Source organism: Microbacterium sp. (assembly GCF_052099035.1).
Lineage (GTDB): Bacteria > Actinomycetota > Actinomycetes > Actinomycetales > Microbacteriaceae > Microbacterium.
In genome coordinates, this window is sequence record NZ_JBQDSX010000025.1 from 1 (window position 1) to 42,686 (window position 42,686).

General features: G+C 65.5%; 39 protein-coding genes and 1 other RNA gene. 16 read left to right on the plus strand and 24 right to left on the minus strand.

Annotated features, from left to right (window positions below):
* Positions 1 to 226: DUF4193 family protein (locus tag ACTIAO_RS09540; RefSeq protein ID WP_441906093.1), on the minus strand; the 226-nt coding region annotated here is incomplete at its 3' end.
* A gap of 198 nt (positions 227 to 424) precedes the next feature.
* Between ACTIAO_RS09540 and sepH the strand changes: the two genes are divergently transcribed.
* Positions 425 to 1,471 carry a septation protein SepH gene (gene sepH / locus ACTIAO_RS09545; RefSeq protein ID WP_441906057.1) on the plus strand — a complete coding sequence of 349 codons (1,047 nt, stop codon included), beginning with the start codon at positions 425 to 427 and terminating at the stop codon, positions 1,469 to 1,471.
* A 38-nt stretch (positions 1,472 to 1,509) separates the two neighbouring features.
* Here the strand turns inward: sepH and ACTIAO_RS09550 are convergent, their stop codons facing one another.
* Positions 1,510 to 2,637 (minus strand): alkaline phosphatase family protein, encoded by a 1,128-nt coding sequence (locus ACTIAO_RS09550; protein ID WP_441906058.1) that lies wholly within the window; start codon positions 2,635 to 2,637, stop codon positions 1,510 to 1,512.
* Positions 2,638 to 2,680: 43 nt separating this feature from the next.
* On the opposite strand from ACTIAO_RS09550, the gene ACTIAO_RS09555 reads away from it, so the two are divergent.
* On the plus strand, positions 2,681 to 5,125 hold the full coding sequence (locus tag ACTIAO_RS09555; RefSeq protein ID WP_441906059.1) for a DNA gyrase/topoisomerase IV subunit A: 2,445 nt from the start codon (positions 2,681 to 2,683) through the stop codon (positions 5,123 to 5,125).
* Positions 5,126 to 5,357: 232 nt separating this feature from the next.
* Here ACTIAO_RS09555 and ACTIAO_RS09560 read toward each other — a convergent pair whose 3' ends face one another.
* Positions 5,358 to 7,436, minus strand: a complete 2,079-nt coding sequence (locus ACTIAO_RS09560) for a DNA gyrase/topoisomerase IV subunit B (RefSeq protein WP_441906060.1) — start codon at positions 7,434 to 7,436, stop codon at positions 5,358 to 5,360.
* 184 nt (positions 7,437 to 7,620) lie between these two features.
* Here ACTIAO_RS09560 and ACTIAO_RS09565 point away from each other — a divergent pair, with 184 nt between their 5' ends.
* Positions 7,621 to 7,839 carry a DUF7455 domain-containing protein gene (locus ACTIAO_RS09565; RefSeq protein ID WP_441906061.1) on the plus strand — a complete coding sequence of 73 codons (219 nt, stop codon included), beginning with the start codon at positions 7,621 to 7,623 and terminating at the stop codon, positions 7,837 to 7,839.
* Between the two features lie 45 nt (positions 7,840 to 7,884).
* Here the strand turns inward: ACTIAO_RS09565 and ACTIAO_RS09570 are convergent, their stop codons facing one another.
* Genes ACTIAO_RS09570 through ACTIAO_RS09580 form a run of 3 tightly spaced genes read right to left on the minus strand, consistent with a single transcriptional unit; the run spans position 7,885 to position 10,600 of the window.
* Positions 7,885 to 8,934, minus strand: coding sequence for an alanine racemase (locus tag ACTIAO_RS09570; RefSeq protein ID WP_441906062.1), 1,050 nt, complete (start codon positions 8,932 to 8,934; stop codon positions 7,885 to 7,887).
* Positions 8,922 to 9,611, minus strand: coding sequence for an alanine racemase (locus tag ACTIAO_RS09575; RefSeq protein WP_441906063.1), 690 nt, complete (start codon positions 9,609 to 9,611; stop codon positions 8,922 to 8,924). The genes ACTIAO_RS09570 and ACTIAO_RS09575 overlap by 13 nt, the downstream gene beginning before the upstream one ends.
* Positions 9,608 to 10,600, minus strand: a complete 993-nt coding sequence (locus tag ACTIAO_RS09580; RefSeq protein WP_441906064.1) for a sugar-transfer associated ATP-grasp domain-containing protein — start codon at positions 10,598 to 10,600, stop codon at positions 9,608 to 9,610. Before ACTIAO_RS09580 ends, ACTIAO_RS09575 begins: the two co-directional genes overlap by 4 nt.
* A 128-nt stretch (positions 10,601 to 10,728) precedes the next feature.
* On the opposite strand from ACTIAO_RS09580, the gene ACTIAO_RS09585 reads away from it, so the two are divergent.
* A complete protein-coding gene (locus ACTIAO_RS09585; protein WP_441906065.1) occupies positions 10,729 to 11,763 on the plus strand; it encodes a sugar-transfer associated ATP-grasp domain-containing protein in 1,035 nt (344 codons plus the stop codon).
* A gap of 20 nt (positions 11,764 to 11,783) precedes the next feature.
* Here ACTIAO_RS09585 and murJ read toward each other — a convergent pair whose 3' ends face one another.
* The 4 genes from murJ to ACTIAO_RS09605 form a co-directional block, all read right to left on the minus strand.
* Positions 11,784 to 13,373, minus strand: coding sequence for a murein biosynthesis integral membrane protein MurJ (gene murJ, locus ACTIAO_RS09590; protein WP_441906066.1), 1,590 nt, complete (start codon positions 13,371 to 13,373; stop codon positions 11,784 to 11,786).
* A gap of 40 nt (positions 13,374 to 13,413) precedes the next feature.
* On the minus strand, positions 13,414 to 14,106 hold the full coding sequence (locus ACTIAO_RS09595; protein ID WP_441906067.1) for a coenzyme F420-0:L-glutamate ligase: 693 nt from the start codon (positions 14,104 to 14,106) through the stop codon (positions 13,414 to 13,416).
* Positions 14,106 to 15,416, minus strand: a complete 1,311-nt coding sequence (locus ACTIAO_RS09600; RefSeq protein WP_441906068.1) for an RNA polymerase sigma factor — start codon at positions 15,414 to 15,416, stop codon at positions 14,106 to 14,108. The genes ACTIAO_RS09595 and ACTIAO_RS09600 overlap by 1 nt, the downstream gene beginning before the upstream one ends.
* A gap of 159 nt (positions 15,417 to 15,575) precedes the next feature.
* Complete coding sequence (locus ACTIAO_RS09605; RefSeq protein WP_441906069.1) at positions 15,576 to 16,520, minus strand: proteasome assembly chaperone family protein; 945 nt, start codon at positions 16,518 to 16,520, stop codon at positions 15,576 to 15,578.
* 102 nt (positions 16,521 to 16,622) lie between these two features.
* Here ACTIAO_RS09605 and ACTIAO_RS09610 point away from each other — a divergent pair, with 102 nt between their 5' ends.
* The 3 genes from ACTIAO_RS09610 (at position 16,623) to sucB (ending at position 21,309) form a co-directional block, all read left to right on the plus strand.
* A complete protein-coding gene (locus ACTIAO_RS09610) occupies positions 16,623 to 18,098 on the plus strand; it encodes a leucyl aminopeptidase (protein ID WP_441906070.1) in 1,476 nt (491 codons plus the stop codon).
* Entirely contained in the window at positions 18,098 to 19,471 is a 1,374-nt protein-coding gene (gene lpdA / locus ACTIAO_RS09615) for a dihydrolipoyl dehydrogenase (RefSeq protein ID WP_441906071.1), read from the plus strand. Before ACTIAO_RS09610 ends, lpdA begins: the two co-directional genes overlap by 1 nt.
* A gap of 65 nt (positions 19,472 to 19,536) precedes the next feature.
* Positions 19,537 to 21,309, plus strand: coding sequence for a 2-oxoglutarate dehydrogenase, E2 component, dihydrolipoamide succinyltransferase (gene sucB / locus ACTIAO_RS09620; protein WP_441906072.1), 1,773 nt, complete (start codon positions 19,537 to 19,539; stop codon positions 21,307 to 21,309).
* 14 nt (positions 21,310 to 21,323) lie between these two features.
* Here sucB and ACTIAO_RS09625 read toward each other — a convergent pair whose 3' ends face one another.
* Positions 21,324 to 22,727 (minus strand): hypothetical protein, encoded by a 1,404-nt coding sequence (locus ACTIAO_RS09625; RefSeq protein WP_441906073.1) that lies wholly within the window; start codon positions 22,725 to 22,727, stop codon positions 21,324 to 21,326.
* A 145-nt stretch (positions 22,728 to 22,872) separates the two neighbouring features.
* On the opposite strand from ACTIAO_RS09625, the gene ACTIAO_RS09630 reads away from it, so the two are divergent.
* Complete coding sequence (locus ACTIAO_RS09630; protein WP_441906074.1) at positions 22,873 to 23,583, plus strand: DUF4191 family protein; 711 nt, start codon at positions 22,873 to 22,875, stop codon at positions 23,581 to 23,583.
* Positions 23,584 to 23,621: 38 nt separating this feature from the next.
* On the opposite strand, the gene ACTIAO_RS09635 is transcribed toward ACTIAO_RS09630, so the two are convergent.
* Complete coding sequence (locus ACTIAO_RS09635; protein ID WP_441906075.1) at positions 23,622 to 24,806, minus strand: RimK family alpha-L-glutamate ligase; 1,185 nt, start codon at positions 24,804 to 24,806, stop codon at positions 23,622 to 23,624.
* Positions 24,807 to 24,823: 17 nt separating this feature from the next.
* On the opposite strand from ACTIAO_RS09635, the gene ACTIAO_RS09640 reads away from it, so the two are divergent.
* Positions 24,824 to 25,312: an ATP-dependent zinc protease family protein gene (locus ACTIAO_RS09640; protein ID WP_441906076.1), complete on the plus strand. Its 489-nt coding sequence runs from the start codon at positions 24,824 to 24,826 to the stop codon at positions 25,310 to 25,312.
* Between the two features lie 10 nt (positions 25,313 to 25,322).
* On the opposite strand, the gene ACTIAO_RS09645 is transcribed toward ACTIAO_RS09640, so the two are convergent.
* Positions 25,323 to 25,751: an RDD family protein gene (locus ACTIAO_RS09645; protein WP_441906077.1), complete on the minus strand. Its 429-nt coding sequence runs from the start codon at positions 25,749 to 25,751 to the stop codon at positions 25,323 to 25,325.
* Between the two features lie 122 nt (positions 25,752 to 25,873).
* Here ACTIAO_RS09645 and glnA (ACTIAO_RS09650) point away from each other — a divergent pair, with 122 nt between their 5' ends.
* Together glnA (ACTIAO_RS09650) and ACTIAO_RS09655 are read left to right on the plus strand one after the other, a co-directional pair.
* Positions 25,874 to 27,298: a type I glutamate--ammonia ligase gene (gene glnA / locus ACTIAO_RS09650; RefSeq protein ID WP_441906078.1), complete on the plus strand. Its 1,425-nt coding sequence runs from the start codon at positions 25,874 to 25,876 to the stop codon at positions 27,296 to 27,298.
* An 87-nt stretch (positions 27,299 to 27,385) separates the two neighbouring features.
* Positions 27,386 to 27,694 (plus strand): DUF7882 family protein, encoded by a 309-nt coding sequence (locus ACTIAO_RS09655; RefSeq protein ID WP_441906079.1) that lies wholly within the window; start codon positions 27,386 to 27,388, stop codon positions 27,692 to 27,694.
* 21 nt (positions 27,695 to 27,715) lie between these two features.
* Here ACTIAO_RS09655 and ACTIAO_RS09660 read toward each other — a convergent pair whose 3' ends face one another.
* The 4 genes from ACTIAO_RS09660 to ACTIAO_RS09675 are packed head-to-tail and all read right to left on the minus strand — an operon-like array spanning position 27,716 to position 33,216.
* Positions 27,716 to 28,633, minus strand: a complete 918-nt coding sequence (locus ACTIAO_RS09660) for a diacylglycerol/lipid kinase family protein (protein WP_441906080.1) — start codon at positions 28,631 to 28,633, stop codon at positions 27,716 to 27,718.
* Between the two features lie 36 nt (positions 28,634 to 28,669).
* The gene (locus ACTIAO_RS09665) at positions 28,670 to 31,645 is read right to left on the minus strand and encodes a bifunctional [glutamine synthetase] adenylyltransferase/[glutamine synthetase]-adenylyl-L-tyrosine phosphorylase (RefSeq protein WP_441906081.1); all 2,976 of its coding nucleotides are present in this window, start codon (positions 31,643 to 31,645) and stop codon (positions 28,670 to 28,672) included.
* A gap of 3 nt (positions 31,646 to 31,648) precedes the next feature.
* On the minus strand, positions 31,649 to 32,986 hold the full coding sequence (gene glnA / locus ACTIAO_RS09670; RefSeq protein ID WP_441906082.1) for a type I glutamate--ammonia ligase: 1,338 nt from the start codon (positions 32,984 to 32,986) through the stop codon (positions 31,649 to 31,651).
* A 14-nt stretch (positions 32,987 to 33,000) separates the two neighbouring features.
* A complete protein-coding gene (locus ACTIAO_RS09675; protein ID WP_441906083.1) occupies positions 33,001 to 33,216 on the minus strand; it encodes an SPOR domain-containing protein in 216 nt (71 codons plus the stop codon).
* A gap of 92 nt (positions 33,217 to 33,308) precedes the next feature.
* Between ACTIAO_RS09675 and ppgK the strand changes: the two genes are divergently transcribed.
* Entirely contained in the window at positions 33,309 to 34,055 is a 747-nt protein-coding gene (gene ppgK, locus ACTIAO_RS09680) for a polyphosphate--glucose phosphotransferase (RefSeq protein ID WP_441906084.1), read from the plus strand.
* Between the two features lie 86 nt (positions 34,056 to 34,141).
* On the opposite strand, the gene rnpB is transcribed toward ppgK, so the two are convergent.
* The 4 genes from rnpB to ACTIAO_RS09700 form a co-directional block, all read right to left on the minus strand.
* Positions 34,142 to 34,505: RNase P RNA component class A (gene rnpB / locus ACTIAO_RS09685), an RNA gene on the minus strand.
* Positions 34,506 to 34,519: 14 nt separating this feature from the next.
* Positions 34,520 to 36,214 carry a bifunctional 3'-5' exonuclease/DNA polymerase gene (locus ACTIAO_RS09690; protein WP_441906085.1) on the minus strand — a complete coding sequence of 565 codons (1,695 nt, stop codon included), beginning with the start codon at positions 36,212 to 36,214 and terminating at the stop codon, positions 34,520 to 34,522.
* Positions 36,211 to 36,942 (minus strand): zinc ribbon domain-containing protein, encoded by a 732-nt coding sequence (locus ACTIAO_RS09695; protein ID WP_441906086.1) that lies wholly within the window; start codon positions 36,940 to 36,942, stop codon positions 36,211 to 36,213. The genes ACTIAO_RS09690 and ACTIAO_RS09695 overlap by 4 nt, the downstream gene beginning before the upstream one ends.
* Positions 36,943 to 36,979: 37 nt before the next feature.
* Positions 36,980 to 37,354 (minus strand): YchJ family protein, encoded by a 375-nt coding sequence (locus ACTIAO_RS09700; RefSeq protein ID WP_441906087.1) that lies wholly within the window; start codon positions 37,352 to 37,354, stop codon positions 36,980 to 36,982.
* Between the two features lie 67 nt (positions 37,355 to 37,421).
* Between ACTIAO_RS09700 and ACTIAO_RS09705 the strand changes: the two genes are divergently transcribed.
* Genes ACTIAO_RS09705 through ACTIAO_RS09715 form a run of 3 tightly spaced genes read left to right on the plus strand, consistent with a single transcriptional unit; the run spans position 37,422 to position 38,985 of the window.
* Positions 37,422 to 38,261, plus strand: a complete 840-nt coding sequence (locus ACTIAO_RS09705) for an aldo/keto reductase (RefSeq protein ID WP_441906088.1) — start codon at positions 37,422 to 37,424, stop codon at positions 38,259 to 38,261.
* Positions 38,261 to 38,689 carry an NAD(P)H-binding protein gene (locus ACTIAO_RS09710; protein WP_441906089.1) on the plus strand — a complete coding sequence of 143 codons (429 nt, stop codon included), beginning with the start codon at positions 38,261 to 38,263 and terminating at the stop codon, positions 38,687 to 38,689. The genes ACTIAO_RS09705 and ACTIAO_RS09710 overlap by 1 nt, the downstream gene beginning before the upstream one ends.
* A 47-nt stretch (positions 38,690 to 38,736) precedes the next feature.
* Entirely contained in the window at positions 38,737 to 38,985 is a 249-nt protein-coding gene (locus ACTIAO_RS09715; protein ID WP_441906090.1) for a hypothetical protein, read from the plus strand.
* Between the two features lie 24 nt (positions 38,986 to 39,009).
* Here ACTIAO_RS09715 and ACTIAO_RS09720 read toward each other — a convergent pair whose 3' ends face one another.
* From ACTIAO_RS09720 to ACTIAO_RS09730, 3 genes are all read right to left on the minus strand, one after another.
* Positions 39,010 to 39,963 (minus strand): L-lactate dehydrogenase, encoded by a 954-nt coding sequence (locus ACTIAO_RS09720; RefSeq protein WP_441906091.1) that lies wholly within the window; start codon positions 39,961 to 39,963, stop codon positions 39,010 to 39,012.
* A gap of 498 nt (positions 39,964 to 40,461) precedes the next feature.
* Positions 40,462 to 41,127 carry a response regulator transcription factor gene (locus tag ACTIAO_RS09725; protein WP_133617726.1) on the minus strand — a complete coding sequence of 222 codons (666 nt, stop codon included), beginning with the start codon at positions 41,125 to 41,127 and terminating at the stop codon, positions 40,462 to 40,464.
* On the minus strand, positions 41,124 to 42,362 hold the full coding sequence (locus tag ACTIAO_RS09730) for a sensor histidine kinase (RefSeq protein WP_166644374.1): 1,239 nt from the start codon (positions 42,360 to 42,362) through the stop codon (positions 41,124 to 41,126). The genes ACTIAO_RS09725 and ACTIAO_RS09730 overlap by 4 nt, the downstream gene beginning before the upstream one ends.
* Positions 42,363 to 42,490: 128 nt before the next feature.
* On the opposite strand from ACTIAO_RS09730, the gene ACTIAO_RS09735 reads away from it, so the two are divergent.
* Positions 42,491 to 42,686: ATP-binding cassette domain-containing protein (locus tag ACTIAO_RS09735; RefSeq protein ID WP_441906092.1), on the plus strand; the 196-nt coding region annotated here is incomplete at its 3' end.

Genomic DNA, 42,686 nt, shown 5'->3' on the forward strand with positions numbered 1-42,686 from the left:
CGAGGAAGCAGCTCATGCACGTGAATTCGTCCTGCTGCGCGGGCAGCACGACGACATCGAGCTCGAGGTCGGAGAGGTCAGCTCCAGGGAGGTCGAAGCTGGACGGGTTGTCCGCGTCTTCGTCTCCGGTCGTGCCGGACAGCTTGTCAGGCACACGCTCCTTCAAGGCTTCGATCGACTCGGAGTCGTCTTCGCTCTTTCGGGGGGCGTCGTAGTCGGTTGCCATGCGGTAGATCTCCACTTTCATGGTGCTAGTGGGCGGGGCGCCGTCGGGTACGCGGCGGGCATAGTTTGCACGACGCGAGGACATTTAGCAAATGAGTTCGCGCACGCCAGAGCAAACTCACGGCGCGCCCAGGGTATTCCCGGCTCGCAGACAACCTCCGTGGCACCATGAACGGACAGCCATCAGAGGGGCATTCGTATGGAAAACGTCACGATCGTCGGCACCGAAGACGACCTGCTGATCCTCGCCACCGAATCCGGCGCGAGGTTCGCACTCGCCATCGACGATGTGCTGCAGCGCGAGATCCGACGCGCACGCCGCCGTAGCGACGACGAGACGCCCCGCGTCTACGTCAGCCCGCGCGAGATTCAGACCCATATCCGCTCCGGAATGTCGACGGCGGAGACCGCAGAGCTCCTCGGCATCGGCGTGGAAGAGGTCGAGAGGTTCGAAGGCCCGGTTCTGGCCGAGCGCGAGCACGTCGTCGGCCAGGCGCTCGCCGTGCCTGTCCTCATCGGCAGCGACGTCGAGCCCGACGCTCAGCCCACATTCGGTGCAGCAATCCGCGAGAAGCTGGCCGAAGTCGGCGCCAGCGAAGAGCGCTGGGCGAGCTGGAAGGAAGAGTCCGGCTGGATCGTGAAGCTCGAGTTCGTTGCCGCCGAGGTCTCCCACGACGCTCGTTGGAGTTTCGACCAGCGCCGCAGCGCACTGGCACCGCTCAACGCCGACGCCACGCAGCTCTCGCGTCAGGGCTCCCTGCCTGAGGGGCTCATCCCCCGACTGCGGGCAGTTGAGGGCGATCGCCCCGAGTCGCCCTACAAGGACGACACTCGCTTCGACTCGGGTGCTTTCGGTCCGCGACTGCTGCCTGCCCCGGACGCCGATGTCGACGAGCCCCGCAGTCCGGAACGATCCGATCCTGCAGCACAGGCCGCGGCCGTGAACCGTGCGCCCGACCAGTCCACCACGAGCGCCGAGACCGCCGATCTGCTCGAAGCGCTACGACGCCGGCGCGGCCAACGCGAGAGCGCCCCGACGGAACCGGATGAGCGCGATTCCGAAGAACAGTCGTCGAGCCCGATCGCGCTCTTCGACTCGCTGGACGAAGACCTCGACAGCGACCCCGAGCCGCGTCCCGCTCCTGCGCCGACGGATTCCGCGCAGGACTCCGGAGGACGACGACGCCGCCGCAACGCGATGCCCTCGTGGGACGAGATCGTCTTCGGCGCGCGTACGGACGATTGACCTGCAGTTCCGACCGCTGATGCTGCCGGAGCCGAAGGTCACTGCGAGAACGCGCCGCGCCTGATGTAGGGGACCTGGCGTTCTTCGGGGGTGAGTGCGCCATGCTGGCCGATCATGCCCCGTGCACGTTGATCTTTGGCCGTCCCGTCGTAGAACGCCTTGTTTCCCCGTGAGACGACGAGGAGATCGCCGATGCGCGCGGCTGCCTCCGCTGTCACTGATGGGCCGTAGATACCTGCTGCGATGGCCTCCGCGCCGCTGAGAACGTCGGCATCGCCTTCACTGGCGCGACGCCACAGACTGAGCGCCGCCTCGGCATCGGCATCCGCCTCGAGGTAGACATGCAGCATCCGCGGCTCTCCCCCGATGTGGCGGACGCCATCGAGGCGTTCGTCCCCGTGATCGATGACCACATGCCGGTGCGCGGGCACGTCGACCATCCCGTGGTCCGCCGTGATCAGCACTCCGACATTCTTCGGGACAACGCGCGCGAGCGCATGATCGACCTCTTCCAGAGCGGCGATCCACTCGGCCGAATCGACTCCGTGTTTGTGGCCCGCTTTGTCGACCTCGGGGAGATAGCAGTACGTGAGTGAACCGGGGTTGTCGATCGCGAGCTGATAGGCGATCTCGACGCGCTCCGCGGGACTCTTCGCTCCGACGAACGTGCTGCCACGCAGGGTTGCTCGGGTGAATCCGCTGCTTGCGTACTGCGGGATCCCGACCGCGAAAGCAGGATGCCCTGCGGCGACTGCTGTCTCGAACACCGTCGGTTGCGGCTGCCAGAGCAGCGGGTCGATGCCGTCGCTCTCCCAGCCGGAGAGCACGTTGACAAGGCGGTCGTGGGAACGGTCCAGCACCCGGTATCCGACAAGCCCATGGAGTCCAGGCTCGACACCGGTGAGGAGCGAGGTGAGCGCCGCCGCAGTTGTCGTCGGGAACACCGAGTACGCGATGTCCTTCTTCCCTGCGCCCGCCACAAGGTGCCGGGCATGGCCCGCATGCGCCCGCAACTGGATCGCCCCGAGCCCGTCCAGGACGATGAGCACGACCGAACGCGCCCGCGGCAGTGGCCCATCCCCATGTTCCAGCGCGCCCAACAGGTCAGCCGCCACCCCGCTGATGGTGCGGGCTGAGACGGGCGCGGTCGGTAGAATCAGAGACATCCGGGCCAGTCTTTCACAGGCCCCGCAACGTCCCAGGAAGCCCATGCCCCGCACCGAATCAACCGAGCCCGCCGAGGAGCGCATCCAGGACATCGATCTGTCCAGCGAGATGCAGGGATCGTTCCTCGAATACGCCTACTCGGTGATCTACTCCCGCGCGCTCCCCGACGCTCGCGATGGGCTCAAGCCCGTGCAGCGGCGCATCCTCTACCAGATGGCAGAGATGGGCCTTCGGCCCGAACGCGGACACGTCAAGAGCGCCCGCGTCGTCGGCGAGGTGATGGGAAAGCTGCACCCGCACGGCGACTCGGCGATCTACGACGCTCTCGTGCGCCTCTCCCAGGACTTCGCGCTGCGGGTTCCGCTCGTCGACGGCCATGGAAACTTCGGTTCGCTCGATGACGGCCCCGCGGCATCCCGATACACCGAGGCCCGCCTCGCCCCTCCCGCACTCGCGCTGACGGAGAGCCTCGACGAGGACGTCGTCGATTTCGTCCCCAACTACGACGGGCAGTTCCAGCAGCCCTCCGTGCTGCCGGCGGCATTCCCGAATCTGCTCGTGAACGGTGCCAGCGGCATCGCGGTCGGCATGGCGACGAACATGGCCCCGCACAACCTCATCGAGGTCGTCGCAGCAGCCATCCACCTGCTCGAGAATCCGGATGCCACGACCGAAGACCTCATGGAGTACGTGCCGGGACCGGACTTCCCGTCCGGCGGCATCCTGATGGGGCTCGACGGGGTCAAAGACGCCTATGCGAACGGGCGCGGTGCGCTGCGCGTGCGCGGCAAGGTCTCGGTCGAGCAGGTCGGTCCGCGCCGAACGGGCATCATCGTCACCGAGCTGCCGTACATGGTCGGGCCCGAGCGGCTGATCGAGAAGATCCGCGATGCTGTACAGGCGAAGAAGCTGCAGGGCATCAGCGATGTCAATGATCTCAGTGACCGCCAGCACGGGCTGCGCGTTCAGATCGGCATCAAGACGGGCTTCGACCCGAACGCGGTGCTCGAGCAGCTGTACCGGCTGACGCCGCTGGAGGATTCCTTCAGCATCAACAACGTCGCCCTCGTCGAGGGGCAGCCGCGCACGCTCGGCCTCAAGGAGATGCTGAGCGTCTACGTCGGCCACCGGCTCGAGGTCATCACTCGCCGCAGCCGCTACCGTCTGGCTCGCCGGGAAGAGCGTCTCCACCTCGTCGAGGGGCTGCTCATCGCAATCCTCGACATCGACGAGGTCATCCAGGTCATCCGGTCCTCCGATGATTCCGAGCAGGCTCGCTCGCGCCTGCGGGCGGTGTTCGATCTCTCCGAACTGCAGGCCGAGTACATTCTGGAGCTGCGCCTGCGGCGCCTGACGAAGTTCTCACGCATCGAGCTCGAGGCCGAGCGCGACAAGCTGCTCGAGGAGATCGCTGCGCTTCGCGAACTCCTCGGCAGCGAGGCTCTGCTGCGCGGGCAGGTGGCACGAGAGCTGGATGCCGCGGCCGAGCAATACGGCACTCCACGCCGCACGCTCCTGCTGAACGCGGCGCCGCCCAAGCCCCGCGGATCGAAGGGTCCCGTCGACCTGCAGATCGCCGACAGCCCGACTGTCGTCGTGCTCTCGACCACAGGGCGGGCCGTGCGCGTCGATCTCGCGGACGGGCAGGTGCTGCAGAGCTCCTCACGCCGCAGCAAGCATGACGCGGTGCTGATGTCCCTCGTCACGACGACCAGGAGCGAGATCGGCGCGGTGACCACTGCCGGCCGGGTGCTGCGCTTCTCCCCCGTCGATCTGCCGTCTGTGCCCTCCTCATCCGTGCATCTGTCAGCCGGTGTCGCGCTGCGTGATTACGTCGGCCTGCTCGACAAGAGCGAGCGGATCATCGGCATCCTGCGCTTCGATGACGACACGCCGTTTGCGATGGGTACCCGCTCGGGAATCGTCAAACGCATCCTTCCCTCGGCGCTCCCGGTGCGTCCGGAAACCGAGGTCATCGGGCTGAAGACCGGCGACACGCTCGTCGGAGGTGCGTCGGCTCCGGATGACGCGGAGGTCGTCTTCGTGACCTCGGATGCCCGGTTGCTGCACTTCGCGGCATCCGCCGTGCGCCCGCAGGGTGGCAGCGCCGGAGGCATGGCCGGCGTCAAGATGGCCGTGGGCACCGAAGTCGTATCCTTCTCCGTGGTCACAGCCCCCGACTCCGCGATCGTCGTGACGATCTCCGGCGTCGACGGCACGATCCCCGGAACGGATGCCGGACGGGCCAAGGTGTCGCTGTTCTCGGAGTTCCCCTCCAAGGGACGCGCAACCGGTGGGGTACGCGCGCACTCGTTCCTCAAGGGCGAAGACCGCCTGCGCCTGGCCTGGGCAGGACCCGAGCAGGCTCTGGCTGTCGGCACCGATGGCGCTGCGCGCACGTTGCCGGAGACGGGCGCGAAGCGTGACGCATCGGGCCAGCCGCTGGACGCTGTCATCGGGTCCGTTGGAACGGTGCTGGGCGCCTGAGGCTGCGGCTTCGACTCGTCGCTGCGCTCCTCGCTCAGCCCGTTTCGTCTCGCCTGCGGCTCGCTCAACGACCCGCACACAGCAGGCACGTACCGGGCCCGCACACAGCAGGCACGTACCGGCCCCGCACACAGCAGGCACGTACCACGGGGCGTTGAGCGACGAGCGCAGCGAGGAGTCGAAACGGCTTGAGCGAGCGCAGCGAGTCGAAAGCTTGCTCGGCGGCTGAGACTCAGGCGTCGATGGCCTCGCGCGAAAGCTGATCGGACGAGTCGACGATGAACTCGCGGCGCGGGGCTACTTCGTTGCCCATGAGCAGCTCGAAGACGCGTCCCGCAGCCTCGGCGTCTTCCATACGTACGCGTCGCAGCAGACGACCGCCCTTGTCCATGGTGGTATTCGCCAGCTGATCGGCATCCATCTCACCGAGCCCCTTGTAGCGCTGGATCGGCTCGTGCCAGCGCTTGTTCTGCTTGCGCAGCTTGGCGAGTAGCGTGTGCAGCTCCTGCTCCGAGTATGTGTAGATCGTCTCGTTCGGCTTCGAACCGGGGTTGATGACGATGACGCGGTGCAGCGGCGGGACCGCCGCGAACACACGCCCCTGCTCGATCAGCGGGCGCATGTAGCGGAAGAACAGCGTGAGCAGCAGCGTGCGGATATGCGCACCGTCCACATCGGCGTCGCTCATCAGGATGATCTTGCCGTAGCGCGCCTGATCGATGTCGAACGTGCGGCCGGATCCGGCTCCGATCGTCTGGATGATCGCGGCGCACTCCGCGTTCGAGAGCATGTCGCCGATCGATGCCCGCTGCACATTGAGGATCTTGCCGCGGATCGGCAGCAGCGCCTGCACCTCGCTGTCCCTGGCCCGACGGGCCGTACCGAGAGCCGAGTCTCCCTCGACGATGAACAGCTCGCTGCGGGAGACGTCGTTGGAGCGGCAGTCCACGAGCTTGACCGGCAGCGACGACGACTCGAGGGCATTCTTACGGCGCTGCGTCTCCTTGTGCGCGCGCGCCGACACGCGCGCTTTCATCTCCGAGACGACCTTGTCGAGCAGCTGGCTCGCCTGACTCTTGTCGTCGCGCTTGGTGGAGCTGAATCGCTCACCGAGCTCCTTGCGGAGCACCTGTGCCACGATCTGTCGGACGGCCGGGGTCCCCAGCACCTCTTTGGTCTGCCCCTCGAACTGCGGTTCCGGCACCTCGACCGTGAGCACAGCGGTGAGACCGGCGAGCACGTCGTCCTTCTCGACCTTGTCGTTTCCGACCTTCAGTCGGCGAGCGTTCTGCTCCACCTGCGCACGGAGCACTTTGAGCAGCTCCTGCTCGAAGCCCTGCTGGTGGGTGCCGCCCTTGGGCGTGGCGATGATGTTGACGAACGAACGGGTGACAGTGTCGTAGCCGGTCCCCCAGCGCATCGCGAGATCGACGCGGCACTCGCGCTCGACCTCGGTCGAGGTCATGTGCCCATCGGGCTGCAGCACCGGAACGGTCTCTTTGAAGGTTCCGGAACCCTGGATGCGCCAGGTGTCGGTGATCGGAGCATCCGTCGCCAGATAGTCGACGAACTCGGTGATGCCGCCCTCGTAGTGGAACGACGTCTCCTGGGGCTCATCCCCGCGCTCATCGCGCACGACGAGTTCGAGACCGGGAACGAGGAACGCGGTCTGGCGCGCGCGGGTCTCCAGCTCGCCGAGCTGAAACGCAGCATCCTTCGTAAAGATCTGGCGGTCGGCCCAGTACCGCACCCGGGTGCCAGTCACACCGCGCTTCACCTTGCCGATGACACGCAGTTCGCTGCGATTCTCGAACGGTGTGAAGGGAGCATCCGGTCGTTTCTCGCCGGAGTCGGTGAACAGGCCGGGCTCGCCGCGGTGGAACGACATCGCGTAGGTCTTGCCGTCCCGGTCGACCTCGACGTCCAGGCGTTCCGAGAGGGCGTTGACGACAGAGGCGCCGACACCGTGCAGACCGCCGGATGCCGCGTAGGAGCCGCCGCCGAACTTTCCACCCGCGTGCAGCTTCGTGTACACGACCTCGACACCGGTCAGTCCGGTGCGCGGTTCGACATCGACGGGGATGCCGCGGCCGCGATCGTGCACCTCGACGCTGCCGTCCGGGTGCAGGATGGTGTCGATCTTGGTGCCGCTGCCGCCGACGGCTTCGTCCACCGCGTTGTCGATGATCTCCCACAGGCAGTGCATGAGCCCAGGAGAGCCGTTCGACCCGATGTACATGCCGGGGCGCTTTCGGACCGCTTCGAGCCCTTCGAGCACCTGAAGATGATGGGCGGAATACTCAGAGGTCACAAGGGTCGATTCTATTCTCCGCAGCGCACCACGGTCGGCAGACACTCCCCGCGGGCCCGCTACCCGCGGCCGGTCCGTACGCGGTGAGCGAAACACGCCGTCTTGCGGGCATGACACACAGCATCGCGTGGTTGTATTGAGCACATTCGAAGACACGGACGCCGATACCCGAGGAGGCACCGAGATGAACGCTACGACCGAACGTGAGACCTCCACTGTCGAGTACCGTCTGACGGCCCTTGACCGTTGCGACTCCTGTGGAGCGCAGGCCTATATCGCAGCCGAGGTCAACGGCTCCGAATTGCTGTTCTGCGCGCACCACGGCCGCAAGTACGAAGAGAAGCTGCGCAGCATCGCCACGTCGTGGCATGACGAGACCGCGCGTCTCGTCGACGCGGTCTGAGCTCCCGCACCACAGACGTACGTCTCAGAGTCGTGACTCGCTCCTTCAGCGGGTCGCGACTCTTTTCACTGCGGGTGTGAGTCGCGTGATGATCTCTTCACCCACGGTGTCGATGCGCTCCGCGAGAGCTGTCATGTCGGATTCGCCCTGATCACCGGGCCCGAACACATTTACGACATCGCCGACCTGGGCGCTGTCCCATCCCACCACTGAGGTGCGCAGCTCGTCGATCGCAACCATCTCGCGTGGGCCCGCGGGCGTTCCCACGGTGGCGCCCGCCAGCGTCGACGGGAGCCCGTGCAGCGCACCGATCCCGATCTGAACCGTGCCCTCATGCACAGTCAGGACACGAGCGCGGAGCGTTGCGACAGGGGCGATACCGAGAATCTCGGGCCCATCGGCCGAGCGGATGCCGTAACAGAAGGCACCGATCCGGCACACGCTGCCACGCAGCTCCGGGCGCCACCAGGATGCGGCGGATGCGGTGAGGTGGGTATCGGCCGGCTCGATGCCCTGCCGGTGGAGCTCAGCGATCGCACGCTGGAATACGGCTGCAGCCTCGTCATCCTCGCTGTCGCTGGCCTCGGCGAGGTGACTCCAGACACCGATCACGTTCAGGGCACCGGTGCGCTGCGCTGCGGCTGCCGCGGTGACGAAACGCGACCAGTCCTCGGGACGGATCCCATTGCGGTGCAATCCGGTATCGATCTTCAGATGCGCGATCGCCGTGCGACCCGTTTCCCGGGCGATCGCGACGACACGGTGCAGGTACTCCTCGCTCCCGATGCCGAGCTCGAGCCCGGCATCCAGCGCCGCGGTGATCTCGGCGTCATCGGATGTCGTCCAGGCGAACACGCGGGCAGCGGGGCGGTGCGAACGGATGCGCAACCCGGTCTCGACATCGAAGCTACCGAAGCGGCCGAGCGTCGCCACGTCTTGGAGGGCATCCAGCGTCCAGTCGATGCCGTGACCGTAGGCATCGTCCTTCATCGCGAGCATCAGCTCTGCGGGGGCGATGTGCGTGCGCACTGCTTCGACGTTGCGTACGAGCCGGGAGGCGGAGAGTTCCAGGACCGGTCCCATCAGTTCGTCCATTCGCGCACCGCCTTGGATCCTGCGGTCGCCACCAGTTCTGTGGCACGCATTCCCGTCGCGCGGGTCCACGTCGCAAGCTCATCAGCGGCGGGTCCTGCACCGAAATAGACGATCTCCGAGCCCGGCTCGGTGTCCGCATCGACCGTCTGCAGATCGACGACGCAGACGTCCATGGCGACCCGGCCGACGACCGGCCGCAACCGAGAACCAGCGCCGACCTGTGCGTGGTTGCCGAGCGCACGCACGATGCCCTGCGCATATCCGCCCGTGACCAGCGCGACCGTCGTGTCGTGTTCGGCGCGGTGGGTGTATCCGTAGGAGACCGCTTCACCCGCGCGCAGCGGCTTGAGGGAGAGTATCCGACCCGTCAGCGTCATCGCCGGTGTCTGTCCGGAGCCGGGGAGGCCGTAGAGCAGGATGCTGTCGATATCGGCATCCGCATCGGTCAGCGCATCGATTCCCTCAGCCTGCAACGACGCCGCGACCGACCGGTCGTCGACGACGACGCGGCTGACACCGGCGGCATGGACAACTCGGGCACTCTCGAGCACGCCGTGTCCGAATGCATCGGCACGCAGGTCAGCGATCTCTCCTCCGGCAGCGACCGCCGCGCGCGCCGCAGCGCCCAGAGCGCCGCGTGAGATGATCGCACGCGGCAGGCTGCCGGATGCTGTCATCGCCTGCTGGCCTCGATCACCGGGCGATGCCTGGCACGGCTGCCGGTGCGGATGCCCGTGGTGCTGACGCGGGTCTCGTACAGCCCCGGAGTCCAGTTGCCCTCGATCAGCACAGGACCATCGGGGGTGACGGCGACGTCCCATCCGATGTAGGGCACGCTGGGGACCTCTTTCGCCGCGCGCGTGACGAGATCGACGACCTGATCCCACATCGGAACTTCGAAGTCGACGATCGACTTTCCCGAGTCTGGGTGGGTCTCGTAGCGGGACTTGTGCTTTCCGGTATGCCCGGGGCCGAACGATTTGCCGTTCTCGTCGATCATCGTGAAGAAGCCGCCCCACGTGAACTGGTCGCTCACCGCGCCGCGACCGAACTTCTGCGCCGCCATCAGGATGTGCACCGTCTGACCATCGAAGAACGTCGCGACGCGCGTGGTGTTGACCGTGCCCTCGCAGTATGCGGCGAGGTAGGGATGCTGCACGATGCGCTGCTCGATCAGCTTCTGGCCCTTGTCGCGCAGCTCATCACGGAAGGCATTCCAATCGGTGATCTCGGCGGCGTCGTAACGGAAGACGCCCTTGCCTTCACGGCCGACCGGAGTCTTGGCGATGAAGACCGGGTTCTTCTCTGCGAAGGCGCGCAGGCCCTCGGCATCCACCTCGTCGAGGTCCAGCCAGTCACGGCCGAGGTACTCGGCGAAGCGGTGGTTGAAGGTGAGCTTGTTCTCGAACTGCAGCACGTCGGTGCGATCGTTGACGGCCTGCGCGAGGTGGTGCTGCACCAGAGAGGTCATGAACGTCTTGCGTTCGGCCTTGGTGAGAAGCGCGAAGTCGGCCTCGTAGTAGTCGATGTACGCGGTGTCGTGGAACGCGGCCCAGACGAGCATGTCGACGAAGACCCGCGGAGTCCATTTGCCCTGCTCCTTCGCGATCTGTGAAGCGAAGCTCCACGGGCGACGGAGATCGAACGACTTCAGTCGTGTGAGCATGTACTTCAGGCGCGCAACAAGCGCGACGTCTCGAGACAAAACAACCCTTTCGAGGTGGACGGTCCAGCACCCCATCGTAGTCGTTCGTCTCGCCGGGCTCCTGGGCGTCGCCGTGTTAAGCTGGCGGAGTGGATCAGAAGCGTTTGCGCGTTCGGTATCTCTTCGACCGGGCACGGCGACTGAATCCGACGCAGTTGATTGAACTCGCCCGTCAGGTCAAGCGAGTCTCGAAGGCACCTCTGCCGATCATCATCGGCGACATGCTGTGGTGCTCGGTGCGCTACGAGATGGGCTTCCGCGACTACGTCGTCTGGGACATCCGTGTCCTCAACGCCCGCGAACGGGCGACGTGGATGACGCACCCCAAGGCATTCCGGCTGAACAAGACTCTCAACGGACCTGACTCCCGGATCATCCTCGGCGATAAAGCGCGTTTCCTCACCGATTTCACCGACCTCGTGGGACGCGAGTGGATCGATGCGTCATCCGCCAGCGAAGAGGACCTCACTGCATTCCTGCGGCGTCACCCGCGCGTGATCGCGAAGCCCGCTGCCGGAGAAGGCGGTGCCGGCATCGCAATCTTCGAGACCTCGGACGTCGATGATGTCGCAGCGTGGCAGGCCGAGCGCATCGCGCAGGATCAGACGCTGCTCGAACAGGTGCTCACGCAGCACGACGATCTGAATGCGGTCTACCCGGACAGCGTGAATACCGTGCGGATGATCACCTACCGCGACCCGCAGGGTGAGCTGCATGTGATCGCCTCGGTGCTGCGGATCGGCAACGGCGCTGTGATCGACAACTTCGCCTCCGGCGGCATGTTCACGATGCTCGACGACGACGGCGTCGCCCAGTACCCGGGTGTCGACAAGCAGTCGAATATATTCACCCAGCACCCGGTTACCGGCACGACGATCAAGGGCGTGCGCGTGCCGTACTACCCCGAAGTCGTATCGATGATCGCCGAGGCTGCTAAGCGTCTACCCACCGTGCCGTATATCGGCTGGGATATCGCGATCACGCCCGACGGGCCCGCGCTGATCGAAGCGAACCACAACTCCAGCGTCTTCCAGATGAAGCCGTCGGCGTCCGGAATTCGCACCGGGCTCCTGTACCGCTATCGCGACGCCATCGGCGCCGATATCGTCGACAATCGCCGCTGACCCTCTTCGACAGCTGAGCGTCAGCCGCGGCGGTTCTTGATCGTCTCGATGGCGATCGTGAGCTCGGGAGCCCGGAACAGCGCCAGCAGCGCGAGGTAGACGAGTCCGCACACCGCGGCGATCAAGACGGCACCGAGGGCGCCCCAGATCTTGTCCTGGAGCATCCAGCTTCCCGTCCCACCGGTAAGCACGAACACGCCCCAGCCTGCGGCTCCGGCGGGGATCGCCATGAGCACGAAACGCGCCAGTGCGCGCCACGTCGCACCGAGGCCCAGAGGCCCGATCTTCCGGCGGAGGAGGATCGTCGCGATGATCGTCTGCACGATTCCGGACAGCGACTGCACGAGGGCGACCGCCGCGGCGAGGTACTCGACGGGCACCGTCGCTGCCACGATCAGCGTCGAGACCAGCACCAGCGAGCCCTGGACGATCGTGAAGATGAATGGGGTGCGCGCGTCGCCGAACGCGTAGAACGTGCGCTGAACGATGAAGAGCACCGCCATCGGCAGCAGGCTCACCAGGTACGCCAGTAGCACGGGCGCCACAGCGACCGCGTTGTCCGCACTGTTGCTGAACACACGCGCCGCCGGCAGGGACGCCGCCGCGACCGCGACGGCGGCGATGACGACAAAAAGACCCAGGATGCGGATCGATTGAGCGATATCCGTCCGCAGCTCCTGCTGCCGGTTCGCGGCGGCATGCTCGGCGATACGCGTGTAGTAGGGCGTCCCGATCGCCAGGATGATCATCGAGTACGGCACCATGTAGACCAGCCACGCGTTCTGCGACGCGAACACCGAGGCATAGTCACCGGATGCGCTCGAGACCGTCTGCTGCTGCACGATGCCGACGAGCTGGCCGATCAGCGTGGTAAACAGGGTCCACGTCGCGAGCTTGCGCATGGTTCCCAGGCCCATACCGCGCCAACGGAAATCGAACCGGAATGGGATTCCCGCTTTCCGCCAGAAGATCACCAGCACGATGGCTTGCGCGATCGTTCCCAGAGTCGCGGTTCCTGCGAGCGTGAAGATCATCAGCCCGTCCCACCCGCCGACGTCGCTCTGATCCGCGCCGAACAGCAGGATGAAGGTGAGGAAGCCGGCAATCGAAACGATGTTGTTGACGATCGGCGCCCAGGCATACGGCGCGAAGATCCGGCGTGCGTTGAGGATCTCGCCGAGCAAGGCGAACATGCCGTAGAAGAACAGCTGCGGGATGCACCAGTATGCGAACTGCGTCGCGAGCGCGTGCTGTTCCGGCGTGTAGTGCACAGCGAAGAGGCTCACGAAACCCGGTGCGCACAGGGTGGCGACGATCGTGACGCCGCCGACGAGGACGATTCCGAGCGTCAGCAGCTTCGACAGGAACGCGTGTCCGCCGTCCTTCTGGGCGCTCACGCGCACGACCTGCGGCACGATGACACCGGTGAGCAGACCGGCCGAGATCACCTGGTAGATGCTGTTGGGCAGTTGGTTCGCTGTCCCGAACGCGTCACCGGCACGCCCGATAGCGCCCACCGCCGCGACGAGAACGATCGTGCGCAGCAGGCCGGTGATGCGGGATGTGAGCGTCCCCGCGGCGATGATCGCACTGGCGCGGCCCAGACCCATGCGTGCCCTTCCTCAGTTGCGGCGACAGCTCGCCACGGTCTCAGAGCGCGCGGACGATCCCGAGCGGGGTGGACTCGCGGCCCTGTCCCAACGGATTGTCGCCGAGAACCTTGAGAAGACGCTGTTCGCCGGCTCGATCAAGCGTCGAGCCGAGGATGTTGCCACCGAGATCGTTGATGTCGACCACGGCCACATCGGCCTTTCCGCCGAGCATCTCCTTGAGGTGTGCGGACACGCCCTTCGGGTCTTTCGGTCCCAGCACGACCGCCTCGTTGTACGGCGGGATGGTGTGCTTGGTGGGCCCGTCGATCGCGCGCGCCTTGTCCCCGGCGATCCGGTAGAAGTCGCCCTTGCGCCCGAACGCCTTGGTCACGGCCGACACGGCAGCGGCGAACAGGATGCGGGGCGTACCGCACTCGCGCAGTGCCATCTCCATCGTCTCGGGCATGCCGAGGCCGATGCCGTACGGCGTGCGAGTGACGTACTTCGACAGGAACAGTGCGAGCTTGCGCGGTGCGATCTCGTCGATCCGGTAGGACCGGCCCTGCGTGATCGCGACGATCTTCTCCGTCACGAACAGCAGGTCACGGGGCTGCACGGCATCCGCCGCGTACTCGCGGATGACCGCATCGAGATCGTCGTCGGGCATGACGACACGCGTCCGCAGCGGGATGCGCGCATAGGTCTTGCCGTCGACGCTCGTCTGGAGCGCCTTGCCGTCGTTCGCCTGCATCACTCGAGGTAGTCCCGCAGCGACTGCGAGCGACTCGGGTGGCGCAACTTCGCCATGGTCTTCGACTCGATCTGGCGGATGCGCTCACGCGTGACGCCGAACGTGTCGCCGATCTGGTCGAGCGTCTTGGGCTGACCGTCGCCGAGGCCGAAGCGCATGCGGATCACGCCCGCCTCACGCTCGGAGAGCGAGTCGAGCAGCTGCTCGAGCTGGCGCTGCAGCATGGTGAAGCCGACAGCATCCGCCGGCACCACTGCCTCGGTGTCCTCGATGAGGTCACCGAACTCGCTGTCGCCATCCTCGCCGAGAGGCGTGTGCAGCGAAATCGGCTCGCGGCCGTACTTCTGAACTTCGACGACCTTCTCGGGCGTCATGTCCAGCTCGCGGCTGAGCTCTTCCGGAGTGGGCTCGCGACCGAGGTCCTGCAGCATCTGACGCTGCACGCGTGCCAGCTTGTTGATGACCTCGACCATGTGCACCGGGATGCGGATGGTGCGGGCCTGGTCGGCCATCGCGCGCGTGATCGCCTGACGGATCCACCAGGTCGCGTAGGTCGAGAACTTGAACCCCTTGGTGTAGTCGAACTTCTCGACTGCACGGATGAGACCGAGGTTTCCCTCCTGGATGAGGTCCAGGAACTGCATGCCGCGGCCGGTGTAGCGCTTCGCGAGTGAGACGACGAGGCGGAGGTTGGCGCCGAGCAGGTGGCTCTTGGCCCGCTGTCCGTCACGGGCGACCCACTGCAGGTCAAGGCCCAGCTGGCCGGTCTTCTCTGCGGAACTCATCGCGGCGAGCTTCTCTTCGGCGAACAGACCCGCCTCGATGCGCATGGCAAGTTCGACCTCTTCGGCCGCGTTCAGCAGTGCGACCTTTCCGATCTGCTTCAGGTAGTCCTTGACAGGGTCGGCGGTAGCGCCGGTGATCTGCGTCGAGTAGACGGGGACGTCGTCCTCGTCTTTCGACGTCAGGACGATCGCGCCGGTCGGCAGCGGCTCGGTGAAGGCGGGCTTCTTGTTCTCGTCGTCTTCCGGTTCTTCGACGATGTCTTCGGAAGCCTGCGCCTCGGCGACGGGGTCGTCGGCCTTCTTGCGGCGGCTCGGCGCCTTCTTCGCAGCGGGCTTGGCTGCGGGCTTCGCAGCGGCCGTCTTCTTGGCAGCGGGCGCCTTCTTCGCGGCTGCGGGCTTCGCAGCGGCTGCAGGCTTCTTCGCCGCAGTCGTCTGGGAGGACGCAGCGTCATCTGGCTCGAGAACATCGGTCTCGGCGGCCGTCTTCTTGGTCGTCCGGGAGTTCTTGGTCGCGGCAGGAGTCACGTTTCGCCTTTCACGGGGCAGCGCACCCGCCCCGGGACATTTCGGACACTAGTAAGACCCTTGTCAAGTCTTCCGTGCGAGCACGGACATTGACAACGGGTCAGATAACCAGTATCGCACAAGAATCAAGCAGTGGATGCACGCGCACGAGGGGACGCGTCAGGAACGCGATCGTTTGTCGTCATCGCCGGGAGGCCTGTTGGCGAGGTATCGCTCCAGCTCCGCGGCCAGCTCATCGGCGCTCGGCAGATCGCGCTCGTCGAACCCGCCCTCGTCGAACCGGTCCATGTCGCCCGGGTCGCGTCCCGCCATGAACGCGTCATAGCGCGCCTCCAGCGTCTGCACCATCTGACGCAGCTCGTCGTTGCCGGCGACCTGATCGTTGACCTTCTCCAGGTACGCCTCGCGTCCTTCGCGAAGGTCATCGAGGCTCACGACGATCCCCGTGGACCCCATGACGCGGTCCGCAGCCGTCATCACCGCATCAGGATTCTCGGTTTCGGCCAGATAGTGCGGTATCAGCAGCACGAACCCGACGACGCGGTCGCCGCGTTCGACGAGTCGGTATTCGAGCAGGTGGCCGATCGTGCCGGGAACCTGGGTACGCGGACGCCAGACGGACAGGCTGGCGGTGATCTCTTTGCGGTTTCCGCTCACGGTCGTGCTGATCGGTCGCGTGTGCGGCACGGGCAGAGCGATCGAGTGCACCCAGGTCGTGCCGGAAACACTGAACTCGTCGACGAAATCCAGCACGGTGCGCGTGAACGCATCCCAGGCGAAATCGGGCTCGTAGCCCGCGAGCAGCAGGAACTGCTGTCCGAGCGTGTCGTGTGCGAGCGAGAGTTCCAGCCGCGCCGGGCGATACTCGCTGAGATGGTCCTGTTCGAAGACGAACACGGGCCGGCGCGCCCGATAGTCGAGCAGGATGTCGTTGTCGTAGATCGCGATGGGCTGCGGATCCGTCACGTCGCGCAAGTGGTCGATCAATCCGGACACGGCGTTGCCCGCGTCTGTGAAACCGGTGACCAGAATCACCAGCGGCAGTCCCTGTGGGACGGTGGGTGCGTTCGAGACGCGTTCGTACAGCTCTCCGGAGACGGGCATGCTCCCATGCTACGAGTCGCGTGGATCGACCGGCGCAGAGTCGTCTCGCTCAGAGCGAACACAACGGGGGTGGATCGACCGTGCGGTGCCTAGGATGGAACTATGACGCTTCCTGCGATCTCGCACACCAATGATCCATTTCCCGGAAGCGCTGCAGACGCCGCAGTGCTCATCGTTCCCGATCTCGAGGCGTTCCCCGATGCGGTCGATGACTATCCGGGCCTGAAGGACGTGTTGGAGGCCATCGGCTTCACCGGCTCGTCGTCGGCTTTCGTTCGGGTTCATGTCCCGGCGATCACCGATCTCCCCCTCGCCGTCGTTGGTGCAGGCAAGACGGCGGATGCCGCGTCCGTGCGCGACGCCGCCGGAACAGCCCTGCGGACACTGACGGGCTTCAGCGCAGTCGCGCTCGCACTCGCCGGCCCGCTGGATGAGTTCGCGTCGGCCGCTGCGGAGGGCGCCGTGTACGGCGGATACCGCTTCGACGGCTACCGCTCCAAGCCCGGCAAGAGCCGCGCAGACAGCATCGTGGTGCACAGTTCGTCCGTCATCGACGCAGCCATCGAGCGCGCTCGTATTCTCGGTGACGCGCTTGCACTCGTGAAGGACCTCGTCTCGGTCCCCGCTGAATGGCAGAGCCCCGCAGATCTCGCGCAGAGCGCTGTCGATGCCGTCGCCGACCTCGACGTCGCTGTCGAAGTGCTCGACGAGCAGGCTCTGGCCGAACAGGGATTCGGCGGCATTCTGGGCGTCGCACAGGGATCGGACCGCCCGCCGCGTGTCGTGCACCTCGACTACTCCCCCGCAGATGCTGCCACCCACATCGCGCTAGTCGGAAAGGGCATCACCTTCGACACCGGCGGATTGTCTCTCAAGCCGGCAGCGTCGATGGTCGGCATGAAATTCGATATGGCGGGTTCCGCCACGGTGCTCGCTGCTCTACGCGCGATCGCTGAGCTGAAGCTGCCCGTCCGCGTGACCGCATGGATGTGCATCACCGACAACATGCCCTCCGGCAGCGCGACTCGCCCGGGCGATGTGCTGCGGATGCTGGACGGTCAGACCGTCGAGGTGCTGAACACGGATGCCGAGGGCCGACTGGTCCTGGCAGACGGTCTCGTCTCGGCAAGCCGCGAGAAGCCCGATGTGATCTTCGATGTCGCAACGCTCACAGGCGCGATCCTGGTCGCCCTCGGCCACCGGCACACCGGCGTCATGGGCGAGGATGCCGCTATCGCCGAGTACTTGACCGCGGCCGAGACCGCGGGCGAACTGGCATGGACGCTCCCGCTGCCCGGGTACATGGAGGACTCGCTCGACTCCCCTATCGCCGACATGATCAATGCCAACATGGGTGACCGCGCTGGCGGCTCGATGTTCGCCGGACTCTTCCTGCAGCGCTTCGTCGGCCGCACCGGAGAAGGTGAGGACTCACCGCGGATTCCCTGGGTGCATCTCGATATCGCCGGCTCGTCCGAGAACGGCAGCGCGCCGTATGGATTCACGGACAAGGGCGCGACCGGCGCGACCGTCCGCTCGCTCGTCGCGTTCGCTGAAGCACGCGCCCAGGAGGCCTGATGACCACGCACACCTTCGACATCGTCGTTCTCGGCGGAGGCAGCGGCGGCTATGCCGCGGCCCTTCGCGCAGCTGAACTCGGCAAGAGCGTTGCGCTCATCGAGAAGGACAAGGTCGGCGGTACCTGTCTGCACCGCGGATGCATCCCGACCAAGGCGCTGCTGCACGCAGCCGAGGTCGCCGATCACGTCCGAGACGCGGCATCGGTCGGCGTCAGTGCACGATTCGAAGGTGTCGATGCCACGGGCGTGCGGACCTACCGTGAGAACATCGTGGCGAAGAAGTTCAAGGGACTCGAGGGCCTGATCAAGGCCCGCGGCATCACCACCGTCAGCGGAACCGGCCGGCTGAACGCCGACCGCACGGTCACCGTCGGCGATGACGTCTACGCGGGCACGGACATCGTTCTCGCGACGGGCTCGTACAGTCGGTCTCTGCCCGGTCTCGAGGTCGGCGGCCGGATCCTCACCAGTGAGCAGGCACTCGAGCTCGACGTCGTGCCCGAGCGTGTTCTCGTGCTCGGTGGCGGTGTCATCGGCGTCGAGTTCGCCAGCGTCTGGCGCTCCTTCGGTGCAGAGGTCACGATCATCGAAGCTCTGCCGCACCTGGCTCCCAACGAGGATGTGGCTCTGAGCAAGGGACTCGAGCGCGCGTTCCGCCGTCGTGGGATCCAGTACTCGCTGGGGACCCGCTTCCAGACGGCGACGCAGGACGATACGAGTGTCACCGTCACGCTCGAAGACGGCAAGACCTTCACCGGCGACTATCTTCTCGTCGCTGTGGGCCGTGGTCCGGTCACCGCCGACCTCGGTTTCGAAGATGCAGGAGTCGTTCTCGACCGCGGCTTCGTCACGGTCGACGAGCACTTGCGCACCGATGCCCCGAACGTGTGGGCAGTCGGCGACATCGTGCCCGGCCTCCAACTCGCGCACCGGGGATTCCTGCAGGGCATCGCCGTTGCGGAGCGCATCGCCGGGCTCTCCCCGGCAGTGATCCCGGAATCCCAGATCCCGAAGATCACGTACTGCAACCCGGAGGTCGCCTCCGTAGGTGTCACCGAGGCTGCCGCGATCGCTGAGCATGGCGCAGAAGCGGTCAGCTCCTACGAGTACAACCTCGCGGGCAACGGCAAGAGCGAGATCATCGGCACGAGTGGACTCGTCAAGGTCGTGCGTCTCAAGGACGGTCCCGTCCTCGGTGTCCACCTTCTCGGCGACAGGGTCGGTGAACTCATCACCGAGGGCCAGCTCGCCGTTGCCTGGGAGGCGCATCCGGAGGACATCGCTCCTCTGATCCATGCGCACCCGACGCAGAGCGAGGCACTCGGCGAGGCATTCCTCGTCCTTGCCGGAAAACCATTGCACGCCCTCTGAACACCAACCGGTGTCAGGGTCACTAAGCTGAACATGTCACAAACATTCTTGAAGGAGACTCCGTCATGAGCACATCCGTGGTCCTCCCCGCTCTCGGTGAGAGCGTCACAGAGGGTACGGTCACCCGCTGGCTGAAGCAGGTGGGAGACACCGTTCAGGCGGACGAAGGCCTGCTCGAGATCTCGACCGACAAGGTCGATACCGAGATTCCCTCGCCGGTCAGCGGCGTCATCGAGGAGATCCTCGTGGCCGAAGACGAGACCGTAGAGGTCGGCGCCCTGCTCGCTCGGATCGGCGACGGCAGCAGCGCTGCCCCGGCATCCGATGCCCCCGCCGCAGCAGAGAGCGAGCCCGAGGCCGCCCCCGCCGAAGAGGCTCCCGCACAGGAAGCTCCCGCTGCTGCGCCCGAGCAGGCTCCGGCTGCCGAGGCTCCGGCTGCTGAGGCGGCTCCCGCCGCGGCACCGTCCGGTGATTCAACCGACATCAAGCTCCCTGAGCTCGGTGAAAGCGTCACCGAGGGCACTGTCACCCGCTGGCTGAAGCAGGTCGGCGATGACGTCGCGGTCGACGAGCCGCTGCTGGAGATCTCGACCGACAAGGTCGATACCGAGATCCCCTCGCCCGTTGCTGGCGTGCTGCAGGAGATCGTCGCGGCAGAGGACGAGACCGTCGAGGTCGGCGGAGTCCTGGCCCGTGTCGGCTCCGGCGCTGCACCTGCTGCACCCGCCGCAGAAGCACCTGCACCCGCCGCGGAGACTCCCGCCGCTGCCGCTGAGGCACCCGCCCCGAAGGCTGAAGCACCGGCTCCGGCCGCTGCACCGGCACCCGCCGCTGCACCGGCGCCCGCAGCAGCACCAGCAGCTACACCAGCACCGGCCGCCTCGGCTCCTGCGCCTGTAGCATCCGAGTCCGCCGCGCCCGCCGAGGCCGGCAAGGATTCGATCTACGTCACTCCCCTGGTGCGTCGTCTGGCCTCACAGCAGGGCGTCGACCTGTCGACGGTCACCGGCTCCGGTGTCGGCGGCCGTATCCGCAAGGAAGACGTGCTCAAGGCGGCCGAGTCGAAGGGCGCGGCTCCGGCCGCAGCAGCAGCTCCCGCTCGGGCACCACTCGAGGTCTCGCCATTGCGTGGCACGACGCAGAAGATGTCGCGTCTGCGCAAGGTCGTCGCGGAGCGTGCCGTTGCATCCATGCAGCAGACCGCACAGCTGACGACCTTCGTCGAGGTCGATGTCACGGCTCTCGCCAACTACCGCAACAGCACCAAGGACGACTTCCTGAAGAAGACGGGTGACAAGCTCTCCTTCCTCCCGTTCTTCACGCTCGCGGCAGCCGAAGCACTGCAGGCTTTCCCGATCATCAACGCGACGGTCGACGGGGAGAGCATCGTCTACCCGGCCTCCGAGAACATCTCGATCGCTGTTGACACCGAGCGTGGCCTGCTCACCCCCGTGGTGCGCGACGCGGCGACGAAGAACCTCGCACAGCTCGCCCACGAGATCGCGGACCTCGCTGCCCGCACGCGTGACAACAAGCTGAAGCCCGATGAGCTGGCCGGTGGCACGTTCACCGTGACCAACACGGGCTCCCGCGGTGCGCTGTTCGACACGCCACTGGTGTTCCTGCCGCAGTCGGCCATCCTCGGAACCGGCACCGTCTTCAAGCGCCCCGGCGTCGTGACGGTCGATGGTGCAGATGCGATCGCTATCCGTTCGTATGTGTACCTGGCGATCTCCTACGATCACCGCATCGTCGATGGAGCGGACGCCGCACGCTTCCTCGGCGCCGTCAAGGCACGACTCGAAGAGGCTAACTTCGCAGGCAACCTCGGCGCCTGAGAGGCCGAACCCGCCTAACCTGGCTGGTGCGCGACGTCATAGATGTCGCGCACCAGCCATTTGTCATTGCGCCGCTCCAGAACGAGCATCTGTGATGCCGCGTCGTCAGCGGCATCCACCGGCGCCAGTTTGACGACCGCCACATCCCCGTAGTCGTCGACGAGTGTCGCCTCGCTGGCGCGAGCGCCCTGCATCACGGCCCCCGTCACAGGAAGGGCGAGCCCCTCAGCGAGCGCGTCCGGACACGCTTCCGACGCCGCTTCGACGCACTCAGCGATGCTCGTCAACAGGGCAGGCACCGCCAGAAGCACATCTTCTTCCGTGGTCGGTAAGACTTCGTCTGAATCCTGCTCAGGTGGCGCCGTCGGCTCGCTCGTGATCTCGCCCTCGTGTGCGGCGAGCCCCGAGACCACTCCCTGCGAGATCGTGGCGGCGCTGGCCGATTCAGGCTCCGGTGCTTCGGGCCGCATGAGTCCGATCAGGAACACGAGCGCGGCTACCGACCCTGCCAAGACCAGCGCCCGGCGCCGAGATTTCGCAGAACGCACGCTCTGTTCGTTCGAGTTGTGCGCGCCTCGGCGCTCGGCACGTCGAGGAAGCGACGCCATCAGCGTCTGCGCCCGTTCCCGAAGCCCGCTCCGCAGTGCATCCAGCATCCGACCCCCAATACGCGGCGCGAAGCGCTCTGCGCGCGGTTCACGACGTTCGCGTCGCGTCCGCCTCGACTCATCACCCCGCAGCATTCGCCCATCAACGAGTTCAGCCGCCCGCTCCGGGGCGAAGACGTCCAGCCGGAGGGCGCGAGGCGCGGCCGTCGCGAACAGTTGCTCCTCCCAGCGCGCATCATCGTCAGGATGGTGTCGTCGCTCTCGGAGCGCGGCCATCATCTCGTCGAGGATCCGCAGCGTGGCCCGATCTGTCGTGTGCGCGCAGACCCGTTCGATAAGACCTGCCGTACGAGCACGCGCTCCCCCGCCCTCGCCATGGACGAACAACGGACGCCCGTCTCCGGTGAGCCACCAGTCGCCGATGACGGCCGCAGCATCCGCCCCCAGCTCGCGCATCCCGCGCATGAGACTGGCGACGAGCGTGGCGAGCTCGCCCGCGCTCAGCAGCGCACCGGCCGCGCGACGACGTCCGACAAACGTCTCGACACGTTGCGTGCACCAGGGAAGCAGGACATCATGCCCATCGATGCGACGGCGCAGGTCCATCGCTCCGCAGATGTGATCGGCATCCGAGTGCGCCCAGCCGCCCCACTCGGTGAGGTCGGCGGCATCCGCACTCACCGCAACGCCGTCCTCGTAGACGACCAGAGTCCCGGCGAAGGGCCCCTCGGTGTTGTCCACGGCACGGATCAGGCGGTGCGTGCCTGGCACGAGCGAGGAACGGTCTTCAGCGGCATCCATGTCGATCATCGCCTCATCACACCGCACTCGGCCCCCGGCAGGAGCCCTCCTCGTGCGATTGTGGAAAGGTCGGCGATCTGCGTCGATGTGCAGGGCGAGTGCGCCACCCGCGAACGTGCGCATTGCCCGCTTTCGAATCGGTATCCTGGTACGTATGGCTAAGCGTGCTCCCGAAACCGAAAAGCGTCCGGGCTTCATCTCCCAGATCAAGTCCCTCTTCCGGTTCACGCGTGAGGTATACACCTGGTTGCCTTGGGCGCAGGTCGCGATCCTCATCGTCGGCGTGCTGCTCGGCCTGGTCGTCGGATACCTCATCCCCCCGTTCCAGATCTGGTCTCTCGTACTCTGGGGGATCACCGGGCTCATGGTGGGTGTGCTCGCCTCGCTCTTCCTGATGACGCGCCTGTCGACGACGGCTATGTACCGCAAGATCGACGGCATGCCGGGCGCGACCGGTCACATTCTCAGCACGAGCCTCGGCCGCAAGTGGCAGGCATCAGATACGCCGGTCGGTATCAACCCGAAGACGCAGGAAGCCGTCTACCGCGCGATCGGACGGGGCGGCATCGTAGTCGTCGGCGAGGGATCCCGAGGGCGACTGACACGTCTGATCAACGAGGAGCGCACCAAGGCGCAGCGCGTCGCGCATGGCGTGCCGGTCAATGTCTACTACGTCGGACACGGCGATGACGACATCGCGATCTCCGACCTTGCCAAGACCATCAAGAAGCTCCCGACGGCAATCGACAAGACGACGCTCGCCGCGGTGATCCGCCGCATCGACTCTGTCTCGCAGTCGGTTTCGTCGTTGCCGATCCCGAAGGGCATCGACCCGACCAAGATGCGCGCCCAGCGTCCGCGCTAGCCTTCGACAAGCTCAGGCACCGGTCCTGTGGCTCAGGCTCAGGTCAGCGGCTGCTTCGGGAGTCTGCGCACTTTCGCGCGACGCCTGCGGCGCTCGGGAATCATCGAGCGCATCTCATCGAGCTTTCCGAAGCACAGCAGCCGGTCATCCGCTTCGAGCACGACGTGCTTGCGCGGATTCGGGATGACCGACACACCGCGGTGCAGGGTGAGCACGGTGATGTCGCGCTCCCAGAGACCGGACTCCCCCAGGGTCTTGCCGACGAGCTCCTCGGCGTTGTGCACGCTCAGTTCGGCCACGCCGTACCCGGTCGATACGGTCAGACGCTGACGCACATCGATCTCGGGGAACGCGACCTGTCCGGCGATGTAGTCGATGATCGCACCGGCGACATCGAGCTTCGTGGCCTGCTCGATGCCCTGCAGACCCGGTGAGGAGTTCACTTCCATCACCAGAGGCCCATCGTCGCCCTCGAGCATGTCGACGCCCGCTACCCGCAGTCCCATGATCTGTGCCGACCGCACAGCTACCGCCTCGTACTCGGGATCGAGCTGAACGGCCTCCACGCTGCCCCCACGGTGCACATTGGAGCGGAACTCGTCACCGGCTGCGACCCTGCGCATCGCTGCGACGACGCGATCGCCGACGACGAGTGCACGAATGTCGCGGCCGCGGCTCTCCGCGATGAACTTCTGGATCAGCACGTTCTGCCTGGTCGAGTGGAGCGTCTCGATGATCGCTTCAGCGACCTTCACCTGAGGAGCGAGGATCACCCCGATCCCCTGGGTGCCCTCCAACAGCTTGATGACGACCGGCGCTCCGCCGACGCGTTCGATGGCCGGGCGGACATCGGCACGGTTGCGCACGAACGCCGTGGCCGGCATGGCGATGTCGTGGCGCGACAGGATCTGGCTCGCACGCAGCTTGTCCCGAGCGCTGGAGATGCCGTTGGCGGTGTTCGGCGTGTATACGTCCATCTGCTCGAACTGGCGCACGACGGCGGTTCCGAAGTAGGTGATCGAACTTCCGATCCTGGGCAGGATCGCGTCGTAGTCACTCAGCTGCTTGCCACGGAAATGGAGGTCGGGTTCGTCACCGGTCAGATCGATCGCGAACTTCAGTGTGTTGAGCACCTTCACGTCGTGTCCGCGCTGCTGCGCGGCGGCGCGGAGGCGCTGCGTGGAGTATGCCTGAGGAGCACGGGAGAGAACAGCGAGCTTCACGTGGGTTTCCTGCCAAGATGTATCGCGTGGATAAGACATCTCATTCAAACACTCTTACCGGGTGGCGTGAGTGGGTGAGCCTCCCCGATGCCGGTGTGGACTGGATCAAGGCGAAGATCGACACGGGTGCGCGCACTTCGTCTCTGCATGCCTTCGACATCGTCGAGCTCGAGCGCGAGGACGAGTCGTGGGTCCGATTCCGAGTGAATCCCTGGCAGGACACCGATGCGGATGCCACGATCGTCGAGTGTCCGATCCATGACCGCCGCGAGATCCGGAGTTCCTCCGGACACACGCAGGTGCGCTTGGTCGTCCTGTTGGCGATTCGACTGGCCGGGCAACTGATCGTGTCCGAAGTCACACTGAGCAATCGAGACGAGATGGGCTTCCGGATGCTGATCGGCCGCGAAGCTCTGCGCCGCGGATTCATCGTCGACCCGGCGCGTTCGTTTCTCGGCGGCCGGGCTCCGAAAACAGCCCGGCGTCGCAACCGGGGACGACTCTAGATCAACACTCCTAGGCGCGGATCAGAACTGTTCCGGCGGCCTTGTCGTGAAGCCCGCGCTGATCGGCGTCCCAGATGACCGCCGGGATCACGACGATCAGCAGCAGCGTGCGCACGATCGGACGCCACAGTCCCACCCAGCCACCATCCAGACGCACCATGCGCATCCCGACGAGTCGGTGGCCTGGGCTCGCGCCGAGGGTAGGGATGAAGATGATCTGCAGGGCCGCGAAGACCATCATCGGCGCGAACAACGTCAGACCCGATTCCTCGGGGAGGGCGAACTGGTTGTACCCGAAGAATGCCGTGGCGATCAGGGTCGCTGCGAGATAGTCGATCGCGAGGGCGCCGATCCGACGGCCAGGTCGACCGACGCTGCCGTGGCCGGATTCGGGTAAGCCGAGACGCTCACCAGGGTATGAACTGCGGGCTTCGGTCACAGGGTCAGTCTATCGAGGTCTGTAACATGGCTGAAACAAAGAGGATACGGCTGAGTAATCCCTCGCCTTTACTCTTTATGAAGGTCTCAAGACCAAAAACCCGAATCATCCAGGAGTGATACATGTTCACCGATTCGTCCGAAGTGCTGAGTTATATCAAGGAGAACGACGTCAAGTTCCTTGACATCCGGTTCACCGATCTGCCCGGCGTGCAGCAGCACTTCAACATTCCCGCGTCGACCGTCGACGAGGCGTTCTTCACCGACGGGCAGCTCTTCGATGGGTCATCCATCCGGGGCTTCGCCAGCATCCACGAGTCCGACATGCAGCTGATCCCGGACGTCACCACGGCGTACCTGGACCAGTTCCGCGAGGCCAAGACCTTGGTCATGATCTTCGACATCTACAACCCGCGCACGGGTGAGATCTACGCGAAGGACCCGCGTCAGGTCGCGAAGAAGGCCGAGAAGTACCTCGCGTCGACCGGCATCGCCGACACCGCATTCTTCGCCCCCGAAGCCGAGTTCTACATCTTCGACGACGTCCGCTACTCGGTGACGTCGAACCAGAGCTCGTACAGCGTCGATTCCGAAGAAGGCGCGTGGAACACTGCCCGCGAAGAAGAGGGCGGCAACCTCGGCAACAAGACGCCCTACAAGGGCGGGTACTTCCCCGTTGCTCCCGTCGACAAGACGGCGGATCTCCGCGACGAGATGACGCTCAACCTCATTGAGGCGGGCTTCGCACTGGAGCGCTCGCACCACGAGGTCGGAACCGGTGGACAGCAGGAGATCAACTACCGTTTCGACACGCTGGTTCACTCGGCGGACGACATCCTGAAGTTCAAGTACATCGTCAAGAACACCGCAGAGCAGTGGGGCAAGACGGTCACCTTCATGCCGAAGCCGCTGTACGGCGACAACGGTTCGGGAATGCACACGCACCAGTCGCTGTGGAACGAAGGCAAGCCGCTGTTCTATGACGAGGCCGGCTACGGCCAGCTCAGCGATGTCGCTCGCTGGTACATCGGCGGGCTGCTCAAGCACGCGAACGCCGTGCTCGCGTTCACGAACCCCTCCCTGAACAGCTATCACCGTCTGGTGAAGGGGTTCGAGGCTCCGGTCAACCTCGCTTACTCCGCCGGAAACCGCTCGGCGGCGATCCGCATTCCGCTGACCGGGTCGAACCCGAAGGCCAAGCGCATCGAGTTCCGTGTTCCGGATGCTTCGAGCAACCCCTACCTGGCGTTCGCTGCGCAGCTCATGGCGGGCCTGGACGGCATCAAGAACCGTATCGAGCCGCTGGCCCCCATCGACAAGGACCTCTATGAGCTTCCGCCCGAGGAAGCCAAGAACATCCCCCAGGTGCCGAACTCACTGCTGGACTCGCTCGAAGAGCTCCGCGCAGACCACCAGTTCCTTCTCGAGGGCGGCGTGTTCACGGAGGACCTGATCGAGACGTGGATCTCGTACAAGTTGGAGAACGAGATCCTGCCGATCGCGCAGCGTCCGCACCCCTTCGAGTTCGAGCTGTACTACGGGGTCTGATCCCCGCACCTCCGCATTCTGAAAAGAGGCCGTCCCGCATGCGCGGGGCGGCCTCTTTTCGTAAGGATCAACCGATACGGTTCATCTATGGGCAGTCTCAAATACGACAACACCGTCGACGCGATCCTCATCGAAGATGAGATGCTCGCACATCTCAAGGTGATCGTCGCGACCAAGCTCCGCCGTCAGGAGAGCTTCATGATGACGTGGATCCCGGTCGGCGTCGGGGCGAGCGGGCGAATGACGGCATGGATTCATCCGGCGCTCCCGCTGCTGTTCACCTTCGACGACGCCGAACTGCCTCCGATCGACCCGCAGCGCCTCGAAGACATCATGCACGCGACCAACGCGACAGGCGAGCTGGTGCTCGATCACCTGCTTCCCGCGGCGAAGTAAGCCCATCGCGGGCTCAGAGCCTCACAGAACCTGCAGCGCGCCCGCCTGCACCCGCACCTCGAACGAAGAGACTTCTCCGACCTCTTCACCGTCGATCTCGAACTCGAGGGGTCGTTCGAGCTCGACTCGCACGCGTGCGGCGGTGTGGAATCGGGTGGAGTCCGTATTCACCGTGCTCTCGTCACGCGTGATCAGACGCCGGATTCCGTTGTCCCAGACGACGGATCGAACGGTGTCGAGCCACTGCAGCGCACCATCGGAGCTGATCAGCAGCAGATCCAACAGGCCGTCGTCGAGGTTCGCGTCGGGCAATAAGCGCAAGCCGCCCTGGACCATTCCGCAGTTGCCGATGAGGAGCGTGTGTCCGCGTATCTCGCGCGGCTCTTCGTCGTCGATCGTGACTGTCACATCGGTCATCTCGGTGCCAGCCATCGCGCGCCCCATCGCTTCGACGTAGGCGAGCCAGCCTGCACGGCTCTTCAAGTCATCATCGGTCTCGACGAGCATCTGCGCATCGACGCCGAAGCCCACCATCACCGCGAATGCGCGTTCTTCGTCATCGTCGCCGAGGCGAGCCCAGCCGAGGTCGATCTGCCGGGTATCGCCGGCGCTGATGCGCTGAAGCGCCGCGGAGATGTCATCCAGCGGTACCTCGAGATTTCGGGCGAGCAGGTTTCCAGTCCCCTGCGGAACGATGCCGAGCGCGACGTCTGTTCCCGCGAGCGCCTCTGCGACGGCGCGAACGGTGCCGTCGCCGCCCACGGCGATGACGGTCGTGCATCCGGCGTCAACCGCCTCCTGCGCCATACCCCGGCCGGGGTCATCCTCGCTGGTCTCCCACCAGCGCACCTCTTCGCCGAGGTCCGCGGCGACGGCAGACCTCAGCGTGTCCTCGTCGATCTTCGAAGGGTTCCAGATGATGCCGGTGGTCGCAGTCATGTGCTCAGCCTGGGCCAGCGACCGCGAATCTGCAACTCACCCGTAGAACAGATTCTCGAACACTCGACGCGCACGCCGCGTCGTGCCCAGATAATCTTCCTCGACATCGTTCGCCGAGCGGTCCGGGTAGTCCAGGAGCCGGCCGATCGCATCGAGCTCACCGCGGTCCCAGGGCAGGACGTCACTGGTCTGGCCGGTGCGCAGCGTGATCGCCGAACGCAGTCGGCTGGCGAGCAGCCAGGCATCCCGGAGCAGCTCGGCGTCGTCCACCGAGACCAGATCCGCATTGACTGCTGCCTGCAGCGCATCCAGCGTCGATGTGGTGCGCAGCCCCGGTACGGCATGCGCGTGCTGCAGTTGGATTAGCTGAACGAGCCATTCCACATCGCTCAGCCCGCCGGGACCGAGTTTCAGATGCCGGTGCGGATCGGCCCCCTTCGGGAGCCGCTCCCCCTCGATACGTGCTTTGATCCGTTTGATCTCTCGCAGACCCTGCTCATCGACATCGACTGGATAGCGGATGCTGTCGGCCAGCGTCATGAAGCGTTCGATGAGCGTGCTGCTGCCCGCGACGCCCCGCGCCCGAAGCAGCGCTTGTGCCTCCCATGACACCGACCAGCGGCGGTAGTACTCCGTGTACGCAGCGAGCGAGCGGACGATCGGACCGTTGCGTCCTTCCGGACGCAGGTCGGCATCCAGATCGAGGGGAACCTTGGCATCGGTCAGATGCTCCCGCAAGCCGGCCACGATCTGTGTGGCGAGGGTCTGGGCCCGTTCCGGAGCGACGCCGTTCGCGTCGTACAGGTACAGGATGTCGGCATCGGATCCGAAACCGAGTTCTGCACCGCCGAAGCGCCCCATGCCGATGACAGCGAATTCGAACGCATCGTCATCGGCTGGAACGAGCTCACGGCGAACCGCGCGCAGCGCGGCCTGAATCGTCACATCCGTGATCGTCGTGAGTGTCGTTGCGAGATCTTCGATCGTCACCACGTCGAGCACAGCGCCCATCGCTGTGCGCAGCAGTTCTCGACGCCGCAGCATCCGCACGGCCTTCAGAGCCGACGCCACCGAGGCGTGCCGGGTCTGGATGGCTCTGGCCTCTTCGTCGAACTTGTCCGCTCCGCGGGGGCGCAACCGGGACATGTTGTCGAGCCAGGCCACCGACTCCGGTATCCACTCCAGCAGCTCGCCGACGTATCGCGATGACGTGAGAAGGGTGGTCAGATGCTCTGCTGCCCCGGCTGAGTCCCGCAGCATCCGCAGGAACCACGAAGTATCGCCCAGTCGCTCGCTGATCCGGCGGAACGAGAGCAGACCGTAATCGGGATCGCTGCCATCGCCGAACCAGCTCACCATGATCGGCATCAGATGCCGTTGGATGGTCGCTTTGCGGCTGATCCCGGAAGTGAGCGCGCCGATATGGCGCAGCGCGCCGGCCGGGTCGCGGAAGCCGACCGCAGCCAAGCGGTCGCGTGCCTGGTCGGTCGAGAGTGTGCGCTCCTCTTCCGGAAGACCGGCCACGGCGCTCAGGAGCGGCCGGTAGAAGAGCCGGGTGTGGACATCGCGCACCTCACGGCGCACCCGCTCCCACAGCTCCCAGACCGCCTTTCCGCTGTCTGCGAGCCCGGTTGCGCGGGCGAGGATGCGCAGCTCCTCGGTCGTGCGCGGGAGGAGGTGCGTGCGAGTGAGATCTTTGAGCTGGAGCCGATGCTCGAGCAGCCGGAGCGTACGGTAGTCCGTGGCGAAGATCGCGGCATCCGCCCGACCGATGTATCCACCGGTCACCAAGGCGTCCAGACTCTCGAGAGTGCCGCGGGTACGGATCTCGGGATCGGTGAGCCCGTGAACGAGCTGGAGCAGCTGCACGGTGAACTCGATATCGCGGAGTCCGCCCACGCCGAGTTTCAGCTGGAACGGGGCGTCTTCTGGATCGACGTGCTCGGTGACGCGTTCGCGCATCCGCTGGACGCTGTCGACGAAGTTCTCGCGCGCGGCACTCGACCAGATCTTCGGCTGGACAGCGTCGAGATAGGCCTCACCGAGCTCCTCGTCACCGGCGATCGGCCGTGCTTTCAGCAGCGCCTGGAACTCCCAGCTCTGCGCCCAGCGATCGTAATATGCGAGGTGTGATGCGAGCGAACGCACGAGCGCTCCCTGCTTTCCCTCGGGCCGCAGATTCGCGTCGACTTCCCACAGCGGCGGCTCGGCTTCGATTCCCGAGATCCCTTGAATGGTCTCTCTCGCCAGCCGGGTGGCGATATCGATCGCGTGTCCTTCGCCGAGGATGCTCTCGTCGGAAGTCCCACCGACGAAGATGACATCGACGTCGCTGACGTAGTTGAGCTCCCTCGCTCCGGCTTTTCCCATCCCGATGATCGCCAGCTGGGTGAGTGCTACCTCCTCTGGCGGCACGGTGATCGCCACCTTGGCCCTCGCGATGGCGAGAGAGGCCTCCAGGGCCGCCCCGGCTGCATCGGAGAGCGCCGCGGAGATCGCAGCGATCCGGGATGCCGGCTCCGGGGTCATCAGATCGATAGCGGCGATCTCGGCCAGAGACCTGCGATACGCGATCCGAAGAGCGACCCAGGCCTCCTCGTCGGCCGAGTCCGCGACGCCGTCGACGGCACCGACAGCGCCGAGCATCCGCTCGCGCAGCGTCGTCGCGTTCGGCACGAGCTGCCCTGTCTCGGCGAGCACGGCCAACTCGCCCGGGTGGCGCAGGAAGAAGTCGGCAAGACCGATGGATGCGCCGAAGATTCGCCACACGATCGCGCGAGCCTCCGCATCCTCGAGCAGTTGTCGCAGCGCGGAGGCGTCACGTCGTGCCACGCGCAGCATCCCCTCGGCCGCGGCATCCGGATCGGCGGCAACGGCGCCCTGGAGAAGCTGCGCGCCATCGATCTCGACAAGGCTCGACAGCTCTTCGATCGCCGCCAGCCCAGAACTCAGATCGGTGAAACCGAGTCGCGCCAGCGCTGATCGGGACAGCGCGGATTCTGACCGGGCCATCGGTCAGAGCAGTTCGAGGTTGCTCTTCAACTCGAACGGAGTGACCTGGCCCCGGTAGGCCTCCCACTCCTTGCGCTTATTGAGCAGCACGTAGTTGAACACCTGCTCACCGAGAGTCTCTGCGACGAGTTCGGAGTCCTGCATGAGCTCAAGAGCATGATCGAGGCTCGCCGGCAGCGACGAGTACCCGAGAGCGCGGCGCTCCGCGTCGCTCAGTGACCAGACGTTGTTCTCCGCCTCGGCGGGCAGCTCGTACTCCTCTTCGATGCCCTTCAGGCCGGCGGAGAGCATCAGAGCGTAGGCGAGGTAGGGGTTCGCCGCGGAGTCGATTCCTCGGTGCTCGACACGCGAGGACTGGCTCTTGTTCGGCTTGTACATCGGCACGCGCACCAGTGCGGAACGATTCGCGTGTCCCCACGTGACGAAGCTCGGTGCCTCGTCTCCGCCCCAGAGTCGCTTGTACGAGTTGACGAACTGGTTCGTGACCGCGGCGATCTCGTTGGCGTGCTTGAGGAGCCCTGCAATGAAGTGGCGGCCGGTCTTGGAGAGCTGGTACTCGGCGCCCTCTTCCCAGAAGGCGTTCTGATCGCCTTCGAACAGAGACATGTGCGTGTGCATGCCGCTGCCGGGCTGGTCGCTCATCGGCTTGGGCATGAACGTCGCGTAGACGCCTTGCTCGATCGCGACCTCCTTGACGACAGTGCGGAAAGTCATCACGTTGTCCGCTGTCGCAAGCGCGTCCGCGTAGCGCAGATCGATCTCGTTCTGACCGGGCCCACCCTCGTGATGGCTGTATTCGACCGAGATGCCCAGGTCTTCCAGCATCCGCACCGATCGGCGACGGAAGTCGTGTGCGGTACCGCCGGGGACGTTGTCGAAATAGCCGGCGGAATCGACCGGGATCGGGCCCTCGGGGCCGATGATCGATGATTTCAGCAGGTAGAACTCGATCTCCGGGTGCGTGTAGAACGTGAATCCGGCATCCGCTGCCCGCGCCAGCGTGCGCTTGAGCACGTTGCGCGGATCTGCGACGGCCGGCTCCCCGTCAGGCATCGTCAGATCGCAGAACATGCGCGCGGTCGGATCGATCTCTCCGCGCCAGGGCAGGATCTGGAAGGTCGTCGGGTCCGGCTGGGCAAGCAGGTCGGACTCGTGGGTGCGGGTCAGCCCCTCGATCGCGGAGCCGTCGAAGCCGATGCCCTCCGCAAACGCGCCCTCGACCTCGGCCGGGGCGATCGCCACCGATTTGAGTGTGCCGATGACGTCCGTGAACCACAGGCGCACGAATTTGACGCCGCGTTCCTCGATCGTGCGGAGCACGAAATCGCGCTGCTTGTCCATGCTCATACGGTGCGTTACTTTCCGTCCGCGTCGGACACTTTGCGCCAGTCCTCGTCGATGGCCTCTTCGACAGCCCATGCTTCGGACCGCTCTCGAAGCGTTTGAATCGCGTGCGACGCGGCCTCGGCCGTGTCGAATGGACCGACCCGATCGACAGCCGGCGACATGTATCCGTACTCGACCTCACCGGAGGTGGTGTTGTACCAGTACTTACGCTCACCGCTGGACATGTACGAATCTTCTCCTCGAGACATGGCGCATCCCTTCGTTAGGCTTTGTCATGATCCTAGCGGCGTCCTGTCCTCTCGCTAGGCTATTACTCATGGCAAAAGCGATCGGCGTCGACATCGGCGGCACAGGCATCAAAGCAGGCATCGTCGACCTCACTCACGGCACGATGGCATCAGACCGAGTACGCGTCCCCACTCCTGAGGGGGCATCACCACAAGATGTGCTGACCGCGGTGCAAACCGTGCTGCAGAAACTTGAGGTGGCGGACTCGACCCTGCCCCTCGGCGTTGCGTTTCCTGCAATCGTCAAGCGCGGCAAAACGCTCTCCGCGGCGAACGTCTCGAAAGAATGGCTGGACTTCGACGCCGAGCGGTTCTTCCGTGACGGACTGCAGCGCAACATCATCTTCGTAAACGATGCGGATGCTGCCGGCGTCGCCGAAGCACGCCATGGTGCCGCACGCGACGTGCCTGGCCTGACGCTCATGACGACCCTCGGCACCGGAATCGGCTCGTCTTTCCTCTACAACGGCGTGCTCGTGCCCAACAGTGAGCTCGGCCACCTCAACTTCCGCGAGTACGACTCCGTCGAGCGGTGGGCTGCCACTTCCGCGCGCGAACGCGAGAACCTCACCTGGGTCGAATGGGCCGGGCGACTGCAGGAGTTCTACTCGCACATCGAGTTCCTGTTCAGCCCCGACCTGTTCGTGGTCGGTGGCGGCGTGTCCAAGAACGCCGACGACTTCCTGCCCCTGTTGGAGCTGCGCACACCGATCGTTCCCGCGATCCACCGCAATAATTCCGGCATCATCGGTGCGGCGTCTCTCGCAGGCGACTGATTCCGCGAGGCGGCAAGGCCGCGCCGAGACTGCGCCGATTTCGACCCAGTCTCGGCGCGGCCTTGACATTTCACCAGGCGTGGGTGCGAATGGGGCGGCCTGTACGCCGGGTTCTGTCCCGGGGACTCTCTCGAGGATCCCCTTGGACGGCCATCTCTCTACGCGACACGTTGCCGTGCCGCTCTAGCGGTCTACCCGAGGACTCAGCGAGCCGCGTCAACATCCTCTGTCTGACCTTGCTCCGGACGAGGTTTACCTGGCAGGTCATGTCACCATGACCCCCGGTGGTCTCTTACTCCACCCTTTCACCCTTACCTCTTGCGAGGCGGTCTGCTCTCTGTGGCACTATCTCGCGGATCACTCCGGGTGGGCGTTACCCACCGTCCTGCCCTGCGGAGCCCGGACGTTCCTCGGTGCGGTTGCCCGCAACGCGACCGTCCAGCCGCCCCATTCGCACCCTCAGTCTACTTCTCGGCCGTCTGCATGATCTGCAGGTCGAGGGGAACATCGATGGGAAAAGCGCCGAACAATCGCCGGGTGGCGACAGCGGCCGCCTCGCGTACGGCGGCAGCCGCAGCATCCGCCTGTTCGAGCGGAACGTGCACGATCACCTCGTCGTGCAGGAAGAAGGCGAGGTGCGCATGTTCGGCGAAAGGACCGGATGCCGGTGCCGGAGTCTCGGCGGCCGGCAGCTGCCGCAGGCGATGCCGGATCTCTGCCAGCCAGATCAGAGCCCATTCCGCGGCCGTGCCCTGCACGACGAAATTGCGCGTGAACCGTCCTCGCTCGCGTGCTCGTCCCCGCGCGCGCTTGACCTCGGCCGGATCGACGTCAGCACCGGTCGCCGCTGACTGCTGCGCTTGCCAGAGAGCATCCGGCCTGGGCGAGGATCGCCCCAGCCTCGTCGAGACCACACCACCGTCCTCGCCGGCGCGCGCAGCGGAATCGACGAGATGCATCGCACGCGGATAGACCTTGCGCAGTCGCGGGACGAGCCGGCCACTGTCTCCGGTCGTGGCACCGTACATCGCACCGAGCACGGCGTACTTCGCCTCTTCGCGAGTAGCAACGGCGCCGGACGCGACGACCCCAGCGTAGAGATCCTGCCCGCGGGCGGCTTCCGCCATTGATTTGTCGGCGGCCATGGCCGCAAGCATCCGGGGCTCGAGTTGCGCGACATCCGCGACGATCAATGTCCATCCGGGATCGGCGCGCACGGCGGGCCGAAGCATTCTCGGCAGCTGGAGCGCTCCCCCACCGGCGGAAGCCCACCGTCCGGTGACGACTCCGCCGGGAATGTACACCGGACGAAAGCGACCACCGCGCACCCACTCGGACAGCCATGCCCACCCGTTCGCACTCAATAGCCGCGAGAGCTTCTTGTAGGCCAGCAGCGGCGCGATCACGGGATGGGCGACCTCGCTGAGCTCCCACTGACTGGTGGACTCCACGTTCACGCCGACGCGGTGCAACGCACGCAGGAGCTTCACGTGGCTCTCCAGGTGCAGCTGCGGGTCGCCGAGGTGGAAGCGCACGGCATCCGCCTGCGTCGCCATATGCGCGGGCATGCCACCACCAGCAGGTCGTGCGCCCAGCACGTCGGTGAGGATGCGGTCGTGAGTTGCGGCATCCCACGGCACCCCGGCAGCGCGCATTTCTTCGGCGATCAGTCCGCCGGCAGACTCGGCGGAGCACAGCAGCGAGAGCCTGTCGGTGCGATCCGCGGCGATCACGCGCAGCTGCGCCTGCACCTGTTCCACAAGGTCACTGAGGGATCCCGCATCGCTGCTCTCACCGGCATCGAATAGGGCAGGCTCTCCGACGTCTGGCTCGACAGGAAGCCAGTCCGGCGACGGTGCCAATGGCCGCGCGACAATATCCGTGTCACGGAGGATCGCATGGCACAGCAGCAGATCATGGGTCCGCGTCAGCAGCACTCCCGCCGCGAGCAGCCCCGGATAGATCTCCCTGGCGCTGCGGATCACCCATCGCGGGTGCTCGGATTCCTCGACGTCACGTACCCACGAGACAAGTTCGGCGGCGGTGATGTTCGTGCGTCGGAGCTCCGCGCCCGCGGCATCGATATGGATGGCAACCGCACCCTGGGATCCGGTTGTGGCCAGCAGAATCCAGGAATCGCCTGCCGGCCGGCCGGTCACAGCCCCGATTCGTCGGTGCGCACCAGGATCGCACCGCACTCCGGGCAGGAGAGCACCGCATCGGGAGCTGCCTGGCGCACCTCGTTGAGGTGCGTGCCGGAGAGCATCATCCGACACCCCTCGCATGTACCGCGACGAAGCAGTCCGACACCGACGCCACGGGATGCCCGGCGCGTGTATTCGGCAAGCAGGTCATCGGGAATGTCGGCGCTGATCGCTTCCCGGTCACGTGTGAGGTGCTCGATCTCAGTCGTCGCGGCAGCCACCGCGGCCTTGGCCTGAGCGGTCAGCTCGCTCCCCTCGGCCACGGTCTCGTCGATGAGGGCCTGATGCGTCGCGACGGCGGATTCGGCCTGCTCGACGCGATCCATCACCTCGAGCTCGAGGTCTTCGAGGTTGCTGATGCGTGTGGCGAGGCTGGCGAGTTCCCGCTCGAGTGCTTGCGCGTCCTTCGAATTCGTGGAGGCAGCCAGGCGATCCGCGTCGCGCGACCGACGCTGCTCGGTGACCTTCACGTCCGATTCCAGACGCGTGAGCTCGGTGCGAACGTCATCGCGGGCACCGGTCAGCGTCGTCAGCTCACGCAGCTGCTCCTGGCGCTCTTTCGCCAATTCGTTGATCCGCGCGCCCTGCGCCGGATTCGAACGCTGCCGCTCGGCCTGCTGGATACGTCGATCGAGGTCGGCGACGTCGAGAAGTTTCTTCTGGTGCTCGGGGCTGGCATTCACACCTCCAATCTACCTGGGGCGTGCGACATCCGATGCGTCAGCCCGGTATCCCATCCAGATACAGCCACACCCGGTTCTCGCGCACGAACCGACTGCGCTCGCGCATCGAGCCACGTACTCCGCCCTCTCTGAAGAACGCCTCGAACTCGACGACGCCGTCAGTATCGAAGGGCCCTCCGGCCGCCGTCTCGACGATCTCGAGGCGTGTCCACCTGACCTCGGGATCGAGATCGAGTTCTGACGGTCTCGTGGACGGATGCCACGACCGAAGCAGGTACGCGGCATCCCCCACGGCGAATGCCGAGAATCGGGACCGCATCAGGCGTTCCGCGGTCGGTGCCGTGATCGTGCCGCCCAGCACGGGGCCGCAGCAGGAGTCGAACGAGTCGCCGGATGTGCAGGGACAGCGCATACCTCCATCATGCCCGCATCGCACTCGAGCCCGTACGCTGTGAGCAGACCCCCGAAGGAGAATCCCGATGACTGCTCTTCCCGTCCGCACCGCGCACAACGGCTTCACACTCCCCGCGATCGGCCTGGGCACCTACCGCCTGAACGGCGAGGCGGGCGCTGCCGCCATCGCGGCCGGTATCGATGCCGGCTATCGGCTCGTGGATTCCGCGTTCAACTACGAGAACGAGGGGACCGTCGGTCATGGTGTGGGGGATGCTGCCACGGATCGGGCTGACATCATCGTGACCACGAAACTGCCCGGTCGTCACCACCCGGCAGAGCAGGCGCGGTGGAGCATCGAGGAGAGCCGATTCCGGCTGGGCCTCGACGCGACGGACCTGCACCTCATCCACTGGCCGAACCCCAGCCAGGACGAGTACGTCCAGGCGTGGACCGCTCTGGTCGAGGCTCAGCAACGCGGCATCGTTCGCCAGATCGGCGTGTCGAACTTCCTCCCGGAGCACCTCGAGCGTCTCGAGCGGGAAACCGGTGTGCGTCCCGTCGTGAACCAGATCGAGATGCACCCCTACTTCCCGCAGACCGAACAGCTCGCGTATCACCGCGAGCACGGCATCATCACCGAGGCGTGGAGCCCGATCGGGCGTGCGCGCGCCCTCCTCGAGGAGCCGGTGATCGTCGAGGTCGCCGCCGCCCATGACATCTCACCGGCGCAGACCGTGCTCGCCTGGCATGTGGCACGCGAGGTCGTCGCGATTCCGAAGGCATCGTCCCTCGAGCATCAGAAGGCGAACCTCGAGGCCGTCACCGTCGTTCTCGATCCCGCCGAGGTCGACGCGATCACGCAGCTGGGTCGTGCCGATGGCCGACTCTTCGATGCGGACCCGCGCACGCACGAAGAGTCCTGATGGGCGACCTGGTCGTCGTCGCGGGCGCTACCGGTTACGCCGGACGACACCTGGTCGCAGCGCTAGCTGCCCAGGGGCATCGAGTTCGGGTGCTCGTACGCTCCCAAGAACGCGCGGAGCGCCCCGGAGCATACGACGCTCCATCCCTGCGTGGGCTCGTCGCGGAGTGGCGAAACGTCGACTTCTCCGAGCCGGAAACACTGCACGACGTGTGCGAAGGCGCCGATCGCGTCGTCTCCGCGCTCGGTGTGACACGCCAGAAGGCGACACCCTGGGACATCGACTTCCTCGGTAACCTGCGGATCCTCGAAGACGGCGAACGCCACGGTGTGCGCTCGTTCCTCTATGTGAACGTGCTGAATGTCGAAAAGCGGCACGTCGATGCTCATGCGCTCGAAGCACGCGTTCACCGAGGCTCTCCGCCGTAGAAAAACTGGCCGGACCTGCTGGCACCTGGGACGTCGGCGGCCCGGATGTGTTCTCCTACGCAGAGCTCGAGCAGCTGTGCTTCGAGGTCGCAGGCAAGCGTCCTCGCGTGTTCCGAGTGGGTCCGCGTGCAGGGCGGACTATTGAATGGTTCGCAGATCGGGCCTCACCGCAGGCCGGAAATCTCGCTCGCTTCTTCGTCGAGTCGCTCACCGTCGACGGCGTCGGTGAACAGACCGGCGTGCACCGCCTGCGGGACTACTTCGAGAATCTCCAGGCGCAGACCGACGCGAAATAGCGCAAGTCCGGGGCAGCGGGCGCGTCAGTGCCGAAGGGATGCTGCGACGCCCGAAAGTGCGTCGGCCGAAGCATGCAGCAGCGCGAGCTCCTCGTCGGAGAAGGCCGTGTTGCGGATCGGGAACGCACCGCGCGCGCTGACGATTGATGGCACGGAGAGCGCAGCACCGTCAACTCCGTGGAAGTCTCGCAGGACGGTGCTCACCGGCATGACGGCGTGCTCGTCGCGCAGGATCGCCTCGACGATACGGGCGCTGGAGAGCCCGATCGCATAGTTGGTCGCTCCCTTGCCCAGAATCACCTTGTACGCGGCATCCCGCACATCGACAGCGATCGACTGCAGCTCGTCAATGCTGATCTTCGGGTGATCAGGCGTTTCCCACTCGAGCAGCGGAACCGTGCCGATCGTCGCGCGCGACCACAGCGGGAACTCGGTGTCGCCGTGCTCGCCGACGATGTAGGCGTGCACACTGGACGTCGACACTCCCGCACGCTCCGCCAGTTTCCAACGCAGACGGGAGGTGTCCAGGACCGTGCCCGAGGCGAAGATCCGTTCCGGGGGCAATCCGGTCTCCTCCTGGGCGAGGACGGTGAGCACATCGCACGGGTTCGTCACGATCACGTAGATCGCGTTGGGTGCGACTTCGAGCAGCTGGGGCATCATGGTGCGGATGATGCCGGCGTTGATCTCGGCGAGTTCGATACGAGTCTGTCCTGGGCGCTGCTTCGCGCCCGCGGTGATCACCACGACGTGCGAGCCTGCGACGACGGAGATGTCGCTGCCGCCGATGATGTCGCTCGATCCGGTGAACTGTGTGCCGTGCGCGAGATCGAGCACTTCGGCTTCGACCTTCTCCGTGGCGATGTCATACAGGGCGACGTGGCGTGCGGACCCTCGGATCAGGGCGGCGTACGCCACGCTCGACCCCACGCTTCCGGCACCGACGACAGTGAGCTTGGAGTTCTCGATCATCTGCATGGTGCTAACAATACGGTGGACCTTCCCAAGCGATTCTCAAACAAGCGCCCGGCGCTGAAATCGTTGATTCACCGTGTTCTCAAGGGCTCTGAGCCGCGCAGGCCGCGGGGTCGAACCGCGGACAGACACGATACGCGGGGCGCGGTCGCAAAGAATTCGGTGAAGTCTCGAACACGATTGACGTCGGGACAGCGTGCGGAGCTCGTCGCCGACTACGCAGCGGGGATGCCGGTGAAGGCGATCGCTGCGAAGTATTGCGTGCATCGTGGAACGATCCCGACGTTGGTTAAGCGTGCCGGGGGTCGTCTCCGGTTGCCTGGGTTGAGCGATGCTGATCGTGTGCGTGCGAGCGCTCTCTATGCGACGGGGATGACGTTGGATGCAGTTGCCGGGCAGCTCGCGGTAGGCCCCAAGACTGTTCGAGACGCTGTCGTTGCCGACGGGCTCAGTGTTCGACCGCCCGGTAGACGGTCACGCCTGTGAAGGCCCGATGCTTCGCTACCAGCTCTTGAGGTATTCCAGGACGGCGAGGACGCGTTTGTTGCCGGGGTGTTCGCTGAGGTCGAGCTTGGTGAAGATGCTGCTGACGTGGCGTTCGATCGTCGGGGTACTGAGGTGAAGGAGCCTGGTGATCTGTTCGTTCGTGTGCCCCTCGGCCATGTGCGCCAGAACCTCGCATTCTCGGTCGGTGAGGGTCGCGAGTGCACCGCGGCTGGGGCCGGCATCCAGAAGCGCGGCGACCACCTTCGGGTCAATGCTGATCCCGCCACCGCCTACGGTGTCGATCGCGGTGAGGAAGTCTGTGACTCGCCCGACACGTTCTTTCAGGAGGTATCCGGTACCCCCGGAGGCTTCGGGAGCACCGACGAGCAGGTCTTTCGCGTACTCGTTGCCGAGGTACTGCGAGAGGATCAGGATCGCGACTTCGGGGTGGTTTCTGCGGATGTCGATGGCAGCGCGGAGGCCGTCGTCGGTGTTGTCGGGCGGCATTCGCACGTCAACGATCAGCAGTTCCGGTATCTGTTCGTCAGCCGGGGTATGCAATCGTGCGCGGAGTTCGTTTGCGTCGCTCACCGACCAGAGCACGATGTGTCCGTGTTGTTCGAGGAGCGAGGTGATGCCCTCGCGGAGCAGGGCAACGTCTTCTGCAATACCGATTCTCACGCGTGTGCTCCTGTTCTGATGATGTCGCTCGGGAGCATGATCGATAGGTTCGTGGGGCCGCCGATAGGACTGTTGAGCTCTGCGGTTCCCCGCAAGAGCGTGACACGGTGGTTGATGCCGATCAACCCGGTGCCTCGGTCGGGAGCCGCGCCACCGTTCCCGTCGTCGCTCAGCAGGACGTGGACGCCATCAGGAACAGTGCCGAGAGTGATCGCGATCTGGCGGGCCCCGCTATGTTTCAGGCTGTTGGCGACGAACTCGGTGGCGATGGAGTACAGGCTGGCCTCCGCCGCGTCAGAGAACCGGACCACAGGACCGACATCGACCTTCACCGGTACCGGGGATCGGTCGGCGAGGTCGATGAGGGCGGCTGCAAGCCCTTTCTCGATGAGGATGCGTGGGCGCAGCCCTGATACGGCAGCACGGATCGCGTCGAGGGCGCGTTCGATCTCGTCGTGTGCGGAGTCGAGCCCGGGGAGCAGGTCGGGTTGTTCCTGTTCGAGGCGGCTGCGGAGGAGCCCGAGGTGGAGGGCGGCGCCGGCGAGGTGTTGCTGGGGACCGTCGTGGAGGTCGCGTTCGATGCGCCGTCGTTCTGCCTCGAAAGCGTCGACCAGTGCGACGCGTTCGCCGGCCAGCGTGGTGACTTGTTGTTCGAGTTCTTCGACTCGGGAACCGATCAGCACCTTGGCGGTCATCGCCTGTAGTACGGCGAGCGCAAGCTGCGCGTAGAGGAAGATGGCCAGGACGATGATGCCGAGTACGGCGATCGGAATCGTGGCCGCGGGGTGGTCGAGGCGCCAATCTCCGACAGTGAATGCCGAGCCGAACAGAGGCAGGAACGGTGCGAGCAGCAACGTCAGGGCGAGGGTGAGTCCGAAGGTCCATAGGGTGAAGGTGAGGGCGGCGAAGATCAGGTGGAGGAGGGTTCCTGCGATCTCACGCCACCCGAGCGCCGATGCCAGCCGTGCGGGGACGTGCTGCCACGGAGGTATTTCGAGAGACACGGGTGGGCCGGGAATGCTCTCGTGATCGACCAGGCGGACTCGCTGGCGCTCGATTGCGCTCAGCAGCCATGCCCAGACCGGAAGAAGCGGGAACAGGGCGATGAAGATCATCGTCGGCAGCGCCAGCAGCATGCCTGAGAAGCCGTAGACCGTCGCCGACCAGGGGGCAGGGCTCGTGAGAACGCGCAACGGGTTTGCCCGGAGTAGGCGAGATGGTGATGCGGGTCTCATCCTTCTATTGTCTCGTTCGATCCGCTCATGGACTTCGGGGGTTCCCCGAGAACAACGTGATGGGTTTCCCTCACACGGCGAGGGGAACCATCCTCGTCGCGTGGTCGGTGGGGCGGGAGCCTGGACGTATGCACGAGTTTCAGGGTCAAGCGGCAGTCGTCGCACATGCAGTGGAGAAGTCATTCGGCGGTAGACGAGGACTGCCGCAAGTAGACGTGCTCCGTGGGGTGTCGTTCACGGTGCCGACCGGCAGCATGGTGTCGATCGTCGGACCCTCCGGGTGCGGCAAGTCGACGTTGCTGTTCTGTCTCGCGGGCCTGGACC

Coding starts and splice junctions, on each gene's coding strand:
- sepH (WP_441906057.1), top strand. CDS start 425: ATGGAAAACGTCACGATCGTCGGCACCGAAGACGACCTGCTGATCCTC.
- ACTIAO_RS09550 (WP_441906058.1), bottom strand. CDS start 2,637: ATGTCTCTGATTCTACCGACCGCGCCCGTCTCAGCCCGCACCATCAGC.
- ACTIAO_RS09555 (WP_441906059.1), top strand. CDS start 2,681: ATGCCCCGCACCGAATCAACCGAGCCCGCCGAGGAGCGCATCCAGGAC.
- ACTIAO_RS09565 (WP_441906061.1), top strand. CDS start 7,621: ATGAACGCTACGACCGAACGTGAGACCTCCACTGTCGAGTACCGTCTG.
- ACTIAO_RS09570 (WP_441906062.1), bottom strand. CDS start 8,934: ATGGACGAACTGATGGGACCGGTCCTGGAACTCTCCGCCTCCCGGCTC.
- ACTIAO_RS09575 (WP_441906063.1), bottom strand. CDS start 9,611: ATGACAGCATCCGGCAGCCTGCCGCGTGCGATCATCTCACGCGGCGCT.
- ACTIAO_RS09580 (WP_441906064.1), bottom strand. CDS start 10,600: ATGCTCACACGACTGAAGTCGTTCGATCTCCGTCGCCCGTGGAGCTTC.
- murJ (WP_441906066.1), bottom strand. CDS start 13,373: ATGGGTCTGGGCCGCGCCAGTGCGATCATCGCCGCGGGGACGCTCACA.
- ACTIAO_RS09595 (WP_441906067.1), bottom strand. CDS start 14,106: ATGCAGGCGAACGACGGCAAGGCGCTCCAGACGAGCGTCGACGGCAAG.
- ACTIAO_RS09605 (WP_441906069.1), bottom strand. CDS start 16,520: ATGCCCGTCTCCGGAGAGCTGTACGAACGCGTCTCGAACGCACCCACC.
- ACTIAO_RS09610 (WP_441906070.1), top strand. CDS start 16,623: ATGACGCTTCCTGCGATCTCGCACACCAATGATCCATTTCCCGGAAGC.
- lpdA (WP_441906071.1), top strand. CDS start 18,098: ATGACCACGCACACCTTCGACATCGTCGTTCTCGGCGGAGGCAGCGGC.
- sucB (WP_441906072.1), top strand. CDS start 19,537: ATGAGCACATCCGTGGTCCTCCCCGCTCTCGGTGAGAGCGTCACAGAG.
- ACTIAO_RS09625 (WP_441906073.1), bottom strand. CDS start 22,727: ATGATCGACATGGATGCCGCTGAAGACCGTTCCTCGCTCGTGCCAGGC.
- ACTIAO_RS09630 (WP_441906074.1), top strand. CDS start 22,873: ATGGCTAAGCGTGCTCCCGAAACCGAAAAGCGTCCGGGCTTCATCTCC.
- ACTIAO_RS09640 (WP_441906076.1), top strand. CDS start 24,824: ATGTATCGCGTGGATAAGACATCTCATTCAAACACTCTTACCGGGTGG.
- glnA (WP_441906078.1), top strand. CDS start 25,874: ATGTTCACCGATTCGTCCGAAGTGCTGAGTTATATCAAGGAGAACGAC.
- ACTIAO_RS09655 (WP_441906079.1), top strand. CDS start 27,386: ATGGGCAGTCTCAAATACGACAACACCGTCGACGCGATCCTCATCGAA.
- ACTIAO_RS09660 (WP_441906080.1), bottom strand. CDS start 28,633: ATGACTGCGACCACCGGCATCATCTGGAACCCTTCGAAGATCGACGAG.
- ACTIAO_RS09665 (WP_441906081.1), bottom strand. CDS start 31,645: ATGGCCCGGTCAGAATCCGCGCTGTCCCGATCAGCGCTGGCGCGACTC.
- glnA (WP_441906082.1), bottom strand. CDS start 32,986: ATGGACAAGCAGCGCGATTTCGTGCTCCGCACGATCGAGGAACGCGGC.
- ACTIAO_RS09675 (WP_441906083.1), bottom strand. CDS start 33,216: ATGTCCAGCGGTGAGCGTAAGTACTGGTACAACACCACCTCCGGTGAG.
- ppgK (WP_441906084.1), top strand. CDS start 33,309: ATGGCAAAAGCGATCGGCGTCGACATCGGCGGCACAGGCATCAAAGCA.
- ACTIAO_RS09700 (WP_441906087.1), bottom strand. CDS start 37,354: ATGCGCTGTCCCTGCACATCCGGCGACTCGTTCGACTCCTGCTGCGGC.
- ACTIAO_RS09705 (WP_441906088.1), top strand. CDS start 37,422: ATGACTGCTCTTCCCGTCCGCACCGCGCACAACGGCTTCACACTCCCC.
- ACTIAO_RS09710 (WP_441906089.1), top strand. CDS start 38,261: ATGGGCGACCTGGTCGTCGTCGCGGGCGCTACCGGTTACGCCGGACGA.
- ACTIAO_RS09720 (WP_441906091.1), bottom strand. CDS start 39,963: ATGCAGATGATCGAGAACTCCAAGCTCACTGTCGTCGGTGCCGGAAGC.
- ACTIAO_RS09730 (WP_166644374.1), bottom strand. CDS start 42,362: ATGAGACCCGCATCACCATCTCGCCTACTCCGGGCAAACCCGTTGCGC.